This is a genomic window from Alteromonas sp. 5NS40-0096 (assembly GCF_057544385.1).
The window spans coordinates 1-57,671 of sequence record NZ_BAAJLQ010000007.1; the positions used below are offsets into that span (position 1 = coordinate 1).

At 46.3% G+C, this 57,671-nt stretch carries 51 protein-coding genes (1 of these 51 running past the window's edge); 13 read left to right on the top strand and 38 right to left on the bottom strand.

Annotation, left to right across the window (positions count from 1 at the left end; translation table 11 throughout):
• Window positions 1-534: 534 nt before the first annotated feature.
• The 12 genes from ybgF to aspS all read right to left on the bottom strand — a co-directional run bounded on the left by ybgF (window position 535) and on the right by aspS (window position 10,398).
• Window positions 535-1,314 carry a tol-pal system protein YbgF gene (ybgF, locus tag AC27G9_RS18095; protein WP_487075892.1) on the bottom strand — a complete coding sequence of 260 codons (780 nt, stop codon included), beginning with the start codon at window positions 1,312-1,314 and terminating at the stop codon, window positions 535-537.
• A 1-nt stretch (window position 1,315) separates the two neighbouring features.
• A complete protein-coding gene (gene pal, locus AC27G9_RS18100) occupies window positions 1,316-1,882 on the bottom strand; it encodes a peptidoglycan-associated lipoprotein Pal (RefSeq protein WP_487075893.1) in 567 nt (188 codons plus the stop codon).
• A gap of 39 nt (window positions 1,883-1,921) precedes the next feature.
• The gene (gene tolB / locus AC27G9_RS18105; RefSeq protein ID WP_487076026.1) at window positions 1,922-3,241 is read right to left on the bottom strand and encodes a Tol-Pal system beta propeller repeat protein TolB; all 1,320 of its coding nucleotides are present in this window, start codon (window positions 3,239-3,241) and stop codon (window positions 1,922-1,924) included.
• Window positions 3,242-3,282: 41 nt separating this feature from the next.
• Window positions 3,283-4,056: a cell envelope integrity protein TolA gene (tolA, locus tag AC27G9_RS18110; RefSeq protein WP_487075894.1), complete on the bottom strand. Its 774-nt coding sequence runs from the start codon at window positions 4,054-4,056 to the stop codon at window positions 3,283-3,285.
• Window positions 4,057-4,074: 18 nt separating this feature from the next.
• Window positions 4,075-4,494: a protein TolR gene (gene tolR, locus AC27G9_RS18115; protein ID WP_487075895.1), complete on the bottom strand. Its 420-nt coding sequence runs from the start codon at window positions 4,492-4,494 to the stop codon at window positions 4,075-4,077.
• Between the two features lie 36 nt (window positions 4,495-4,530).
• Window positions 4,531-5,217, bottom strand: a complete 687-nt coding sequence (gene tolQ / locus AC27G9_RS18120; protein ID WP_487075896.1) for a protein TolQ — start codon at window positions 5,215-5,217, stop codon at window positions 4,531-4,533.
• Window positions 5,207-5,605 carry a tol-pal system-associated acyl-CoA thioesterase gene (gene ybgC / locus AC27G9_RS18125; RefSeq protein WP_487075897.1) on the bottom strand — a complete coding sequence of 133 codons (399 nt, stop codon included), beginning with the start codon at window positions 5,603-5,605 and terminating at the stop codon, window positions 5,207-5,209. The genes tolQ and ybgC overlap by 11 nt, the downstream gene beginning before the upstream one ends.
• A 414-nt stretch (window positions 5,606-6,019) precedes the next feature.
• Window positions 6,020-7,024 carry a Holliday junction branch migration DNA helicase RuvB gene (gene ruvB / locus AC27G9_RS18130; protein WP_487075898.1) on the bottom strand — a complete coding sequence of 335 codons (1,005 nt, stop codon included), beginning with the start codon at window positions 7,022-7,024 and terminating at the stop codon, window positions 6,020-6,022.
• Between the two features lie 10 nt (window positions 7,025-7,034).
• Window positions 7,035-7,658 (bottom strand): Holliday junction branch migration protein RuvA, encoded by a 624-nt coding sequence (gene ruvA, locus AC27G9_RS18135; protein WP_487075899.1) that lies wholly within the window; start codon window positions 7,656-7,658, stop codon window positions 7,035-7,037.
• Between the two features lie 18 nt (window positions 7,659-7,676).
• Window positions 7,677-8,195: a crossover junction endodeoxyribonuclease RuvC gene (ruvC, locus tag AC27G9_RS18140; protein WP_487075900.1), complete on the bottom strand. Its 519-nt coding sequence runs from the start codon at window positions 8,193-8,195 to the stop codon at window positions 7,677-7,679.
• On the bottom strand, window positions 8,192-8,635 hold the full coding sequence (gene nudB, locus AC27G9_RS18145; RefSeq protein ID WP_487075901.1) for a dihydroneopterin triphosphate diphosphatase: 444 nt from the start codon (window positions 8,633-8,635) through the stop codon (window positions 8,192-8,194). Before nudB ends, ruvC begins: the two co-directional genes overlap by 4 nt.
• Window positions 8,635-10,398 carry an aspartate--tRNA ligase gene (aspS, locus tag AC27G9_RS18150; protein WP_487075902.1) on the bottom strand — a complete coding sequence of 588 codons (1,764 nt, stop codon included), beginning with the start codon at window positions 10,396-10,398 and terminating at the stop codon, window positions 8,635-8,637. Before aspS ends, nudB begins: the two co-directional genes overlap by 1 nt.
• A 183-nt stretch (window positions 10,399-10,581) precedes the next feature.
• Here aspS and AC27G9_RS18155 point away from each other — a divergent pair, with 183 nt between their 5' ends.
• A complete protein-coding gene (locus AC27G9_RS18155) occupies window positions 10,582-11,481 on the top strand; it encodes a DUF72 domain-containing protein (protein WP_487075903.1) in 900 nt (299 codons plus the stop codon).
• 74 nt (window positions 11,482-11,555) lie between these two features.
• A complete protein-coding gene (locus AC27G9_RS18160; protein ID WP_487075904.1) occupies window positions 11,556-13,430 on the top strand; it encodes a DUF885 domain-containing protein in 1,875 nt (624 codons plus the stop codon).
• 61 nt (window positions 13,431-13,491) lie between these two features.
• Here AC27G9_RS18160 and AC27G9_RS18165 read toward each other — a convergent pair whose 3' ends face one another.
• The 8 genes from AC27G9_RS18165 to AC27G9_RS18200 all read right to left on the bottom strand — a co-directional run bounded on the left by AC27G9_RS18165 (window position 13,492) and on the right by AC27G9_RS18200 (window position 22,735).
• The gene (locus AC27G9_RS18165; protein ID WP_487075905.1) at window positions 13,492-14,832 is read right to left on the bottom strand and encodes a sigma 54-interacting transcriptional regulator; all 1,341 of its coding nucleotides are present in this window, start codon (window positions 14,830-14,832) and stop codon (window positions 13,492-13,494) included.
• A gap of 5 nt (window positions 14,833-14,837) precedes the next feature.
• Window positions 14,838-15,380, bottom strand: a complete 543-nt coding sequence (locus tag AC27G9_RS18170) for a hypothetical protein (RefSeq protein ID WP_487075906.1) — start codon at window positions 15,378-15,380, stop codon at window positions 14,838-14,840.
• Window positions 15,373-16,776 carry a sensor histidine kinase gene (locus tag AC27G9_RS18175; protein WP_487075907.1) on the bottom strand — a complete coding sequence of 468 codons (1,404 nt, stop codon included), beginning with the start codon at window positions 16,774-16,776 and terminating at the stop codon, window positions 15,373-15,375. Before AC27G9_RS18175 ends, AC27G9_RS18170 begins: the two co-directional genes overlap by 8 nt.
• Window positions 16,777-16,878: 102 nt before the next feature.
• Window positions 16,879-17,925 (bottom strand): ABC transporter ATP-binding protein, encoded by a 1,047-nt coding sequence (locus AC27G9_RS18180; RefSeq protein WP_487075908.1) that lies wholly within the window; start codon window positions 17,923-17,925, stop codon window positions 16,879-16,881.
• Entirely contained in the window at window positions 17,918-19,588 is a 1,671-nt protein-coding gene (locus tag AC27G9_RS18185) for an ABC transporter permease (protein WP_487075909.1), read from the bottom strand. Before AC27G9_RS18185 ends, AC27G9_RS18180 begins: the two co-directional genes overlap by 8 nt.
• Window positions 19,589-19,595: 7 nt before the next feature.
• Window positions 19,596-20,615, bottom strand: a complete 1,020-nt coding sequence (locus AC27G9_RS18190) for a Fe(3+) ABC transporter substrate-binding protein (protein ID WP_487075910.1) — start codon at window positions 20,613-20,615, stop codon at window positions 19,596-19,598.
• Window positions 20,616-20,755: 140 nt separating this feature from the next.
• Window positions 20,756-22,399 carry an ATP-binding SpoIIE family protein phosphatase gene (locus AC27G9_RS18195; RefSeq protein ID WP_487075911.1) on the bottom strand — a complete coding sequence of 548 codons (1,644 nt, stop codon included), beginning with the start codon at window positions 22,397-22,399 and terminating at the stop codon, window positions 20,756-20,758.
• Window positions 22,400-22,423: 24 nt separating this feature from the next.
• The gene (locus AC27G9_RS18200; protein ID WP_487075912.1) at window positions 22,424-22,735 is read right to left on the bottom strand and encodes an STAS domain-containing protein; all 312 of its coding nucleotides are present in this window, start codon (window positions 22,733-22,735) and stop codon (window positions 22,424-22,426) included.
• A gap of 168 nt (window positions 22,736-22,903) precedes the next feature.
• Here AC27G9_RS18200 and yciH point away from each other — a divergent pair, with 168 nt between their 5' ends.
• From yciH to pheA, 3 genes are all read left to right on the top strand, one after another.
• Window positions 22,904-23,227, top strand: a complete 324-nt coding sequence (gene yciH / locus AC27G9_RS18205) for a stress response translation initiation inhibitor YciH (protein ID WP_487075913.1) — start codon at window positions 22,904-22,906, stop codon at window positions 23,225-23,227.
• A gap of 46 nt (window positions 23,228-23,273) precedes the next feature.
• Complete coding sequence (locus AC27G9_RS18210; RefSeq protein ID WP_487075914.1) at window positions 23,274-24,071, top strand: response regulator; 798 nt, start codon at window positions 23,274-23,276, stop codon at window positions 24,069-24,071.
• Window positions 24,072-24,307: 236 nt separating this feature from the next.
• Window positions 24,308-25,489 carry a prephenate dehydratase gene (gene pheA / locus AC27G9_RS18215; protein WP_487076027.1) on the top strand — a complete coding sequence of 394 codons (1,182 nt, stop codon included), beginning with the start codon at window positions 24,308-24,310 and terminating at the stop codon, window positions 25,487-25,489.
• 36 nt (window positions 25,490-25,525) lie between these two features.
• On the opposite strand, the gene tyrA is transcribed toward pheA, so the two are convergent.
• The 4 genes from tyrA to AC27G9_RS18235 all read right to left on the bottom strand — a co-directional run bounded on the left by tyrA (window position 25,526) and on the right by AC27G9_RS18235 (window position 30,358).
• Entirely contained in the window at window positions 25,526-26,662 is a 1,137-nt protein-coding gene (gene tyrA / locus AC27G9_RS18220; protein WP_487075915.1) for a bifunctional chorismate mutase/prephenate dehydrogenase, read from the bottom strand.
• A gap of 17 nt (window positions 26,663-26,679) precedes the next feature.
• Window positions 26,680-27,771 (bottom strand): 3-deoxy-7-phosphoheptulonate synthase, encoded by a 1,092-nt coding sequence (locus AC27G9_RS18225; protein WP_487075916.1) that lies wholly within the window; start codon window positions 27,769-27,771, stop codon window positions 26,680-26,682.
• A 418-nt stretch (window positions 27,772-28,189) separates the two neighbouring features.
• On the bottom strand, window positions 28,190-29,731 hold the full coding sequence (locus tag AC27G9_RS18230) for an AbgT family transporter (protein ID WP_487075917.1): 1,542 nt from the start codon (window positions 29,729-29,731) through the stop codon (window positions 28,190-28,192).
• A 129-nt stretch (window positions 29,732-29,860) separates the two neighbouring features.
• Entirely contained in the window at window positions 29,861-30,358 is a 498-nt protein-coding gene (locus AC27G9_RS18235; protein WP_487075918.1) for a maltose acetyltransferase domain-containing protein, read from the bottom strand.
• A 120-nt stretch (window positions 30,359-30,478) separates the two neighbouring features.
• Here AC27G9_RS18235 and AC27G9_RS18240 point away from each other — a divergent pair, with 120 nt between their 5' ends.
• Window positions 30,479-30,736 (top strand): DUF3862 domain-containing protein, encoded by a 258-nt coding sequence (locus tag AC27G9_RS18240; protein ID WP_487075919.1) that lies wholly within the window; start codon window positions 30,479-30,481, stop codon window positions 30,734-30,736.
• Window positions 30,737-30,823: 87 nt separating this feature from the next.
• Here the strand turns inward: AC27G9_RS18240 and rplS are convergent, their stop codons facing one another.
• The 4 genes from rplS to rpsP are packed head-to-tail and all read right to left on the bottom strand — an operon-like array spanning window position 30,824 to window position 32,767.
• Entirely contained in the window at window positions 30,824-31,183 is a 360-nt protein-coding gene (gene rplS, locus AC27G9_RS18245) for a 50S ribosomal protein L19 (protein ID WP_487076028.1), read from the bottom strand.
• An 18-nt stretch (window positions 31,184-31,201) separates the two neighbouring features.
• Window positions 31,202-31,975: a tRNA (guanosine(37)-N1)-methyltransferase TrmD gene (gene trmD, locus AC27G9_RS18250; protein WP_487075920.1), complete on the bottom strand. Its 774-nt coding sequence runs from the start codon at window positions 31,973-31,975 to the stop codon at window positions 31,202-31,204.
• Window positions 31,976-32,497: a ribosome maturation factor RimM gene (gene rimM, locus AC27G9_RS18255; protein WP_487075921.1), complete on the bottom strand. Its 522-nt coding sequence runs from the start codon at window positions 32,495-32,497 to the stop codon at window positions 31,976-31,978.
• Window positions 32,498-32,518: 21 nt separating this feature from the next.
• On the bottom strand, window positions 32,519-32,767 hold the full coding sequence (rpsP, locus tag AC27G9_RS18260; RefSeq protein ID WP_487075922.1) for a 30S ribosomal protein S16: 249 nt from the start codon (window positions 32,765-32,767) through the stop codon (window positions 32,519-32,521).
• Between the two features lie 246 nt (window positions 32,768-33,013).
• On the opposite strand from rpsP, the gene AC27G9_RS18265 reads away from it, so the two are divergent.
• Window positions 33,014-34,756 carry an ABC transporter transmembrane domain-containing protein gene (locus tag AC27G9_RS18265; RefSeq protein WP_487075923.1) on the top strand — a complete coding sequence of 581 codons (1,743 nt, stop codon included), beginning with the start codon at window positions 33,014-33,016 and terminating at the stop codon, window positions 34,754-34,756.
• A 25-nt stretch (window positions 34,757-34,781) separates the two neighbouring features.
• Here AC27G9_RS18265 and AC27G9_RS18270 read toward each other — a convergent pair whose 3' ends face one another.
• On the bottom strand, window positions 34,782-35,186 hold the full coding sequence (locus AC27G9_RS18270; RefSeq protein WP_487075924.1) for a tellurite resistance TerB family protein: 405 nt from the start codon (window positions 35,184-35,186) through the stop codon (window positions 34,782-34,784).
• A 235-nt stretch (window positions 35,187-35,421) separates the two neighbouring features.
• On the bottom strand, window positions 35,422-37,086 hold the full coding sequence (locus AC27G9_RS18275) for a diguanylate cyclase domain-containing protein (RefSeq protein WP_487075925.1): 1,665 nt from the start codon (window positions 37,084-37,086) through the stop codon (window positions 35,422-35,424).
• A gap of 207 nt (window positions 37,087-37,293) precedes the next feature.
• On the opposite strand from AC27G9_RS18275, the gene AC27G9_RS18280 reads away from it, so the two are divergent.
• Window positions 37,294-38,466 (top strand): aminotransferase class I/II-fold pyridoxal phosphate-dependent enzyme, encoded by a 1,173-nt coding sequence (locus AC27G9_RS18280; RefSeq protein ID WP_487075926.1) that lies wholly within the window; start codon window positions 37,294-37,296, stop codon window positions 38,464-38,466.
• A 33-nt stretch (window positions 38,467-38,499) separates the two neighbouring features.
• On the opposite strand, the gene AC27G9_RS18285 is transcribed toward AC27G9_RS18280, so the two are convergent.
• The 4 genes from AC27G9_RS18285 to AC27G9_RS18300 all read right to left on the bottom strand — a co-directional run bounded on the left by AC27G9_RS18285 (window position 38,500) and on the right by AC27G9_RS18300 (window position 45,100).
• Window positions 38,500-39,720: a phosphoenolpyruvate carboxylase gene (locus AC27G9_RS18285; protein WP_487075927.1), complete on the bottom strand. Its 1,221-nt coding sequence runs from the start codon at window positions 39,718-39,720 to the stop codon at window positions 38,500-38,502.
• Complete coding sequence (locus AC27G9_RS18290; RefSeq protein WP_487075928.1) at window positions 39,717-40,352, bottom strand: hypothetical protein; 636 nt, start codon at window positions 40,350-40,352, stop codon at window positions 39,717-39,719. The genes AC27G9_RS18285 and AC27G9_RS18290 overlap by 4 nt, the downstream gene beginning before the upstream one ends.
• Entirely contained in the window at window positions 40,352-44,035 is a 3,684-nt protein-coding gene (locus tag AC27G9_RS18295) for an ATP-binding protein (RefSeq protein ID WP_487075929.1), read from the bottom strand. The genes AC27G9_RS18290 and AC27G9_RS18295 overlap by 1 nt, the downstream gene beginning before the upstream one ends.
• Before the next feature lie 186 nt (window positions 44,036-44,221).
• Entirely contained in the window at window positions 44,222-45,100 is an 879-nt protein-coding gene (locus AC27G9_RS18300) for a WYL domain-containing protein (RefSeq protein WP_487075930.1), read from the bottom strand.
• A 176-nt stretch (window positions 45,101-45,276) separates the two neighbouring features.
• On the opposite strand from AC27G9_RS18300, the gene AC27G9_RS18305 reads away from it, so the two are divergent.
• The gene (locus AC27G9_RS18305) at window positions 45,277-46,326 is read left to right on the top strand and encodes an alpha/beta hydrolase (RefSeq protein WP_487075931.1); all 1,050 of its coding nucleotides are present in this window, start codon (window positions 45,277-45,279) and stop codon (window positions 46,324-46,326) included.
• Window positions 46,327-46,356: 30 nt separating this feature from the next.
• Here AC27G9_RS18305 and AC27G9_RS18310 read toward each other — a convergent pair whose 3' ends face one another.
• Together AC27G9_RS18310 and ffh are read right to left on the bottom strand one after the other, a co-directional pair.
• The gene (locus AC27G9_RS18310) at window positions 46,357-47,721 is read right to left on the bottom strand and encodes a serine hydrolase domain-containing protein (protein ID WP_487075932.1); all 1,365 of its coding nucleotides are present in this window, start codon (window positions 47,719-47,721) and stop codon (window positions 46,357-46,359) included.
• Between the two features lie 376 nt (window positions 47,722-48,097).
• Entirely contained in the window at window positions 48,098-49,501 is a 1,404-nt protein-coding gene (gene ffh, locus AC27G9_RS18315; protein WP_487075933.1) for a signal recognition particle protein, read from the bottom strand.
• A 243-nt stretch (window positions 49,502-49,744) separates the two neighbouring features.
• Between ffh and AC27G9_RS18320 the strand changes: the two genes are divergently transcribed.
• A complete protein-coding gene (locus AC27G9_RS18320) occupies window positions 49,745-50,536 on the top strand; it encodes a cytochrome C assembly family protein (RefSeq protein ID WP_487075934.1) in 792 nt (263 codons plus the stop codon).
• Between the two features lie 149 nt (window positions 50,537-50,685).
• Complete coding sequence (locus AC27G9_RS18325; RefSeq protein WP_487075935.1) at window positions 50,686-51,978, top strand: HlyC/CorC family transporter; 1,293 nt, start codon at window positions 50,686-50,688, stop codon at window positions 51,976-51,978.
• 28 nt (window positions 51,979-52,006) lie between these two features.
• Here the strand turns inward: AC27G9_RS18325 and AC27G9_RS18330 are convergent, their stop codons facing one another.
• Together AC27G9_RS18330 and sixA are read right to left on the bottom strand one after the other, a co-directional pair.
• Window positions 52,007-52,186 carry a hypothetical protein gene (locus tag AC27G9_RS18330; protein WP_487075936.1) on the bottom strand — a complete coding sequence of 60 codons (180 nt, stop codon included), beginning with the start codon at window positions 52,184-52,186 and terminating at the stop codon, window positions 52,007-52,009.
• A gap of 164 nt (window positions 52,187-52,350) precedes the next feature.
• Window positions 52,351-52,869 carry a phosphohistidine phosphatase SixA gene (gene sixA, locus AC27G9_RS18335; RefSeq protein WP_487075937.1) on the bottom strand — a complete coding sequence of 173 codons (519 nt, stop codon included), beginning with the start codon at window positions 52,867-52,869 and terminating at the stop codon, window positions 52,351-52,353.
• A 198-nt stretch (window positions 52,870-53,067) separates the two neighbouring features.
• On the opposite strand from sixA, the gene AC27G9_RS18340 reads away from it, so the two are divergent.
• Both AC27G9_RS18340 and AC27G9_RS18345 read left to right on the top strand, forming a co-directional pair.
• On the top strand, window positions 53,068-55,818 hold the full coding sequence (locus AC27G9_RS18340) for an insulinase family protein (RefSeq protein WP_487075938.1): 2,751 nt from the start codon (window positions 53,068-53,070) through the stop codon (window positions 55,816-55,818).
• Between the two features lie 182 nt (window positions 55,819-56,000).
• On the top strand, window positions 56,001-57,671 hold the beginning of the coding sequence (locus AC27G9_RS18345) for an EAL domain-containing protein (RefSeq protein WP_487075939.1). The gene runs 2,814 nt beyond the window's last position; the window shows 1,671 of its 4,485 coding nt (coding positions 1-1,671); the start codon lies at window positions 56,001-56,003; its stop codon lies off the right edge, out of view.

Consider the following 57,671-nt stretch of genomic DNA (forward strand, 5'->3'; position numbering starts at 1 on the left):
TGGATTCGAACCAGCGACCAATTGATTAAAAGTCAACTGCTCTACCAACTGAGCTAACGACCCTTCGTCTTTCTGTTGTTGCCTGTGCTTGGCAACGGCGGCATATATTACCCATAAATTTTTCGTGTGCAAGCGAAAAAACACTTATTTTTGCACTTTTGTGGCAAAAACAGTTCAACCGAACAAATTAAGCACAAATTGTACAAACAAAAGGCAGAAAAACTCGCCTTACGAGATACTTTTGTAGTGAGTAAACTGAAAACCGAACTTTAAACCTAGTGAAAAAAGTACAAATAAACAAATTTAAGAAGGAATTTTTTCGTTTAAGGTGAGGTGCGAAATGTTCAACCGCTCATTTTTAAATCAAAAAACCAAAATTTTTTTTCGATTTTCTTAAAAAAATTGTCAACACATTAAAGGCTGCTCAATAAAGCCACAATGATAAAGAGTGGCGTAGAAAGATTTTTGCAAAAAAACGGTATCGAACGTGAATTTTTCCTTAGGGCAATAAAAAAGGCGCTGTTAGCGCCTTTTTTATTTATTCAATTTTGCCTCTGCCAGCTTTCTGGCCGATGAAGATGGGAAATCATTCACCACTTGATTAAAGAGTTGTTTAGCTAGCGCCGTGTTGCCTTGACGCTCTGCAATCACACCGAGCTTTAGAATCGCATCGGGGCGTTTAGCTGAATCGGTAAACTTGGTGTTTACGATACTAAACTGCTCTTTAGCCTCTGCCCATTGCTGCTTGTTAAACAACAACTGTCCAAGCCAATAATGCGCATTAGGCGCGTATTCGCTATCTGGGAAGCGAGCCAAGAATTGTTGAAAAGCAGGAATCGCCTTGTCATATTCACGAGATTTCAGAATCAGGTTGACCGCATTTTCGTACGCGATTGCAACATCTTCCGGATTGCGAATTCCACCACCTTGTGGAACCGAGGATGCAGGCGGTGTTTGCACACTAGGTACAGATGCCACAGTCCCTGCACTTTTTAGCGCTTCAACACGTTTATCTATCTCGAGATACAACTCTCTTTGACGTTCCAATACTTTTTCAAGCTGGTTCGTGTGTTCTTCAACCGCACCGCGCAAAGAGTCAACTTCATACTGCATGGTATCAAGTTGTTCCTGTAAGCGATGCTGCGTTTGCGTTCTGCTTTGTACCATACGCTCAAGAACAGCAAGACGCTGTTCGATATCCGACGATACGTTGACATCAGATACTGGCGCCTGGGCAACAGCAGACAAAGAGCACGCTAGAGCGGCACTAGTCAATGTGCCGCGCATAGCTAAACGAAAGGCGTTTATCTTCATATTATTGGTAAGTCACTACGCCGCGACGGTTTTGAGCCATTGCGTACTCAGTTGAACCCATCACTGCTGGCTTCTCTTCACCGTAAGACACAACAGAAATTTGGCTACCACTAACACCTGCGTTTAGTAGGTAAGTTTCCACCGCTTTTGCACGACGCTCGCCCAATGCAATGTTGTACTCTGGTGTACCACGGCTATCAGTGTGACCTTCAATCACAACAGACTGAGTTGGGTTTTTCACTAGGAATGCAGCGTGCTTATCAAGAACAGGGTAAAACTCAGACTTGATGCTTGAGCGGTCAAAGTCAAAGTAAACGGTTTGGTCATTGATTAGAGCTTGAAGGTCAGCGCGAGCTTGTTCTTCAGCTTGTTTTTGACGCTCGATCGCTTCAAGACGCACTTGCTCTTGACGCGCTTCTTCCTGTGCTTTTTCAGCAGCTGCTTGCTCCGCTGCAATTCGATTGCGCTCGGCTTCTTTCTCGGCTTCAGTTGGGCCAGATTGACATGCCATCAAAGTCACAACAGGTAAAGCGATGATGAAGCTTCTCATTACTTTATTCATTTGCATCCTCGTAATCCTTATATTGTTATAGGTGTAATTGTTAAATCAAAATAAAAACGGTGACCAACTGGGCGATTTCACTTGCCCATTGGCTGCTGGTAATCGCGCTTTAAAGCGCCCATCAAGTGATACCAGCGACAATACTTGCGTCCCCTCGTGCAAAGTACTGTATATAATCATACTGCCATTAGGAGCAATGCTTGCCGACTCGTCCAGATAGGTTCTGGTGAGTACTTCAATTGCCCCATCTTTCAAGTTCTGCTTCGCAATATGGTAGTTACCAGAGGTACGATTTACTAGTACCAATTGCTTCCCGTCCGGCGTAATCGTGCCGCCGAGGTTCTGCTCACCCTCAAAAGTCAGACGTCGCACTTTTCCTGATGATAAATTTACGCGATAAATCTGAGGTTTACCACCCCGTTCTGAACTAAATATCAGACTCTTACCGTCAGGAGACCAAGCTGGCTCAGTATCTATTGCACGATTTCGTGTAATTCGACGTAAATTTCTGGTCGCAATGTCCATCACGTATATCTCGGGATTGCCATCTTTTGACAATACCATCGCCAATTGTTTGCCATCAGGAGAGAACGTCGGCGCACCGTTAATACCCGGGAAATCCGTCATTCGAGTACGACTCATTGTGTAAATATCTTGAATGAAAATTTGTGGACGACGGTTTTCAAAGCTCACATAAGCTAGCTTCTCGCCATCGGGAGACCAAGACGGTGACATCAGTGGCTCTGGTGAAGAGAGCAAACGGGTCTCATTTTCGCCATCATAATCAGAAATCACCAGTTGGTAAGGCAAATTAGTTGAATTGCGGTCGCGCACAATCACGTAGGCCAGACGGGTTAAAAACGCCCCTTTTTCACCCGTGAGCTTTTCGTATACCACGTCGCTGATACGGTGCGCATACTGTCGAAAGTCATTGCCGTTGATAACAGCAGAGCGCTGGTCGATGAGGTGATCTTCGCTTTCCACCAGCACACCGTCTTTCAAGACCTGTGATTTACCACCGGTAATTTGCCCACGTAACACATCTATCAATTCAAAACGCACCACATAACGGTCAATCGACTCTGGCTCCACGGTCCCGACTAAAATCGTATCAACCCCAGCGGCGGCCCAAGCTGAATAGTCTACTTCACTGTCATCGGCTGGAAACTGCGGCATTTTCATGAGTGGAATAGGATTGAACTTACCACTGCGGCGCAGATCATTAATGATGACTTCGGTCAGTTCACCGGGTAATACGCCATCACCTCGCCATTTAAATGGCACGATACCTATCGGCCGGGCACTATCAATGCCTTCCGTAATGACGATTTCTAATGACGCCTGCGCTACAGTGCTTATCACCATAACCAGAGCGGCAATTCCATACCTGAGTTTTTTCAACGACACTACAATTCCACCCTTATCGTTATATCTTTTAATTCTTCGTACACGTCCAATTCCGACGACATTGGTAGCCTATCTGGTCTGCGCACTGCCGATTCTGCAGCGCGGCACAATGCCTGATCACCAGACAAACGGGTAACTTTCGTCACAAGCCCTGTCGTCGCAAGACGAATATTGAGCCGGCAGGTTTTGTCTTTAAAACTCTCATCCTCGATGAGATAACGCATCACCGTTTGACGAATAAGTGCGGTATAGCGCTCTCGCTCACTCAACACATATTTCTGTCTTTTTTGCTGAATCGCTTGCTGTTCAGCAATCAGTTGCTCCTGCATTATCCTCTCGGCTTCTTGCCGTTCGGCTTCTTGGCGCTTTTTGCGCTCAGCTTCTGCTTTGGCCGCGGCCTCTCTTTCTTTGCGTTCTTTGGCTTTTTGGGCTGCCAAACGTTTTAGCTCTTGCTCTTTGCGTCGCTTCGCATCGGCTTCTTTCCGCTGCTTTTCTTTCGCTCGCTTGGCTTCTGCGGCCCGTTTTCGCCTGTCCGCCGCCTCTCTAGCTTTGCGTTTTTTTTCTTGTTCAGCTGCGGCCGCTGCCGCATCGGCTTTCTTTTTATCCGCGATGGCCTGAGCATCGATAAATGTGGCCTCTATCACAGGTAGCGGCTGGCTAGCCGACACGTCGGGGATATCAACCACATCAAAATTCACGCTGAATACTAGCACCACTAAAACCGTGAGATGTACACCTAACGATTTCACCAATGCACTTTGTTCAGGGGTCATTTTATTTGCCACTAATGCTTACTCAACTGGGTCTGTCATCAAACCAACTGATGGCACACCTGCTTTTTGTAGCAATACCATAAGTTGAATCACCTCGTTGTAGGCAACTTGACCATCGCCTTTTACCACAACAGGGGTCTGCGGTTGCTTTTCAAGCTGGGCCTGAACCAATGCTACCATCTCAGTATGATCCACTTCTTGTTCTTGGTTATCACCTAGATTCAGGAAGTAGGCGCCTCTGACATCGACAGACGCGATAAGCGGCGGGATATCTTGTTGCTCAATGGGTTCTGCGCTAGCTTTAGGCAGCTCCACTTTCACACCTTGTGAAATTAAAGGTGCGGTCACCATAAAGATAATCAGCAGTACTAACATGACATCGATGTATGGCACCACGTTGATTTCAGAAACCGGTCTACGACGTTTTCTTACATACATGATTGTCTCCTTCTCTAACTAATTTGTGAACGAGACTTAAGCCTGGGTTTGCTGAGCAGCATGGGCTTGCCTATGCAAAATCGCAGAAAACTCTTCCATGAAGTTGCCGTAACTGTTTTCAAGTTTTTCGACTTGGTGGCTGAAACGGTTATAAGCGATGACCGCGGGTATTGCAGCGAATAGGCCTATTGCCGTTGCGATCAACGCCTCTGCGATACCGGGTGCGACCATGGCTAAAGTCGCTTGTTGCACTTCGCCCAGCGCAATGAAGGAATTCATAATACCCCAAACCGTACCGAACAGACCGATGTAGGGACTGATAGACCCAGCTGTTGCCAAGAAGGGCAAGCGGCTTTCTAAACTATCGACTTCACGAGACATACTGACACGCATCGCTCGATAGGTACCATCAACAATAGCGGTCGGTGCGCTGTTACTTTTACGCAATCGCACAAACTCTTTGAAACCCGAACAGAAAATGCTGCCCATACCATTGATCGACGTTTGCGCGCTGAGTTCCTGATAAAGGCGATTTAAGTCAGCGCCAGACCAGAACTTATCTTCAAAGTCCTGCATTTCCGACCGCGCCGCAGACAAGGCTTTGCTACGTTGAAAAATAAATGTCCATGAGGCAACCGAAACACTCATCAATAGCAGCATCACTAGCTGTACGACAATACTTGCTTCGAGAAAAAGTCCGATAAAAGAAAGATCAGATGACACGCGAAATATCCCCTAATAGCGCAGCGGGTAATCGTTTGGGTTTCATTACCGCCAAATCGACACACGCTACTTTAATTTGTGCAGAAACCAAGAGGGTCTCTTGCTCGTTAGTTATTGTTTGTTTGAATGTCATGCTAGCGCCCTTTAATTCTACAATCTGCGTATCAATACTCAACAGCTGATTGAACTTAGCGGGCGCATAATTATGCATTTCAACGTGTTTGACGACGAAAGCAACAGATTGTTCCAATAAATCGTCTTGTTCATAGCCTAAATCCCGCAACCACTCAGTTCTTGCGCGCTCCATGAACTTTAAATAGTTAGCGTAATACACAATACCACCGGCATCGGTATCTTCGTAATAAACTCTTACGGCTAGTGAATGCATAACTTCACCCTCAAAATTGCATTAATAAACATTATTATATTTTAATGACATTCAGACAATTACAAATTAGACCTCGCGCCACAAACCCCATATTAAAAGGGAGCTAGAGCAAAAAGCATTCAACAAGCTGGATTTACAACTTTTTTACACATTAGTTTTTCTAATTCGAAAGCAAAATTTAACTCAATTGTCAGAAAAGCTAACCTCGCTATAATGAGCGCCATCAGTCATACAGAGCGCAATGGTTGCGGCATCAATGTCGAAACGGTTGTGCGAAAGTTTTTTTCTCTCTGTTAGACATGAGTTCCCTGGATTTATTTCCTTCAACACTTGTTGTTTTGCCCGTTCAATTTGAACGGGCTTTTTTTTGTCTGAAATTTGAAGAGGCTCCGTTAAACAGCAGAGCCAGATTGGTCAGGCTTTGGGTGTAAAACCAAAGTGTAGGTAGGCCCGTTGAGAGACAATTCTGCCTCTTGGCGTGCGCTGTAAAAAGCCTTGTTGAATTAAGAAAGGTTCAATCACATCTTCAATGGTTTCTTTTTCTTCACCAATCGCCGCCGCCAAATTGTCTAAGCCCACTGGACCACCGTCGAACTTCTCAATAATCGCCTCTAGCAGTTTGCGATCCATGTAATCAAAGCCTTCTTTGTCGACATCCAACATGTCGAGGGCACTGGCTGCTACGTCTTGTGTGACTTCGCCGTTAGATTTTATCTGCGCGTAATCTCGAACGCGGCGCAATAAACGGTTCGCTATTCGCGGGGTACCGCGAGAACGCTTTGCCACTTCAAACGCACCCGACTCATCCATATCTAAATTCAAGTAATGCGCGCTGCGTTCAATAATGGTGGTTAAGTCTTTCACTGAATAGAACTCTAGACGTTGAACAATACCGAATCGGTCGCGTAATGGCGACGTCAAAGACCCCGCACGAGTAGTAGCACCAACTAGCGTAAACGGTGGCAAATCTAACTTAATGGATCGCGCAGCAGGGCCTTCACCGATCATGATATCGAGTTGATAGTCTTCCATCGCCGGATAGAGAATCTCTTCAACAACAGGGCTCAAACGGTGGATTTCATCTATGAACAACACATCGTTTTTTTCGAGATTGGTCAGCAGTGCTGCTAAGTCACCCGCCTTTTCCAATACTGGCCCAGAGGTCGTTTTTATACTGACCCCCATTTCATTGGCGACAATATTGGCCAACGTCGTTTTCCCAAGACCTGGAGGCCCGAAAATCAGTAAGTGATCAAGTGCATCATCTCGCTGACGCGCCGCTTCGATGAAGATTTCCATCTGCTCACACACATGGGGTTGCCCTGTGTAATCATCGAGCATTTTAGGGCGTATTGCCCTATCAATGGCTTCTTCTTCTTGGCTGGCAGTGGGTGTAATTAGTCGGTCGGCTTCAATCATGATTCACTCGCTACAATGCCGCTTTTAACGCTTCGCGAATAGCCGTTTCGCTATCCATTCCTTCGGTGTAAACACCGTTGACCATTTTACTCGCTTGGGCAGGCTTGTAGCCCAACGCAACCAGCGCACTCAACGCCTCTTCTTTCGCATCGTTGCGAGCGACTATGGTGTCACCCGATTGAGGTTCAGCAAGCGCAAATGCATCGACATTGACCGACTGCTGTTTGGCAAAATTGGCCAAGCGATCTCTTAGTTCTACGACCAAGCGTTCGGCCGTTTTCTTACCAATGCCGGGCAAACTCACTAACGCCGAAACGTCTTCGTGTTGAACACTGGTTAAAAACTGACTCGCCGACATACCAGATAGTATCGCCAACCCCAATTTGGGACCAACACCATTGGCCTTGATTAACTCTCTAAATAGGCCTCGCTCGAATTTATCTGAGAAGCCAAAGAGCAACTGTGCATCTTCTCTGACAACAAAGTGGGTGTAAACTGTTACCGTCTCACCTGCGTTGGGTAACGCGTAAAAGCTTGTCATTGGCATCTGTATCTCATACCCCACCCCGCCAACATCTATCAGCACTTCTGGTGGTTGCTTTTCTATGAGCGTACCCTGAATTCGACCTATCATATTTCTAACTTCTTTTTGTTATCGCAACCGGCCACGTACGGTTTTCTTCGCTTGGCCAGCTAGCTTAATTAAGCTTTGTTCCGTATGGGCATGACACAAGGCGACGGCAAGGGCGTCTGCGGCATCCGCTTGAGGCGTACCTGGTAAGCTCAACAAGTGACGAACCATGTGTTGTACCTGCGATTTATCAGCACTGCCTTTTCCCACTACCGCTTGCTTTATTTGTCGCGCCGAATACTCAGCAACAGGCAATTCGGCTTGCGTTGCCGCGACAATCGCTGCACCTCTCGCTTGGCCCAGTTTCAGTGCTGAATCTGGGTTCTTTGCCATAAACACTTGTTCAATGGCAAATTGAGTGGGATTAAACTGGCGGATGATATCGCTTACCCCCGCATGAATCTTCGCCAATCGGTCAGGTAAACTCCCCTCTCCAACGCGAATACAACCACTACCTAAATAATGCAATTTGCCGGCTTTTCGAACCACTACACCATAACCCGTAATACGAGAACCTGGATCTATACCCAGTATAATCATGAATGAGGCTCCGGCACAAACAACTTAATCGCATCTTGATTAGTAGACGACCAAACTTTATCCATAGCACTGGCTTTATCCAACCATTCAAAAGCGAGATGTTCAGTCAATACAATATTGGCATCAGCAGGGATTTGAGCGCAAAAGACATGTTCTTTGTTTTGCGAGGTACCCGGTGGGTAACGGTGCAACCATCTTTTGCGGATAGTGTAGAAATTTGTGGTTTGGCAATCGTGAATCGCGTTTACGTCTGGGTTTAAGACAATACCCGTTTCCTCAGCGACTTCGCGATAGGCGGTTTGAATTGGCGATTCCCCCAGCTCTATCGTACCTGTCACAGATTGCCAAAACTCGGCGTCATCATCACGCTGCAGGACAAGCACTCGGTGGTGCTCATCATAGAGCACCACCAGCACTGATTCTGGACGCTTTAACGCCATTACTCTGGCTTCTTGGCAATAGTCGCTATAGCGAGTTCTTCTAACTGTTGTGGATTGGCTTGTCCAGGGGCATCAGTCAGCGGACACGCTGCCGTTGTAGTTTTCGGGAATGCCATAACGTCACGAATTGACGACGCGCCTGTCATCAGCATCACAAGACGGTCTAAACCAAATGCCAAACCGGCATGAGGTGGTGCGCCAAACTGCAGGGCTTCTAACAAGAAACCGAACTTGCTTTGCGCTTCTTCTTCGTCAATGCCCAATATGCTGAACACTGCCGATTGCATCGTTTGATCGTGAATACGCACAGAACCACCACCTAGCTCAACACCGTTAAGTACCATGTCATAAGCATCTGACAAGGCTGTGCCTGGTGCCGCCTTTAATTCGTCAGCCGACAAACCGCGAGGAGCTGTGAACGGGTGATGAAGTGCGTGGAATTGGCCGTCGATTTCTTCGAACATAGGGAAATCAACCACCCAAAGCGGTTTCCATTCGCCTTCCAACAATTCGAAATCTTCACCCAATTTAAGGCGTAACGCCCCTAGGGCTTCAGTCACGACTGTCGCACTATCTGCACCAAATAGCAGTATATCGCCGTCAGTCGCACCAGTTCGCTCTAGCAATTGATTCGCGACGTCCTCACCGAGGAATTTCAGAATAGGTGACTGTAGGCCTTCAATTCCTTTGGCGGTCTCATTCACTTTCAACCACGCTAGGCCCTTCGCGCCATAAATACCAACGAACTTGGTGTATTCATCAATTTGTTTGCGCGAGAGTGACGCTCCACCGGGCACTCTGATGACAGTTACACGACCTTTTGCGTCATTGGCTGGGCCACTGAATACCTTGAAGTCGACGTCTTTAACTATGTCAGCAACGTCGACTAGCTCAAGTGGGTTACGCATATCTGGCTTGTCTGAACCAAAGCGGCGCATTGCCTCTTCGTATGACATGCGAGGGAAATCGCCCAAGTCCACGCCAAGCATTTTATCGAACAAGTCGCGAATCATGCGCTCTGTGATAGCCATAACGCCATCAGCATCAAGGAACGTGGTTTCGATATCAATTTGTGTGAATTCAGGTTGGCGATCAGCACGCAAATCTTCGTCTCTGAAACACTTAACAATTTGATAATAACGATCCATACCGGACATCATAAGCAGCTGTTTGAACAACTGAGGCGACTGCGGTAGCGCAAAAAACTCACCTTTATGTGTGCGGCTCGGCACCAAGTAATCTCGCGCGCCCTCAGGTGTCGCTTTGGTCAATATTGGAGTTTCAATGTCCAAAAAGCCTTGATCTTCTAGGAAGCGACGCACGGCACCAGTGACTTTTGCGCGAAATTGCAATTTCTGACTCATGACGGGACGTCGTAAATCCAAGTAACGATATTTCAATCGCTGCTCTTCCGAGTTTTCTTGGTTCCAGTCTAGTGGCAATACCGCAGCTTTGTTGAAAATGCTCAGGCCTGTACCCAAGATTTCGATCTCGCCCGTCGACATTTGTTTGTTGACCTGCCCTTCAGGACGCGCGCGTACTTTACCTTTAATTTCGATACAGAACTCATTGCGAAGCGTGTTGGCCAACTCAAGTACTTCTGGCAAGTCAGGGTCAAAAACGACTTGTACAATACCTTCGCGATCGCGCAAGTCGATAAAAATCAGACCGCCTAAATCACGACGTTTGTTTACCCAGCCACACAATGTGACTTCTTGACCGACAAAAGATGCATTAATGTTCCCACAGTAATCTGTGCGCATGGTCCTCGACCCCTGATAGTTGTTATTTTCGCGTGTTTTTCGATACGCTATGGCCCAATTCAGTGTATCAGTTACACATCAAAGCGGCGTAATAGCTCAATCTACATAGCGCTTATATTAGCGAATACGCGATTTAGAAGATTTTAAGGCCGCATAGTATAAACAAATGCGTTGTAAAGCCCAATGACAAATACCGATGACAATCAAATTTTACCTCAACCTCATATTGGCCTCCCCATGTGGAACCATAGAGATTGGCATGGTCAATGGTTTACAACAGGTCCTTCAGCCCCTAGCGAGATAAGCCAATATTCGAGTGTTTTCAATACGATAGAGGGTAACACGACGTTCTATTCGTTACCTTCCGAAGACCAAATCAAGAAGTGGCGGGACAGTGTTCCACCCAACTTCAAATTTACGTTTAAACTGCACCAAGACATCACTCACAAAAGCAAGCTTGGCGAAAATATAGGATTACTTCATCAACAGATGGAGTTGGTTTCACATGTCGGCAATCAGCTCGGTCAAATATTGATTCAATTGCCCAAAGCGTTCAGCCCAGACGAGTTACCACTGTTAGACACCTTACTCGCCAGTTCCGCACTCCGAGGTTACTCGTGTGCCGTAGAGGTTCGCCACCCATTGTTCTTTGCCAAAGGTGAGCAAGAAATTGCATTGAACCAATGCTTACTGGCGCATCAAGCGAACCGCATAATCATGGATACGCGGGCATTGTTTTCCGGCCCGGCCAACGATGCCATTACCATTGATGTCAGACAAAAAAAGCCTCGTGTTCCCGTCAATGTCATTGCTACTGGCAACAACCCTACTCTGCGATTTGTTGGCAACAATGACCATGACATTAACGTCAAATGCTTAGCACCTTGGTACGCTAAGTGCCATCAGTGGCGCAATGAGGGGAAGACACCATATTTGTTTTTTCATATGCCCGACAACAAGGATGCACCGTGGTTAGCACAATTTTTTGTGAATACTTACAACCAAAGGTATGCTAGTTCACCAATCGCACACTTGCCGATACCAGCACGACAAACTCAAAACGGTTTGTTTGATTTTGATTAAAACCGGCAATATTCACACAATGGATAGCACACCCTAATCAATGAGGTGACAATCCAATTAGACAGAGAAATACAATGATGAAACGAGTTTCTCCTATCGCTTTGGCAATGGCCATTGCGATGTCAGGGTGCAGCCCTGCCCCAACCACTCCAGTCTCAGAACCAACAACGAGTAATGCCGAAAAAGTTTCGCCAAGCGAACAGCTAAATAACGTGGTTACTCAAAACACCCAAGTCTTCATGGCACAACAGCCAGCGTTATCGACAATGCTCGCGATAGCGACGGAGCAGGTTGGCGGCGAGTATAACCAGCGTTTTCCAAACTACAGCAGCGCGGGCATGGCAGAATTGCAAAGTGCGATGCGCAACGCGAGTCAATCTTTGGCTAGCGTTAGCAGTAATGACTTGGCACCCAGTGAGCAGCTTCATCAAGCCGTTGTGGGTAATATCTTCGATTACTACGCGGGCTTTGCCGATTTTTCAGGCGGCTACATCGACACCTGGGGTGGGCACCTTCCCTACGTTATCAATCAAATTTCTGGTCCATTGATTGATATCCCCAAATTGATGCAGGTCCAACAATCAGTCACAAACGAGGCAGAGGCAAAAGCCTATCTGGAACGGCTGGCGCATTTCGACAGTTTCGTTGATGAGGTCCTCGGCAAATTCGAAGACGACAAGAAAAATGGTATCCGCTTACCGGCAAACCTTCATCCCAAAACCCTTGCTTATTTTGACAGCTTCTTAAGTAGTGCCCCTTCAGCTCACGCGCTTGTCACCACTTTTGAAGACAAGTTAGCGACCACGGATTTAAGCCAAGATACTCAAGCTGAGTTAGTTAATAACGCTATCGAAACAGTGACACTAGTGGTCTATCCTGCATACGAAAAAGCCAGAGGGGCAATTCTCGCGTCTCAACAAGATGCGCCAACTGGTGATGGTATTTGGGTACAACCTGGCGGAGATGCTTTCTATCGCCATGCCATTCGCTACTTGGGCGATTCGCCAATGACCGCAGACGAAATTCATCAGGTTGGTTTAGACGAAGTCGCACGCATTGCCGCAGAGATGGACAAGATCCTAGCTGACAATGGCTACCGTGACGGCTCGGTTGGTGAGAGGATGGTTGCCCTCGCGAAACGTCCTGAAATGCTCTATGAAGATTCAGACGCAGGGCGGCAACAATTACTCGATGATTTGAACGTAGAAATTGATGCCATCATGGAGAAAGCCCCAAGCTACTACCAAACCTTCCCACAGCAAGCGGTGGAAGTGCGACGAATTCCCCCAGTATCGGAAGCCGGAGAGGCGGGCGGTTTCTATACACCTCCTTCTCTCGATGGCACGCGTCCAGGTATCTACTGGATTAACCTCAGAGACATGGCAGCGGTACCTAAGTTTGGCTTAAAAACACTAACCTATCACGAGGCGGTACCCGGCCATCATTTCCAAATCGCACTAAACATGGCGCAGCAAGACATTGGTTTATTGAGACAAAATGCACCTTATAACGCCTATGTTGAAGGCTGGGCACTCTACTCAGAACTTGTTGCCAAACAAATTGGCATGTATTCAACCGATCCATTTGGTGATCTTGGTCGCTTACAAGCAGAATTGTATCGAGCCGTGCGCCTAGTGGTAGACACTGGCTTACACCGCAAAAAATGGACTCGAGAGCAAGCCATCGAGTATTTCCATACGACAACAGGCACCTCAATGACGGATGTCATCGCCGAAGTTGAGCGTTATATGGCGTGGCCTGGCCAAGCTCTTGGTTACAAATTAGGGATGCTGCAATTCGTGGAATTGCGCCAACAAGCAGAAGCGCAACTGGGAGATGCGTTTGATGTCAAAGCGTTTCACGATCTCATTTTATTGCCAGGAGCCCGTCCGATGTCGATTGTCAGGGAAGATGTTAACCACTGGATTGCTAAAGTTAAGGCTTCTTAAGCACGCATAGCGTTAGCCTTATAAAGCGTTAAAAAGCCACCTTACGGTGGCTTTTTTAGTGTTATTCAGCATGCCTAAAATCTGCGGCATCCAGCTCGTGTTTTTTCATCAACTTGTGTAAATCTGTGCGATTTCTACCTGCGAGCTCTGCCGCTCTTGTCACATTGCCTTCGGTCATTTTTAACAGCTTAAACAAGTATCGATGTTCAAAAGCATCGCGAGCTTCGGTCAGCGTTGGCCAACTGACGTTAGACATTCTTAACGCTTGCTCGACCAAATGGGCCGGTATCACTGGCGTTTGAGTTAGCGCTACGCACTGCTCTATCACATTCACCAACTGGCGAACATTGCCCGGCCACTCAGATTTCACCAAGTGCTGCATCGCTTCATCGGAAAATTGCGTGGCATCAACCTTGTGACGCTGCGCGCTTTGTTGCAGTAATTCGCGAGATAATAACGGAATGTCTTCACTGCGCTCTTTCAATGCAGGCAGAATTAAGTTGACGACATTGAGCCGATAGTACAAGTCTTCGCGAAAACTGCCGGTTTGCATTTCGTCATGCAAATTTTTGTGGGTTGCTGAAATCACCCTGACATCAATATCGATATGTTTACTGCTGCCTACAGGTCGTATTTGCCGTTCTTGAAGCGCTCTCAACAATTTTACCTGAAGAGTCATGGGCATATCGCCAATTTCATCGAGAAACAAAGTGCCACCATCGGCTTCTTGAAACAGCCCTTGATGGGCCTGTATCGCACCCGTGAATGCGCCTTTGGCATGACCAAACAACTCGGACTCAAGCAAATTTTCTGGGAGCGCACCACAATTTATGGCTACAAAGGGTTTGTCTGACCTATCACTCGCGCGATGAATAGCTTTCGCTAATAGCTCTTTACCCGTGCCGCTCGCACCTGAAATCAATACACTGACTTCGCGTTTTGCGATGCGATAAGCTTGGTCCAGTACATTGAGCATTTCGGCCGAACGGGTGATAATTTCCGCGCGCCAATCTTCGGGAGCATCAACCTGTGAAAAGCTCAACGCTTTCCCCAATAATTCCCTCAGCTTGCTGTGATCAACTGGCTTGGTTAGAAAACCCAAGACCCCCTGCTTTGTCGCCGCTACCGCATCTTCAATGGTGCCGTGGGCAGTCATTAAAATTACGGGTAAATCTTGCCGCACTCGCACGAGTTGATCAAACAACGACATGCCGTCTAAACCAGGCATTCTAATGTCGCTTAACACCACGTCAAACTCGTCAGTTTGCACTTTGCGCAGTGCAACTTGCCCATCTTCTGCCGTGGTCACACGAAAACCTTCTCCTTCAAGTCGCAGTGTCATCAAACGCAACAACGCGTCGTCGTCGTCAACCAAAAGGATATGAGGTTTTTGTTCACTCATTGATATCACTCCTGCGCATCCGTCTCTATCGTCGATTCGATATCGACCAATGCTTCTAATTTTTTCTGCTGTTGTTCTAGTTGTTGTTCCAACTGTTCGATCGCTAACTGGCGCTCACCACTGACTTTGGTGAGCAGCGCAATCGCTGATTCTGACTCCAATATCCTGTTACTCGGATGTTGCACCATGGTCGTCAACGCCCTCTGCATTGGCTCACTCAACAGAGGAAAGATATCATCAAGCCACAGTGAGGCTCTCAGTCGTGCCTGATAAGGTGTATCCATTGGCTGTGATAAAAGAATTTTTTCCAACCTGTGTGGTAAAGAATCCGATAGCGTTGAAATGCGCTTTTGACGCTGCTGCCACGTCATATCATCCGCTTCGACCCAAACCCCAACCCAGTACCACAAATCACAGTCTCCGATAAAGGTTTCGGTGTTCGCAGCAACCAAGCATGGTTGAGAGTTGGACTCTCCCCATTTGAAATCGTTCACCGACGCGCAGCCAGATAAACCCATAGCAAAAGTTAAAACAAAATATTTATACATTGTGGCCACTCCTTTGTGGCAAAGTGACCCGAAAGCAAACTGGGGCATAATCGACTGAAATCAGGGCGACTGAACCCTGTTGAATTCGCGCGCAATCCGCCACAATAGAGAGGCCTAAACCTGCCCCGACGACTTTGTCGTTGCGCTTGTGATCGCCGCGAACAAAAGGCTGAAACAAACTGCCCGCCTTATCTTCGGGGATGCTTTCACCATGATTAGCCACATCGATAAAGAGCAGCTCCCCCTCTTGGCCAGTTTTGACGTAGATAGGCGTATTGGGCGTACCGTGCGCTACCGCGTTCGACAAGAGGTTATCCAAAATTCGTCGTGTGAGTTCGGTATCTATTTTGGCGATATCCACACCAATGTCCTTTGATACTGGATGTGACTGTAGGGCTAATGCATAGTCATTGATACAGGATGATATCATTTCATCTAAACTGGCCTGTACCCGATTGGCGTGGGCTTGTTGCAGTAACAAATTATAATCAAGCAATTTGCTGATAAGTGTATTTAACCGTAGGGTACTTGACTGCAATAAACTCAACACCTCTTTTTGCGCCCCGTTCAACTCACCAACGACCTGCTCTTGCAACAGACTGCTGCCTTCTTGAATACTGGCTAACGGTGTTTTCAATTCGTGAGAAGCATGACGCAACAAGGTCATTCTCATGTGTTCCAATTGAGACAATCGACTCGCCAACCAATGTAAATCCCGTTCAATTGTCACTAACTCTTTTGGCCCCGACTGAGAAATTTTCGGTAAGTCACCATCTTGCTTGGCAATAGCTTGTATTAGCTGCTTCAACGTATTGACTGGTTTCAATACAACGTGGCTGGCCAATACAATGAGTACAAGTGAAATCAACACAAATAAGCTAGTCAACCAGGCTTGTTGAGTTTGTTTGTCACGCAACAGCGCTTGTTGCGAGCTCAATTTAACTTGTAAATGTTCATCAACGGCAACCGAAAGCATGCGCACTGCAGCTTGTAAATTTTGAATATATTGTCCCAAAGCGTCTGAGGTTAAACCCAGCCAAGAGGCGGAACTGGACTCAAGTGTCAGCAACGTCGACTGACAATCCGGCGAGTGATGCAGTTCTTCACACAATAGGGTAACCGATTGCAGCAACTGCCGCTGCGTTTGGCCAATGGCATCAGCCAACTGCTGAGAGTCAACGACCTGAAATTGTCGCATTCGCCGCTCGAGATTCGCAGATTCGTTTTCTATGGTGCGCATTATGCTGACGGTATCGACAATATGCTGGCTCTCTAAAGCGCTGTATTCGCCAAATTCAGTGAGATCTTTTTGGCTTTGGAAAAGCAATACGAACAGAGGAACAAGAGACAATGCAAAACTTCCAAGTGTCAGTTGTTTTAGAGAACCTATTCTCATATCGACTCGCAGTTCCAAAATTTAAAAAGCAGCAAAAAGCCATGATGCATGGATTAACCCCGACTTTAAAGGGTTAACTTGATACGCTGTTATCTCGACGTGTTACTCATTGGCAAAAGCGATGGTATCTTGAATATCCAGCCGAATACCAAACTTGTCTCCAACACTGTGGTCGTGGTGACTCGGTGCCAAACACAGCAGCGAAATAGGAGCGGCACCGTCTTCGACCAAATAGCTAAGCTCAAACAGCGTATTGGCGCCGCGAAAGTGCTTCGCGGTGATCGTGGCAAAATAAGGTGATTCGTCGTCGTGAATCACGTCATCAGGTCTCACCAGCATTTTGTAGGCCTGATGCGGGTCGGCTTCAATTGCTGGCAGAGGAAATTGTCCTAAAGGAGAAATCAAGGTCGCATTCTCATATTGAGCATCAAGCCAAATACTCTCGCCAATAAAATCTGCGACATGCGCCGTATTGGGCCGATGGTATATCGCATAAGCATTGCCCCATTGATGTAACTTGCCCTGCCCCATTACGCCAATGACATCGGCGAAAGCAAAGGCCTCGTCCTGATCGTGTGTGACAAGTAGTGCCGTTGTATTGGTGCGTTTAAGTATTTCCCTTATATCTGCAGCTAATTGTAGTCTGAGTTGCGTATCGAGACTGGAGAAGGGCTCATCTAACAGCAACAACTGTGGTTCTGGTGCCAGTGCGCGAGCTAGCGCCACGCGTTGTTGCTGGCCACCCGACAAAGCATGGGGATATGTTGCTGCATAGTCTTCCAAACCCACTAGGATGAGTACTTCAGCCACCCGCCGCTTTCTCTCGCCTTGACTGAGATGTTGGAGGCCAAACCCGATGTTACCTTCAACCGTCAGATGAGGAAACAATGCGAAATCTTGAAAGACCAAACCTAGGTGGCGTTCTTGCACCGCAGTCATGCGGTTTGGCTCAGATACAATACTGCCGTTCAATCCAATGTTGCCCGAGGTAATAGGCTCGAAACCGGATATCGCCCGTAGTAGTGTGGTTTTACCACAACCAGAAGGCCCTAAAAGGCACCCAATCTCCCCCGTTTCCAACGCCAAAGATACCTCTTGTACTACCTGAGTCGCGCCATAACTTACGGATACAGCATTGAGGTTAAGCATGGTAAGACTCCTTCAACATAGCTCGGGTCAATATCACGACAGGCACCAACCCAGTTAAAACGATAAGTAATGCGGGCAGCGCCGCCTCTTGCAACCTCTCATCCGATGCCAGCTCGTAAGCTTTAACGGCCAGCGTATTGAAGTTAAAGGGGCGTAAAACCAGTGTGGCAGGTAATTCTTTTAGTACGTCAACAAAGACCAATAACGCTGCCGTGAGCACACTGCTCTTTATCAAAGGTAGATGTACTTTTTTCAAAATAGCCGGATAGCGATAGCCAAGCGATGCCGCCGCCTCATCCATGCTAGGCGTTACTCGCGAAAGGCCATGATGAATGTTGTGCAGGGCGATTGGATTGAAACGTACAGCATATGCGACAATAAGAGCAAACAGGGAACCAGAAAAAATTAAGCCGACAGGCTGCCCCCACCAAGATTTGGCGAGACTATTTGCTCCCATATCCATCCAACCAAGAGGCGTGAGTATCCCAACTGCCACGACAACCCCAGGAATGGCATACCCAAGATTCAAGCCCTGATTGACGATATTCAAAGGCATCGTCGGCAATATCCGTTTTAGGTACATCATACAAATTGCAAACACCACAATAGCCAACGCAGCGCCAACGCCGAGACCAAAACTGGACATTAGCAAAGCGCTGAAATCTTCCCATGTCCAGAAGTGCAAATGTTGAATACTCCAAACCAGCAATTGCCCTACGGGTAAAATAAAACCAAGTAAGAGTACCAAAGCGCAAAACCCGAAAGCAGAGATATTGCGGATGCCAGTTAATCTGGTTGGCTTTTGCAAAGATTGGCTCGATTGCCGATGGTAATACGATTGCTTCCGGCGACTGTATTGCTCAGCCACTAGACAAACTAAAACCACAGAACAAAGCAATGCAGATAACTGCGCAGCAGTATTTTCATCGCCCAAACCGTACCAAGTTCTAAATATTCCAGTGGTAAAGGTGTTAATACCAAAATACTGCACCGTACCAAAATCGGCCAATGATTCCATCATCACGAGCGCGACACCTGTCATAATCGCCGGACGGGCCAACGGCATAGCGACACGAGAAAAATACCGCCAATTGGACGCGCCTAGACTTTGAGACACTTCGGACATGCGTTGCGGTAACGCCAGAAAAGCAGTGCGAGCGAGCATATAAACATAGGGATACAAGACCAAGCTCATTACAAAAATCGCTCCGCCCATCGAACGAATTTCCGGAAAGAAGTAGTCTCGATAGCCCCAGCCAAACCAGGCGCGTAATTGTGACTGCACAGGCCCAGCAAAATCTAACATGCCAGTATAGGTGTAGGCGATTATGTAGGCGGGCATTGCCATGGGTAGAAAAAGTAACCACTGAAAATGGCGGCTAGCGGTAAATTGGTAACGAGCAATTAACCAAGCAGATGCCGTGCCTATTGCCAAAGCGCCAACGCCAACTCCCACAGAGAGTAGTAAACTCGACCGGATGTAATCCGCTAAGACGGTGTCAATTAGATGCTGCCAGTTCTGCCATTCTCCAGTAAACAAACTAGAGAACACCACAAGGATTGGCGAAAGGAAAAGACTACTGAGTATCCCCAATAGTAAGAAAAAAGCGGTAACTACAACGAAACGTGGGGAAGCAATGCTTCCCCACTTAAATACTTTCATCGAGATATTATTTCCAGCCTGCTCTGTCCATCAGCTTTAGTGCTTCGCCATTTTTTTCACCGACGACATTAAGCGGTACACTTTCGGCTTTGAACGTGCCCATCGCCTTAAGTGTATCGCTCCACTCAACACCTTCAATTACTGGGTATTCGCCATTGGTTTGCGCATACCATTGCTGAGCTTCGTCACTGAGCATGTATTCAACAAGCTTTTGTGCAGCCGCTGGGTTTGGAGCGTGTTTTGCTACCGCAACACCAGAAATGTTCACGTGGGCTCCACGGCCATCTTGGTTTGGCCAAAAAACTTTCACTTGGTTTGCTGTGTTGCGAGTTTGTTCATCGTCAGATTCACGCATACCAGCCAGATAGTAGGTATTGGCGATTGCGATATCGCATTGTCCAGCAACTACCGCTTTAATTTGATCGCGGTCGCCACCTTTCGGAGGTCGAGCGAAATTTTCTACCATGCCATTCGCCCACATTTCCGTTTGCTCTGAACCAAGCTGTTCTATCATCGCAGCAACCATAGATTGATTGTATATATTGCTCGAAGAACGAATACAAATTCGACCTTTCCACCCGTCGTCAGTCAGGGCTTCCATCGTCGATAGCTGGTCTGCAGAAACGCGTTCTGGAGAGTACATAATGGGTCGAGCACGCAACGTAAGGCCAACCCAGTGACGTTGCCCATCGACATAATCAGAATTCACTTTCGACAAATCGACGCTGTCTGAAATCGGTTGGCTGATAGCTGATGACTTCGCTCTGACTAAACGACCAGCATCGGTAGTAATTAACAAATCAGCAGGGCTATACTCCCCTTCCTTCACCATTCTTGTGATCAGCGCATCCGCTTTACCTGTAACAAGGTTAACTTTAATACCTGATTGTTCAGTGAACTTGTCGAGTAAAGGCTTAATTAATGCCTCTTTTCGAGCAGAGTAAACATTGACTTCATCTGCGGCAAAAGCAACATTTGAAAGACTAGCAGAAAAAATACAGGCAAGGCTGAGCAAAGTTTTTTTCACGGTGATGTCCTGAGTCGATTTAGAGAGCCACAAGTTAGCTAAAATACAGTCATAACTCAACGGCCTAAACGGTATTTAAACCGAGTTTTCCGACTTTTCACCCGAAAAGCTGAATAATTCTCATTAACATTGGGTGTTTTTTAAACATTCATTACCACTTGAGTCGTTCTGCCGTCATTATCAAAAGAAACGTCACGACACAGTTCTTTTAACAACAAGATGCCACGGCCAAAAGCGGCCTCGTCGGCTTGGCTCTCTAAATGTTGGTAATCAAACCCGTCTCCAGAGTCTGTCACTCGAATGGTAATGGTTCTGTCGTCAGGGTCGTAACTGACCGAAACAGACACCTGTCCTTCATCCAGTGATGCGAGTTTGGCTTCCCGCTGTTCATAATATTCAAGAAAACCTTCTGGGCAGCTTTTGACTTCTGAGTCCAATTTGAGAACACCGTGCTCGAGCGCATTGTTGTACATCTCGGTCAACACTGTGAATAAATTCGAACGGACCCAGGACAACCCTTCTTGGCTATTAACCAACGCCAATATGTGCTGCATTGCCGTATCGTTTTGCAATTGTGCTCTTTCCAAATCGACTTGTATACTGAATGGCATTGCACTGATAGGCTTGTCTTCCACTAGGTGGTCAAGAGGCTGGCAAGTGAAAATCACTATACTCATATCATCATGAGCGGGCTCACCGTCCAGATACACGATGGCTTTTGCCAACAAGTCATCTGCGCTGACATCTCGGTTTTCATAAAACCATGCAGACACTCCTTCTTCGTCTAACATCTTGCCTTCGGCGTCAGCAATCTCCATCAATCCATCAGTGTAAATCAGTAATTGGTCACCCGTTTCCGTGTCGAATACATCACAAGCGGAATCAAATTCGTGGTGTTCAAGAATACCCAATGCCATGTGCTTAGAATTGAACTGCCGCACTTTTCGGCCGTCAGGCCCCTTCAACATCATGCTTGGCATACCACCGTTCCAAACCGTTAATCGGTGGCCATTATTCGATACTTCTACGATAATCGAAGCGAAAAACATGCCGCCAGGCAGGAGTTTGAGTAAAATTTGATTCAAGGTTGCGGCGATTTCAGAAACCGACAACCCTTTGGCCGTCATGGCTTGGAAGGCTCGGGTAACGGGCAAAGCTCCAATCGCTGAGGCAAGCCCGTGGCCGGTGAAATCCCCTAGCATAAAGTACATGCCCCCGCTAGGACTGACTTCACACAAGAAGAGGTCGCCGTTAAAGGTCTCGGCCGGCGTTAGTACACAATCGAAAGATTCAAGTGCCTTGGGATCATTGACAATAGCATTATCAAAGATATGTTCGACGATGGCGTGTTCGCGGTCGACGCGTTGCTGGTAATACCTCAGTTCGGTATTTTGTTGTTCGATTCGGGTACTGAGTGTCCGAATTCTGCGGTGAGCGCGAATTTTAGCCGATAAAATCACTTTATCAAATGGCTTAGAGACGAAGTCGTCGCCCCCCACTTCCAGGCACTTAACCAAGCTCTCTTTATCGTCCAATGATGTGATAAAAATAATCGGGAGATAATTGTCTCCCGCCATTTCTTTTAGCTTGGGCGCAACGTCGAAACCACTCATCCCCGGCATGATAACGTCGAGAAGAACGAGGTCAGGAGAGACTCGTTGAGCAAGTTCAAGTGCTTCGTGGCCACTTTGCGCCTCATAGCACTCGGTATAGCCTTGCTCTTCGAGCATATGAACCAGCAAAAACCGGTTCAAAGACTCATCATCTACTACCAAAATTCGCATAAGCGTCTACCTGGTGGTTAACAATTAGGCTTCACTGATATCGAATTTTTTGTCAAATCGAGAAATTTTGAGAATGCGCGAGACCTGAGGTCTGGCATTGGTAATGCTGTATTTAATTGTGCGGTCCGACAAGGCTTTTTGCATGTTGAGTAACATACCCAAAGCTGAGCTATCCATGTATTCCGTTGAAGTAAGATCGACTTCGATTTTTTGCACGTTATCACTCAAGTCAGCATACGCTAAACGAAAGTCCTGAACTTTACCAAAGTCGAATTTATCGTCTAGTTTGATCACTAAAGTGCTACCGCTATCTCTCAAGTCTGTATCGATACTCATACGTCCTCCAAATTGTATAACGAATGTCCTGTTTTTCGATGTGAGATATATCTGGTCGCTTAAGGCGACGAATCTATGGGATTTTTACCAATATTTTACTAGTATATTAGCCTAGTTTTTCAATTTGCTGGGATTTTTATCAATAAAATCTTAGTGCAAAGAGATGTTATGCAAAACTCAAGATTAGTATACAGTACAGATGGTGGCCGAATTTCCGAACAAAAAGCGCCAGAACAACGGTCCACTAGCAAAGACGGTGTAGTCAGAATTCATCGAGAAACCAAGGGACGCAAAGGTAAAGGCGTATCGATTATCCATGGACTTGACTTAGACGAGAAATCGCTCAAAACACTGTGTTCAGAATTAAAGAAAAAGTGCGGCTGCGGCGGCGCAGTAAAAGCGGGGACAATTGAAGTCCAAACAGACGATAGAGCAAAACTAAAGACCTTGCTTGAAGCGAAAGCTTTTGTTGTAAAACTGGCCGGCAGTTAAACACTTGCAGTATTAATGCCCTACGGGCCCAACGAACGAGACAATCATGGATAAATTATCTATTTCAGACCTTCATATCGTGTTAGTTGAACCGTCTGATACTCAGCGCAAGATCATTACAACTTTACTGTTAAAAGAAAAAGTCGGAGAGATTGATCCAGTCAGTACCTTGGCCGAAGCTCGCGCCGCTATCAAAGCACATGGCGCAGACTTAATCGTGAGCGCGATGTACTACGAAGATGGCACAGCGATAGAGTTGCTCAAGTTCGTTAAAGAAGAGCCAGAGACAGCCTCAATCCCCTTTATGTTAGTGTCTAGCGAAAACCGTTTGGCAAAACTTGAAGAATTTAAACAAGCGGGGGTCGCCGCTATCCTGCCCAAGCCATTTGAGCCTCAGCATCTTGCCCGAGCACTATCCGCCAGTGTCGACCTGATCAACACAGACGAGTTAGATCTTGAGCTGTTTGATGTTGCCGAAGTTCGTGTATTGTTGGTCGATGACAGTCGACTGGCGCGAAATCATATACGACGAGTTCTGGAAGGAATGGGCCTGAGGAAAATCAAAGAGGCCGAAAATGGAGCAGCAGCGCTAACTTTGGTGAAAGACGAAGCGTTTGACTTGGTTGTTACCGACTACAATATGCCGGAAATGGATGGTAGGGAATTATCCGAATTTATTCGATTCAATCCAGAAACGACCCATATCCCGATCATTATGGTAACGTCTGAATCGGCTGATAGTGCCCATATGAAAAATATCCAGCAAACGGGCGTAAATGCACTTTGTGATAAGCCCTTTGAATCCACGGAAGTGCGTCAGATGCTGGCAGCACTGCTTGGCTAGCACTAACACCTGACTGTCAACGCTTTGATGCAATTTAAATTAAGTAAAAGCGTACAAAGAGGTTGACAGTTGTTTCCATGGCTCGTAAAGTCAGCGTATGAAAATAAAGCACGTAATCAATACTACAGCGTTTTTTCGCTTTTTTACCTTCGACCGATGAGGGGGGTATTACGTGTCTGAGAACCTCCCAATAGGGAGGTTTTTTTTTGCTTAAAATAGGACCGAGAACCACGATTATGTCAGATCCCGCTTTAGATGCAGTAAGACTAAGAATTACCGAACTCGATAGCCAGTTGCTATCTTTGTTGGCTGAGCGCCGACAGCTGACTAACGAAGTGGCAGAAACAAAAATCAAGCACCACATTCCGGTGCGCGATCAAAAGCGCGAAGAACAACTTCTTGTCCGCTTGATCAAACAAGCCCAAACTGTAGGCTTAGACCCCCACTACGTTACGCAGATTTTTCACGTCATTATCGAAGACAGTGTGCTCAACCAGCAAGCGATGCTGGCAAGCCGAGCTAATCCTGGCAGTGAACTGCCGCTAAATCGCGTAGCGTTCTTGGGTGACAGGGGCTCTTACAGCTACCTCGCCACACAAAAGTATTTTTCCCGACGCCCAGGTGAAGTGCTCGAGATTGGCTGCCAAAGCTTCGCAGAGATCATTCAAAAAGTGGAGAATGCGGAAGCAGACTATGCGGTACTACCGATTGAAAACACCAGCTCAGGTAGTATCAATGAGGTGTATGACCAACTGCAACACACTCAATTGAGCATAATCGGTGAGCTGACACACCCCATTCGCCACTCGCTATTGGTCGCGACTGATACGGAACTCAATCAAATTAAAACCTTGTATGCTCACCCTCAGGTGTTTGCACAGTGCAGCCATTTCCTTGCGGAACTCGGCAACGTTGAAGTCAAAACCTGTGACAGTACCTCTTCAGCGATGTTAACGGTAAGCGAATTGGGGCGTGATGACGTGGCCGCCATCGGTAGTGAAGCCGGAGGTAACCTGTACGGCCTGACTGCAATCAAGTCAAACCTTGCCAACCAAAAAGAAAACCACAGCCGCTTTATCGTTGTGGCTAGAGATGCTGTTAAAGTGCCATTACAAGTCCCTGCAAAAACCACGCTTGTGATGTCGACAGTTCAAAAGCCTGGCGCTCTGGTAGATGCGTTGCTGGTCCTTCGCGATAAAGGTATCAACATGACCAAGCTTGAGTCGCGCCCTATCACGGGTAACCCATGGGAAGAAATGTTTTACATTGATGTAGAAGGCAATCTGCAAGATGGTCCCCTGGAAATGGCGATTGATGGTCTGCGAAAGATTACGCGATATATCAAAGTACTGGGTTGCTATCCGAGCGAGGAAATCAGCCCAACCAAGGTCGCGGCCGTCAGTGCATTAACGGAATAAGACTCATAAAAAAGCGCCGATTTAGGCGCTTTTTTTTTACAACTGCTTATTGTCGTCTGCATTTCGGAGTAATTGCTTACTGTCTAATAAACATCGCTTAGCATAATCGCCAAACCATTCACCGACGACTTTGAACTGTTGAATAAACGCTTGTTTATCCTGTCGCTCCAACATGGCCAATGCGTCACCGAAACGATTATGAAAGCGTCTCAGTAATTTGAAGTTGTCCGGATTACTGAAAATAATATCACCATAGAGCTCCGGCGCTTGAGCAAACAGCCTACCAACCATTACCAGTTCGAGTCGATAAATTGGCGAACTAAAAACCGTTAAATCATTGAGGTTCGGGTTCTCACCCGCCAAGTGCTGACCATAGACAAAGGTGTTGAAATGTCGCATGACTTGGATGAACGCCATCGCTTCGTCGTGCTCTTGAGCAGAACTGTGATGAATTGTCGCGCCCCAAGTTGTCATTTGCTCCACTAACCACGAGTAAGCATCTGGTTGCCGACCATCACACACCACGACCACTTGTTTAATCATACCCGGCGAATCTGGACCGAACATGGGGTGCAATCCCACCACAGGTCCCTTGTGCACATCGAGCATCGCCTTCAGGGGTTTACCTTTGATACTCGTGATATCTGCCAAAATACAGTCATCAGACAGCATACTCAATCTGCCGATAACGGGTTCAGTGACTATGATAGGTACTGCGACGATAACGAGTTTTGCCGATCTCAGTAAGGCGTCAGTGTCGTCTTTGAGCCAATCCTCTTTTTCGAGGGCAACAACGTCATAGCCACTTTTCTCAAACAAGGTAACAAAGACTTTACCCAATGCCCCTCGCCCACCAATTACTACAACCTGACCTAAATCTGGGTTGACGCAACGATATTGGCCGTTTTGGGTCAAATACGACTCACGCATGATGCGACGCAACAAGTCCTCGACAAGCTGTTCTGAGACACCAATTTCACCCGCTTGGGCACGGCGAGATTGAATCAATTGTGCTTCGCGCTCCGGTACATAAATTGGCATACCGGTTTGCGTTTTGATTTGGCCTACTTGATTGGTAATCTCAGCTCGCCGAGCAAGTAGCTCGACTAACTGAGAGTCAATGTCGTCAATATTCGCCCGCAATGCGGCGAGTTGAGAAGTGAAATCCGACATAGGTTAAGACTAGATCCTTAACTTTCTAAAGTTTTCCTTTGTTGACGTAATGGTAACACAGTTATCAATTTATCGCGGGTCTGCGTAATCAAGGTTTCTGTGCTATCCCAGTCAATACAGCCATCAGTTATGGAAACGCCGTAATCGAGTTCAGCAAAGGTTTTACCATCTGAGCTTTGATTACCCGCATTCAAATGGCTCTCCAGCATGATACCAATGATCGACTGGTTCCCCTCTAGAATCTGATTGACTACGTTTTGTGCCACTAACGGCTGTCGGCGATAATCTTTGCTTGAATTGGCATGACTACAATCGACCACCAAACCTGCAGTTAATCCTGCATTTTCAAGCTCTATCTCACAATCAGACACGCACACAGAATCATAGTTTGGCTGTTTACCACCACGCAAAATGATGTGGCCATCTGGGTTACCTTGAGTCGCAATGATACTCACTTGCCCCTGTTTATTGATCCCCATAAAACTGTGGCCAGAAGCTGCTGATTTCAATGCATTGATAGCAATACCTAAACTGCCATCGGTACCATTTTTAAAGCCAACTGGCATCGATAAGCCACTAGCCATTTCGCGGTGAGTTTGACTTTCAGATGTTCTAGCTCCAATGGCACTCCAGCTGAACAATTCAGCCAAGTATTGAGGACTAATTGGGTCGAGTGCTTCAGTGGCTACAGGCAACTCCAGCTCCGCCAACCAAATCAAGAGTTCTCGGGCCTTGCGCAAGCCAGTTTCAATATCGAAGGTGCCATCTAAGTGCGGATCGTTGATCAGCCCTTTCCACCCTACTGTTGTTCTTGGCTTCTCAAAATACACACGCATGACAATGAACAAGGTATCTTTGCAGGTTTCATGTAATTCTTTGAGCTTCAAGGCATAGGCTTTCGCAGCTTCGATATCATGGATAGAGCACGGCCCACTGATAACAAGTAGTCTGTGATCTTTACCGTGAATAATGTCAGATATCACATTGCGAGTTGATTCAATATTATCCAGCGCTCTTTCTGAAACTGGGAGTTCTTTGGCTAATTCTTCAGGCGTTATGAGAACGCGTTCGCCCTTGATATGGATGTTGTCTACAGTGTCCTTGGTCATAATGGTCTTTCTCAATAAATCATGGGAGTTTAAATATCTGACGAATAGCTGGTAATGTCCTAATAGGCAAAACGTAAAGAATACATTACAACAAAAACAAACATAAACGCCTTACAGCTTGACTTTTTAACAGTTCAGTTATAACGAAGCAAGATATATTTATACATTGTGACAGGTAACCTTTCTTAACGAATAAGAAACCCTTTATTTATCTTTAATGTACGTACATCAGACCGAACCGAAATAGATAAAATTCCACCCAACAACAGTAAAAACAGGGGCAACAATCCAGAGCTTTGCAATAAAGCGGTGTTTTTTTAAGCAGAGGTAAAGTCTATCGATAAAAGGCGAGTGAAAAGACGCACTGAAATGAAGAATCGGGGCAGTCAACGATACCGCCCCGAGACAAAGCTGATGGTTAACCTACTGCGGGGTAAACATAGCTCGATTGCAGACCAAGTGGTAAACCCAGCCCCCAATAAAGTAGTAAAAACGCGGTCCATACTACCAATATAGTCACAGTAAACGGTAACATTAATGATAACAAGGTGCCGATTCCGGTATTCGTCACGTATCGCTGACAATAAACTACTACCAATGGAAAATACGGCATTAATGGTGTCACTATGTTAGATGACGAATCACCCAACCGATAAGCTGCTTGGGTAAGGTCAGGAGAGATGCCAAGCTGCATCAACATGGGTACAAAAATCGGCCCCAGCAATGCCCATTTAGCCGATGAAGAACCTACAAACAAATTCACAAATGCGGTCAAAAAAATGATGCCCACTATGGTAACCATACTGGGTAGCTGCAACGCTTTTAATACCTCAGCCCCTTCGATTGCCAGCAATGCACCGAGATTGGATTTACCAAATGCGTCGATAAACAAGGCGCAGAAAAACGCCATCACAATGTAATAACTCATTCCTTGCATGGCTTTTGTCATACTTGCAATCATGTCTTTACTCGACTGATAAGCCCCTGACATAAACCCATAGACAACACCCGGCAACAAAAACAACAAGAATATGAGGGGAACAATAGATTGCATTACTGGCGCGGCGAAGGAAGTCAATTGTCCATTGGCGTCTCGCATGGGTGAGGTATCCGGCACCAAAATCGCAATCAATGCGCCGATACCCAATAGCATGACAATAGACGCAACTCGCAATGCTTTAGACTGCTGTTTATCGAGCTCTTCGAATTTGGGGATCTCATTGGTATCGCCGTCAATTTCAACGTCAGCGAGTCTCGGTTCAATGACCTTATCTGTTAAATACCAAGCGATGGATATAATGATGATGCTAGACGCTGAGTTGAAGAACCAGTTGTTTAGCGGATTAATTTGGATATCAGGATCGATAATTTGCGCCGCTGATTGTGTGAAAGACTGCAACAAGGGATCGATGGCTGACGGAATAAAGTTCGCGCAAAAACCACCACTCACTCCGGCAAAAGCCGCAGCAATACCCGCTAGGGGGTGTCGCCCCATCGCATAAAAGATAACCCCAGCGAGCGGGATTACCAGCACATAGCCAGCATCCGTTGCAGTGTGACTGACAATGGCAACGAGCACTACAACGGGCGTCAGTAAGGCTCTTGGTGTCCAGTCCAGCATTCGCTTTAAACCAGCACTAATAAAACCCGAGTGTTCGGCCACACCGACACCAAGCATAGCGACCAACACCACACCCAGTGGCGCAAAACCGGTGAAGATTTTTACCATTCTCGACAGGAAGTCAGCTAAGGAGTCTCCCGTGAGCAAGTTGTTGACAACCACAGCCTGCCCAGTTCGGGGGTCAAGGGTATCAAATGAGAACTGAGATAAAAGTGCTGAAAGTCCCCAGACTATCAACAAACAAAAGAAGAAAATCATCGCTGGATCAGGAAGTTTATTCCCCACCCTTTCCACTTTATCTAGGGCGCGGGTCGCCCACGAAGATTGATTCACTGCCATAGTTTTTCCCTAATCATTATTATTTTAATTGGACTCGGCACCGTTAAACCCAAGTGCACGACGCTATGACAGATAGTTTGACACAATTCATTTACAAACCCCATATCAGGGTTGGTATTTTTAAGGTGTTTAAGAAGTGACTACCATGCCGCTGGCTACCTCAGCGCCATCAGGGATGCAGCTGCCAGGTAGCACCACTACGTCATCACCTAACTTTACATTGTCGCCAATGACTATCGGTTGAGCGCTCTGCCAACCTTGAGACCGTTTAACAGGATCTTTATGGTGGTTGATGGTAGCCATGGTTACACGGTTCCCAATACATACGTTTTCTCCAATTGTCACAGAGGCAGCGTCGAGAATTACCGCATTGCAACCAATCTCGCTGTGGTAACCAATGGCAATGTTAAAGCCATAATCACAATAGAAGTGCTTACCAATACGCTTAGATTTCGCATTGGGCAATAATTCGCTGATGAGATCATCGCGATGCTCAGTTGCTTGATTGAGAGCCCAGCACAATCGCTTGGCCTCTAAACGAGCTCGTTTTAGTGGTTTCGCATTGGTTAAGTACCAGTGGCCACTTTGTACCAATCGCCAAATTTGACTGCTTTTATCAACCGACACCAAAAATATTGCTCCTGTAATGGCCGAAGGCAAAGGAAGTAAAGTTATCACTAACTGCTTCGAGGGCTTTGCGTTAATATGGAGAAGAACAAGGTAACAATAATTTGTCCAGGAGGCATAATGAAACGTCAATTAATTGGTGCAGCAGCAGTGGCACTTTTCCTTACAGGTTGTTCTAAACTCACAACAGAAAACTATGACAAGTTAAAAATGGGAATGGCTGTAGAAGAAGTAGAGAGTATCATTGGCGGTGCAGATAACTGTTCAGAATCGCTCGGTACAAAAACGTGCGTGTGGGGCAATGAAGATGCTAAACATATCAAAGTCAGCTTTGTCGCTGATAACGCCGTTGCGTTTTCGAATGACGGATTAAAGTAACTTACATTACTTTGCCGAACACAAGATACAAAAAACCCGCCTGAAGGCGGGTTTTTCACAGTTAACAGTAACGCTGGATTAGTAATCTTAGTTAAGCTTCTCTTTGATACGTGCAGACTTACCTGAACGCTCGCGTAGATAGTAAAGCTTAGCACGACGAACAGCACCACGACGTTTCACTTCGATTGAAGAGATTGCAGGGCTGTGTGTTTGGAAAACACGCTCTACGCCTTCGCCGCTAGAGATTTTACGCACGGTAAAAGACGAGTGTAGACCACGGTTACGTTTTGCGATTACAACGCCTTCATATGCCTGAAGACGCTCTTTGTCACCTTCGGTAACACGAACTTTAACCACAACTGTGTCACCAGGGCCAAATGCTGGCACGTCAGACTTTAGCTGTGCTTCTTCGATTTTTTTGATGATATCTTGATTGACTTTGCTCATCATATCCTCTCGTCCTAGTTAACTGTCATCTTGCTGCAGAGTCGCTTCAAAAGCCGTTTGAAAGGCTTCTAGCAAGCGCTGCTGCTCCTCAGTCAGAGCTAGGTGATTTAACAATTCAGGGCGTCGCAACCATGTTCTACCAAGAGACTGTTGCAAGCGCCACTGCCTGATTTTTTTGTGATCCCCACTCAACAAAACACTGGGAACTGATTTTCCATCCAACACTTCCGGCCGCGTATAATGCGGGCAATCTAACAAGCCATCAGTAAACGAATCTTCAATCGCTGATTGGTTATGACCCAGTACACCAGGCACCAATCTCGCAACAGCATCCATTAGCACCAATGCAGGGAGTTCTCCTCCACTTAACACGTAATCACCAATTGACCATTCTTCGTCAACATGGCTTTCGATTACCCGTTCATCGATGCCTTCATACCGACCGCAAATCAAAATCATCCGATCGTGTTGTGCCAATGTGTTCACACCAGCTTGGTTCAGTTTTTTACCCTGTGGTGAAAGGTAAATCACCTTACTGTTTTTTCCGCCAGCCTGTTTGGCTGCCGCAATTGCGTCTGTAAGTGGCTTCACCATCATTAACATGCCCGGACCACCGCCGTAAGGACGGTCATCGACAGTTCGATGGCGGTCATGAGTAAAATCTCTGGGATTGTAGTGTTCGACTTCAATCTTGCCTGATTTAACTGCTCTGCCGATTACACCTTGTTGGGTGTAAGGGCCAAACATTTCAGGAAATAGACTGATAATGCCAAACCACTTCTCCGCGGTCACTTAAAACCCCGGTTCCCAGTCAACTTTAATGACCTTGCCTGCCATATCCACTGAATGCACAACGTCATCCAATACAAACGGCAATAAACGTTCTTTTTGACCAAAAGCGTCATTAATATTGGCTTTAACGCTCATCACGTCATTAGCACCAGTATTAAAAACCTCTTTTACGACACCCAAGTTGTAACCGTCTAGGTTAACCACTTGCATGCCTTGCAGGTCTCGCCAGTAAAATTCACCGTCTTCCAATGAAGGAAGTTGTGCTGGTGTGATAGTAATATCCAAGTTTTTGATGCGCTCAGCGTCATCTCGACTGTCAATTCCTACCAACTTTGCGACCAGGTTTTTACCGTGAGGACGCCACTCGTCAATTCGATATTCCTTACCATCCCCTAGAATCCAGGGTTGGTAATCAAAAATACCATCCGGTACTTCGGTATAGCTGTTAATTTTGGCCCAGCCCTTCACACCGTAAGGTGCTCCGATCTTGCCAACAATAATTGTGTCAGACGCTTGACTCATCTATACCACCGGTTGCTGCAATTAAGCAGATTTCTTAGCTTCTTTAACCAAGTTCGCTACGCGATCAGACAGACCTGCGCCAACGCCAACCCAGTAATCAACACGCTCAAGATCTAAGCGAAGACGCTCAGCTTGGCCCTGTGCAGTAGGGTTGAAGAAACCAACGTTTTCGATGAAACGCCCGTTTCTTGCACGGCGGCTGTCAGCCACTACGACTTGATAAAATGGACGCTTTTTAGCGCCACCACGCTGTAAACGAATAGTAACCATATATGCCTCAAACTCGTTGTAGCGTTACCGTTAACTTACCTTTCTAAACCGAGATGGCTTTGAAAGGCCGCGGAATTATACGGATCTGAGGGCGAATTGCAATAAAATTATGCAATTGAAAAATACAAACGCGTACCCCATTTCTGTATCTATATCGCCCAGCTGCTTTAGTCGCATCATTCGGCTCCACTTTGCCACCAAACTAAAGTAAACTAAATAGTGTAGTTAATATAAATCGAGGTCATTTTGACAACTTCTATTTCCACTCGCGATGTCATCGCATGGCTCTATCAATTTTTGGCAAATTATAAAACCCGTGTCATTGGCGCAGTCATCGCCCTATTCGTTGCTGCTACAGCTTGGCTGGCTTTGGGACAGGGTATCAAGTATGCCGTAGATAAGGGCTTTGCAGCTGACAATATGGCGACATTGAATACTGCACTTGTGGGGGTATTGTTACTGTGTTTGGTTGCAAGTATTGCTACCTACTTTCGCTTCTACCTGATGACGTGGCTAGGAGAACGGGTGAGCGCAGATATTCGCCAGTCCGTTTATAACCATTTGCTTGATCTGTCGCCGTCTTTCTTTTCGACATTGCGAACCGGCGAGGTCATTTCGCGTTTTACAAGTGATACAACCGTTTTGCAAACGGTCATCGGCATGAGTTTATCAATGACCATAAGGTCATTGATCACTTTCGTCGGCTCTTTGGTGTTAATGGGTTTCAGTAGCCCTATTTTAACACTTTGTGTTCTACTTGCGGTGCCGTTTGTCCTCATTCCCATCAGAGTTCTTGCCCCCAAAGTCCGTCGATATGCAAAGCTTAGCCAAGATAAAGTCGCCGATTTAGGGGCGCATATTGATGAAACACTGCATGAAATACATACGGTCCAAGCGTTTGTTTCCGAAGCGAGAGAAAAACAACACTTTGGCAGTCGCGTAGAAAGCGCAATGGATATGGCGCGTAAGCGCATGCGATATCGCGCCTTGCTCATCTGTGCTATTATGTTACTCAGCATGAGCGCCATTATTTTTATTGCTTGGGTTGGCGCCAGACAAGTCTTTTCGGGTGAACTATCCGTTGGTGAATTGTCCGCTTTCCTGTTTTATGCGGTTATGGCTGGCGGTAGCATTGCGACAATAAGCGAAGTTATTGGCGAAGTCCAACGAGGTGTGGGAGCAAGCGAGCGTTTAATTGAACTACTCCGAGCCGAGCCCAGTGTATATTCCGGAGAAAAAGTATTACCCAGCACACACACACCGCCACAAATTTGCTTTAACCAGGTTGCATTTAGCTACCCAGAGGCTTCCCCACTTTTCCAAGCTCTTGACCTTACCATCACACCGGGCGAAAAACTGGCACTGGTCGGTGCGAGTGGTGCTGGAAAGTCGACACTGTTCCAGCTCATTATGCGTTTTTATGACGTCAGTAAAGGAAGTATCACTATCAATGGTCATGCCATCGATGAGCTGACCTTGGACAGTTTACGAAAATCAATCGCCATGGTATCTCAAGAACCTGTTGTCTTTGCGGATACGGTCATGGAAAACATACGCTACGGCAGACCTGACGCAAGCGATTTGGACGTGGTGACGGCTGCCAAAGCTGCCCACGCAGACGAATTTATTCAACAGCTCAGTGACGGATACAATAGTGAGCTAGGAGAGCGAGGCGTCAAACTCTCTGGTGGTCAGCGACAACGGATCGCCATTGCTAGAGCCATATTGGCAGACCGCCCGATTCTTTTGTTAGACGAAGCCACCAGCGCACTTGATGCGGTAAGTGAAACGAAAGTGCAGCAAGCGCTAGACAAATTGATGGAAAATAGAACGACTATTGTCATTGCTCACCGCCTAGCCACAGTGCAGCATGTAGACCGCATCGTAGTTATGGAACACGGTAAAATTGTGGGACAAGGCACTCACGAAGAATTGATGAAAACAGATACCATTTATCGTGAGTACGCCGAGCTACAATTGATGGCGTAAGTAGGGCGCCGCTGCGCCCTATACTTTAATTGATCGTAGCGGTCGGTGGTGTGGTTTGCTGGGTTAATGCTTTGGCCAAGAGTTTGTGCGTGAGTAAAGACAGTAATTCCGTTTCCTCATCACAACGTTCGCCATCACACCCTGTGATTGCCATCGCCACTTCCATGGCTCTCTCAGCATTAAATGTTAATTCAGGCTGCATCGCTCTTAAATAATCTACAGACTGGCCGGTATCTATGGCCTTTCTCGTTTGATAAATGGCATCGTTAATGAAAGCTTCAATTGAGATTGGGCTATCCCAATCCAACGACGATACCATTTCTTCTAAATAATCTTGCTCAGTTAAGGTCACTTTGCCGTCCACTTGGTAAAGTAAAACCGATAATTTTATCAACGCCTGATTGAAATGTTGTTGATGAGATAACTGCATAAACTCTCTCCGAATTATGTGCAAAAAAACACGAATGCGCGAAACGCTGTCTAGCCGCCCTGCCCGATCAGCTGTTGAGTCCGTGTAAGTCAAAAGTAGACAACACTTTGTCCCAACAAGTTCGATATGAGGTGTTAAGGAATTGTTAATATAGGGCTGAGTTGTAAAAAATCAAGCCATTGAATAGGTGAAAACAGAAAATTGCGACGAATAGTCCAGCAGACGTGTTTGGCTGTCAGGCTTCGTGATTTGATTCGGAACTTGACGCCTTGTTTGATTCGGTACAGACGCGATTGCGTCCGGACTCTTTCGCGCGATATAGCGCTGAGTCGGCTCTGAGTAATAGGCTCTCCAAGGTGTCGTTTTCTCTCAAAACAGCAAGCCCCATACTCGCGGTTACCTTGCCAACTGGCGCAATATCAATATCGGCAATTGCAGTGCGGATTCGTTCTCCGACTTTTTCGAGAGTCATGGTATCTACGAAGTCAAAATAAATAACGAACTCTTCACCGCCCCATCGATACAGTTTGTCAGTTGCCCTCAATACCCGCTGAATCCTCTGCGATACTTCTATCAATACTTTGTCGCCACCATCATGGCCGAACTCATCATTTACCCGCTTGAAGTGGTCTATATCCAATACGCCTACGGCGAATCGAGATTGATGGGTATGACTGTGCAGCCATCTTGATTTAAGCCACTCCTCCCCTGCTCGACGGTTCGGCAGTTGGGTTAAGACGTCGGTATTGGCGCGCTTTTCTGCTTCTTTTCGACGGAGCACGTTGTACAGCAACACCGCAAGCAGCAAACTCAATACACCTAATACACTGACCAACAACCACTTTTGCCTCGCTTTGGGTGCTAATTGCGAATGTTCAAAAAACAATTCACTCCCTCTTGGAAGACGGCTCTTATCGATATCAAATTGCTCAAGTCGTCGGGTATCAAATTTTGGGAAATAGCCGCCAATCTGAGATTTTGGCAATCGACTTACTGGCATCCCTTTTAACAGTTGAACAGCTAGCTTCGCGACTTCTTGCCCTTGAACTTGGGGTGAATTAATCAGCCCACCAATGATGCCATTGCCCAGCATTGTTGCCCCAAACATTCCAAAAACAGGGACACGGGAATGTGCTGTGAGTTCTTGTAAATCATCTTTGTAAGAAAAGTAATGGCCTTGGTTATCAGTATGTATCGCAACCATCAATACCGCGCTACTCTCGGGTAATTCTGACAGATCTTGATATAGCGTCTCGAGGGAAAAATCAGACCAAATTTCAAACTCGGTTTCTTGCCATAATCCTTGACTACGCCCAATTTCAATCGCGTTTTGGGTAATCCCCTGAACGCGCTTGCCAAACCCAGTATTGTCGGTGAGTACAATCAAACGTGTTAAATCTGGCAAAAGTTGATGGATCAATTCAATATTGCCATCGACTTCGATGTCCTCGAGAATACCGATGTAATGTTGCCGCCTAGCAAGTTCGGGTTTGAGAAAATTAACCCCCAAATAAACCACAGGCACGTTGGGAAACAATTCATCGCCATTTTCCAATAGAAAATCGACCGCATAGTCGTCGCTGGCGATGATTACGTTGGGGTGAATTCTACTGTATTTGGCTTGAATGCGATTTTTCAATGTCGCCTTATAGACAGGATCATCAATCATGTATCTACCATCGAGATACTCGATATGCAGATTTTCGCTTTTGATATGCTCTTCTAGACCTGCCGTTACACCTTCAGTCAATGCTTTGGTCCAACCGTACTGAGGGTGATATGAGTTCAGCAGTAATACGATGTCCTCTGCAATCACTGTACGTGAGGCACACGCTCCCCCTGCGCTGAGAATAAACAGCAGTAAAAATTTTGCTAGGGCGCCATAACTAGTTTTCAACACGTCAGCTCTCATGGTTAGCGCTTTAGATAAAAACACAATGCGTGACTGGGAATACACCAACTGTTAGTACATCATCAAATACGCTCGATTGCTACTCGTAAGCGACAAGGTCACTCTGTATTTAAATTATCGGTAAAAGCCTTGCTAGCTTGAATTTGACTCGTTACATTCCCCATTTATTTAACTATTATCGAAAAGGCGACATATTTGAAATTTTCTGAACGCGCCAACGCGATTTCCCCATTTCTGGCTATGGCATATGGTGAGAGAGCGGCTGAACTCGAAAAAGCGGGTAATGATGTGATCCGCTTCAATCTCGGTGAACCGGATTTTGGTGCGCCTCCTGCAGTTATCGAAGCCATGCAAAAAGTGGTGTCTGCCGGCGATTTACCCTATACCTCTGCACTTGGTCTGACAGCGTTACGCCAAGCCATTGCCGCTTTCTATAAAAACAAGCATGGTATAGACATACCTTACAATAGAATCATAGTAACAGCAGGAGCCAGCGCGGCGCTTTTACTCGTGAGTGCGGCATTGGTCAATGAGGGCGACAACGTCATCATTGGTGATCCATCTTACCCTTGTAATCGACGTTTTATCAGTAGCTTCGGTGGAAAAGTGACATTGGTTCCCGCTCCTGCGTCGCAACAATTTCAAATATCGGCTAATGACCTCGCCAACGTTTGGCAACCCTCCACCACCGGAGTCGTTATTGCTTCCCCCGCCAATCCGACTGGTACGAGTGTCAGCACAGAAGAAATGAAGCGCATCCGGGACTTTTGTCAAAAGCGCAATGCCTGGCGCGTCGTAGACGAAATTTATTTAGATATTCAGCTATCCGATAACCAGGCCAATCAAACCGTGCTTGCCTTAGACAAGGATGCGATTGTTATCAATAGCTTCTCAAAATACTTCGGCATGACAGGTTGGCGATTGGGCTGGTGTGTCGTCCCTGAGGCTATGGTTGAGGTGATGGAAAAACTCGCACAAAACCTCTACATCTGTCCATCTACACCAGCTCAACACGCCGCGTTGGCGTGTTTTACAGACGCATCATTATCAGTATGTGAAGCTCGTCGGCATAAAATGATAGAGCGCAAAAACAAAGTCCTCGCGAGGCTAAAAGATTCGGTACTCGATGTCGAAGTTTCACCGGATGGCGCTTTTTATGTTTACATCAATATCGCAAAAACAGGGATGACAGCGATTGAGTTTTGTGACCAGTTACTCGAGCAACATTGTGTTGCCATGACACCGGGTAACGACTTTGGAGAGTTCAACGCTGATCGCTATGTCAGGCTCTCATTTGCAACCGATGATGAGGCGTTAGATAAAGGGCTTGATAGGCTTTTAGATTTTGCCAACACGTCAGTTCTGTGAAATAGCACAAAAATGGGCAGCCTCGGCTGCCCCTCAACGCAACCCCAAAGTCAGGTCATTGATTAGGAAATTGCCATTAAATACCGGATGAGGCTGGCCGTTGGTATCGATAGCGAAATACTGTTTATCGTTGTCATCTAGCGCTTGGTAATCGCCGATAATCTGATAGATCCAAACTTCGGGATCAAAATCCAATGCTTCCCGCTCAAAATAATCCAATGCAGACAATGGCTGGCCGTTATCAATCACTTCACAGAAATAGGCTTCCACCGCTTGTCGAATAGGCTCTTTGGTTAAATCGACGCTACTTTGCTCATCAACGCTGATCTCCGACGCCGCTTTCGCTTTTTCCACCTGTGGCGTACGCGTGTGAATATCTGTCAGCGAGTTGACAATATCCTGTAAAATTTCCTCGTGCTCTATCCGATTGAGATCTGCATGCGCTTGCCCAATGCATGGTGCCGCCTGATTGAACAGTGCGGGCACTTTTGTCATTGTGGTGTAATTACTCGGTGCAAAATCCGGTTGCTGCTCCATGTGCAACAAATAGCCTTTAAGTAGACGAGTTCGACCTTGGAACTCTCTAAATCGACCGAGTAAATCGAGCAGTTTAGCTTGTACGACAGACAGTTCTTGAATCGCTTTCGCAAAGCTCTGTTGCAATGACACCACCAGCAAGTGACGCAATTCTCGATTGCTACCCGCCACCTCGCTTAATTCGTCAAAACGGAAAAACTCCAGCTGATTGAGCAATTCACTGACTTGTTCTTGGGCCAGTTCATTCTCTCGAATTTTAGCCTCAACCGAAGACACATAGCCAAATTCATTGTTGATACGTCCAAACAGCAAACGCACGCTATTCCCCAAAGACTCTGTCAATTGGTAAACGTGTTCTGTCAAATCTGACATGTGCGCCTGAGATTCAGCGTAGCGTTGATAGTGCAACGCTTCTTTGTAATGTTCCGCTAACGTTTTCAGACTCGCAATAGATGCCCCAATATTGGCATCTATGTTGCGACTTCGCTCGTCTTGAAGACTCCCTTCTAGCAAGCTCCTGACGGCATTTTTCAAGCGCAAGCGGCTCTGAGGATCTGGCCGCCATAGCACCCCCAATTGCACGAGTTGGTCTAGTACTTTTTTGCTGTGCTCTTTTTCGTCAACCACACCATTGATATATGCCTGCATGATCAACTCACTGTGGCGACTCAACGCATTGAGCAGCTTAGTACCAGCTTGAATTAGCGGCTGACTCATATCAAGCTACCTTGTGAGATCGAGGCCTCGGCTTGTGCCGCTAATGACAAAGACTCGGTTTCATCGATAAAGCGAATCATCTCGTAAAGGTGTTCTACTTTTCCGGTCGCAAGATAGATTTGTTTTTCTGGGTTCGGTTTGATCAAATAGCCAATGTCTACAAGCCGCTTGAATACTTGTTTTAATTGGCCATCCAAATTGACACTCGTGGAACCAAACAAACGAAACCGTGAAATCTTCTCTAACTGCTCGCGATAGGCTGGCGTGTCTTCTATGACACCTTGTAATTCATTAAGTCGAATGGCACTGCCCATTGTGACTGGGCGGTCTGACTCACTCGCCTGTTGTACCAGTAAAAGCCATTCAACAAGGGGGACCAAATGTGATGCCGTTTCTTGAAATTGCTGCGCGAGTATTTTGCGTTCACCATCCGTTACTGTCATGTAACCGGCAAAAAAGACTTCGCCCTCAGCACTCGTCGAGAGCACGCGATTGAGAATCGACAAATGGGGTTCCAAAGCAATTTGGTTATCGCGTTCTTTTAAAAAGCGCCAAGCTTCTTCGTCACTGACTTCGCAGATAAACTGCCCGCTCAACAGCAAACTCAATACACGACCTTGTTCTGTCATCATTATGCTGTCTCCTCACTTTGCTGCTTGGCGGCAATACGCGCTTTTATCGCGTTGGTTTTAGGCTGCACGACCTGTAACTTACGGCTAACTTTATCGATGAGGTAACGGTTTTCAAACAGCGTAAGTACCTCTGATTCTGGGTTCGGGAATGCACCGACGACACTGATATCATTGTTCTGACACGCGTCAAAAATTTTCTTAACGTTGCTTTGATGCAGCGTGCCCAATTCGTCAATTGGCCAGTGAATAGTGGCAGTAGCTTCGCCTCGCAACAATCGAGTAAATGCGAGCAAGAACTTACACAAAATCAAGTAAGCCATACCGTGGCTCGAGGATTCATTGAGCTGCCTATCAGTACGAATTACCAGATCGCTATTGCCTTCGCGAAGGTGCAATTCAATATCCAATAGGCGACTGATACCGCCGGTTAACGCTGCACGGCCTAAAATATCGAGTACTTTTCGCATACTCTGCCCATACTCGTCATCCGGCAAATCGCTGGCGCCTTGTTCCATCCATTCGTCATAGCACTTACGGAAATATTCCAGTTCCGGCCAAAACTCCAGCTCACTGATACGCGAGCGTATTTTCACTGCTGAATCCGAGACGCCATCAAGGTAGAGTTCGCTGTCGACTTCTTGAGTAATTCGTCGGCTTTGGCTCACGATGCGCTTATCAATGTCAGCCAACACGAAATAATATTGATTCAAATCGGCACCGAAGATACGTCCTTGCTCACGCAGCCCTTGCACCTTCTGAGGCACGATAACATTGAGCAACTGAGATAAATGAGACACCATCCGTCGATGGTCGATTCCTTGCACGCCATGGCTGTTCACCACAGTACATTCCTCTCGAGCTCTTTCCCACGTATCTGACAACCCAGTGCCCGCTTGTGCTGCGATCAACTGGTCGAATCGTTCGACATAGTTGCGCACATCACTGAGTAAGGCTTCTCGTTCTTGCAGCATAGCTTGAGCTTGAGAGAGACGTTGGCCAATACTGACATCATCATGCTGGAGATCCGTGGCGCTTTCTCCCGCAGCCAACTTGAGTTTCGCCAGCGCCTTGTTTAAATGATCAACGCCTTGCAGTTGTTCAGACGCAATGCGATTGGTCTGTTCTAGCTGCGTTTGAGATTCTTTAAGTGCCTCGCGTTCTTTGCGATACGCATCTTGACTCTGCGCCAACTGACGCTGGGATTCACCCAGCTGTTGCCGCGCTTTGGCCAATGATTCTTGCCAAATTCGCTTCTGTCCCATGAAGATATTTTGATACCAGCGCTCGTAGTCAGCCACTTTGTGACGGTTGGTTTCCGTCTCATAAATATCTTCTTTTAGCGCCTTTTGACGCTTTTTGAGATTGCCGATTTCATCAACATCTACACCGCGGTTGTTCAATTCATTATTCAACCACTCTGCCATCTCTTTGCGATCTTGCTCTGCAGTTTGGCGGGCTTTCTCCATTTCACTGTCGAGTTGCGCGATCTTAGACTCAGTATCGGCGATGAGTTGTTGCCAATGGAAGCTATGTTCTGTTTCCGCCTCACGACGCTGATCGAGGATGTCCTCTTTACTCAACTCGAATTGCTGCGTTGCTTGCTTTTGTGCTTGCTGATTCGACGCGAGTTTAGTTTTAGCGTTTTGTTTTCGCTCTGACAACGCTTGCTGGTACTCGTTGAGCACTGAGTCTCTGTCTTGTTGCGCTCGTTTCCTCGTCGCTTCAGCGCTGCGTACGCCATTGTCTTTTTGGGTCAGCTCCAGCTCTGTGGCTCTGACCTGTTCGTTCGCCTGTCCCAACGCTGCTTCAGCTTCGTTTTGCTGCGTTAGCGCTGCCGCCAAATTCGCTTCTGCATCTTCCAAACGCGCTTTTAGCTGCTGTTCATCGTCTGCGTAGTCAGGCGCCTCAAGCACATCCAAATTCAGCATTAAGCCGAAAAACGATTCAGCCTCTTTTTGGGCTTGGGGTGAAAGGTCGTTACGCTCCAATAGCTCTGGACGAATCAGCTTACCTAGTGATGATTCCCAACCGTTGATATTGGCCCGTAAAAACTCCAGTAACGACCCTTCTCCCGGGTACAATAGCCCTTGAATGGCCGCCACTGCTTTTTCTTTTTGTTGGTAGTGAATTCGCGCTTTTTCCAACGCTTCATGCGTACTTTGGCGTTGTTGTACCGCCTGCTGATGTTGCTGCTGCGCTTGGCGTAATGCCGTTCGCGCCGCATCTTCAGTAATACTCGCTTCCTTAATAGTCGCGTCTAACAGTTCTAATTGGGTCTGTTCGAACTCATTGTAACCGGCATTCGCTAAACTGGCTTTGAGTTCGGCTTCGACTACGCGGAGCTCACCCAACTGTTGAGCGAACTGATTCTCCAATGTCGCTATCTGCGCGGCAAAATCATCTTTAATAGTTTGGAGACTGTCTCTTTCTTGTTGCTGTTGATCATTGCGAGTGTCAGCAGCTTCTTGTCTCGCCGCGGATAACTGCTCTAACGTTTGGGTGAGTTTTTCACCCAAATCAGACAAGCGCCTGTGATAAGACGCTTCAACATCCTGATGTTTTTCTGTCAATAATGCATACCGGCTGGTGACGACTTCCAACTCATTCTGCCACTGGGCTAGTTTTGCTACATTTTCACTGAGGGACTCAATCCCTTGCTCTTGCCAACTTTCAAACTCTTCTTCAACGTTGTCCAGCTCGGCTGTGTATTTATCGACATCGGCTTTAGACGAAGACACAGTTTGATTTAACTCATCGCGCTGTGTCGACCATTGGTTGTCGTTTTGCTTCCTCAGAATCCCGTTTTCTTCGAGCGCCTCTTTCGATTTGGCGGCCCGTTGGGTCAATTCACTCATGTCCAACTGGAAAGCGGTATACAAACTCGCTAACTGCGCTTCCGTATCAGATAGCGCCAGGTTTGCCTGTTCGAGTTTGGTAAACTCCGGACGAATTTTGTCGAATGCTTTAATCAAATGGCACTCGCGAATCCAATCATCCACTCGATTACGGCTTAAATTCGAGGTAGGTGGCTGAACGCCATCCTCTTCCAAAATGGCGGCAATCATCGCTTTGATGGTTTCCATTTTGCCTTCTTTGGAGTGAACCGCTTTCGCTAACTTTTCTATGTGACGGATGTGATGCGATGGGTCACAAAGACTGAATATTCGAGCATAACCCATAAGTTCGCGGGCGTTAGCACTTTGATTCAGTACACCCTGATCATTTTGTAAAATCGCTCTAAAATCTTTTGTTGTGAGTAAGTTAGTCACCATCACATTATTGCGCTTCATCGCCCTTGCGAGCTCCGCACTGTTTACGCTAGCGTGCTTACCATTGTTTTGCTTAAACAAATAATCATCGATATCGAATGGTTTACCGATAAAGCGGTAGTTAACACCTGTGCCATTTGAACTCAATACGGCTTGACACAAATCCCCTTCTGCTCGGGTGAATTCATAGATAATGAAGCTAGAAGGACGCGGCAAGTACCAACGTTCAAAACTGTCACGTGTTGCCGGGACAACGCGGCTTGGATACTCACCATAGAAGACTGGAATGAGACGTTGTAAGGTTGTTTTTCCTGACGCGTTGGTACCACAAATATTGGTGTGACCGTCGAGTTTTAACTCGACAACACCTGGCAAATGGGTATCGATTAAGATGATACGTTTTAAGCCTGCCATAAAATTCCTGTTGTATTATTTGTTTTCATCGTTGCTAACCGACGTTATCTGCTAACAACAAAGTGCTTCTAATGAGCGATTCGCAAGCCTGTGATGGGCTATTAATCTCTGATGAAGAGCGCTCAGTTTATTACGGATTCCGTACAAAGCAAAACCTCAAGAGCTAATGTGCTTTTAATCGCTCAATCATCGTACAGCCGCGCCCGGAGCGAGGTTTGCACTTTCAATTTCAGCTAAGACATCCAGGTTTTGCAGCGCCAATTGACACCCTTGACCTCGAATCCGATAAGATTCGGAACAATCAACTTGCCAATGGCGCAACACATAGGCAGCCAAGGCGGCTCTCACCTTCACTCTTCTAATCCCCTCTATCATGGCGAAATCCAGAGCGATGGCGTCGGGATGTTGTAAATCTGGGTGGGGGATTAACGCCAGTTCTACCTCTCGATGCCAATTGGTATCTTGGCTTGCTGCTTCCGTATGAGAAACATCACGCTGCATCAGGCTAACACGGGTGAATCGAGTACAAACGAAGTCCCTGAAACTCTGGCTCTCGATATCAAATGCGCGGACATGCCAACGATGCCCATTGTTAACGATTGCATGGGGCACTAATGTACGCTGTTTCGCCCCTGATGATAATGAAACATAGTTACAGTCTATCGGGCACTTCAGGTGAATAGATCGAATCAAACTGGCAATGATGTCGTCATTGGGGTGAACCAATGCGATAGCGTCAAAACACTGTTGTGAAGGCTGCACTTGATGAGAAATCCCATCGCCAAACCCTCGGCTTAAACTGTGAAGAATGACATCGGGATTATGCTCGAACAAAGGCTTGAAGCTCTGACTACGTATATAGTGCTTCGATTGATGATCCAACGTTAAGTTTTGCTCAGCTAACTGTTTATAGAGCGCAAAATCTCGCGTTCCAGCAGCTAGTCCCGTGGCGAAGCGTTGAATGATATCTTGTCGGCTTACGTGACCAAAAAACTGAAGACTAAAATCAATAAATGCCAACCTCTCACGTTGCGCATGGGGCAAATCGTTTAACGCTTGTGTCATGATGTACCTTTTTCCCTATCAGCATGAAATCATAATGATGCCATCATTATGATGATGTCAAGGCGATTTTTCATAATATGCTCACCTTATTGCATCCGTTGCCTACATGTTGCGACCATTTACACTCCCCACCACAGTGGCTACTATGAGGTGATTAACTTTCAAGGATGAACCCTATGTTAAAACACTCGGTTTTATCTCTCAGCTTGGCGATCTCTATGACAGTATCAGCGACCCAACCTCCCCAGACGCTTTCCGTACCAGAAAAAGCGCTACCACTTCCCCAAGCAGCGAGTCATGCATTACAGAGCGCCATTGCGCAAAGCTCGATACCAGATAAAAAAACATTGATCGACGCGACGCCTCAAACCGATGATGCATGGCGAGACTTTATCTGGGCAACCAATGCCGAACAAAAGAAAAAAATCAAAAAGATGCGAAAACAGTTCGACGTTGATGTTGAACTGATAAAGCTGGATTCAGTCACAATAAGAGTATTGACTCCAAAGCAACTATCTACTGAATTCACAGACAAGGTGTACCTCGATGTTCACGGTGGTGCCTATGTATTGTTTGCCGGGCTACCCAGTATCGAAGAGGGCTTAATTGTTGCTCACCGCCTCGGCATTAAAGTGATTAGCGTAGACTACCGCATGCCGCCTTCTCACCCTTTTCCAGTGGCATTAAACGACGTAATGGCTGCATACGATTATGTGCTGCAACACTACCCTGCAGAAAACGTATTCATGGGTGGTACGTCAGCTGGCGGTGGATTAGTGTTATCGACAATACAGTCTCTTATTGAGCAAAACAAACCACTGCCTAAAGCCGTTTACGCCGGTACACCATGGGCAGACCTAACGAAAACAGGTGATACCCAAACTACGAATGAAATGATTGACCGCATATTGATGACATACGATGGCACGTTGAAAGGGGCGGCAAACTTATATGCCGGGCAAACGCCCCTTACCGATCCACGCGTATCACCCATGTACGGTGAGTTTTCTTCATTCCCCCCTACAATGTTGGTCTCAGGTACTCGCGATATGTTTCTCAGCGATACTGTGAGGGTGAATCGCAAATTGAGAGACGCTGGAATAGAGACATTGTTAGAAGTGTATGAGGGGATGTCTCACGCCGACTACTTAGTTGTGTATGAATCGCCAGAATCGGAGTCGGTTTATCGCCAGCTCAAGCAGTTTCTGATTAAACACGGTGGTTAGGCGCAGTGCCTTGCACTGCGCTGTAATCCGCTAATTGGCGTCAGCGATAGCGTTGATGATTTGGTTAAACTGTATCTCCATCGGATATTGACCCGATGTCCACCCCAAACGAACAATCACGAGTTGCTGTGATGGCACTACCATTACCGCCTGTTTGCGATTTCCCATCATAAAATAGGCGTCTTTGGGGAGTTTGGGCCAATGCAAATCATTGCCTGCCTCATCTTTTTTGTTCAACCAAAACTGAAAGCCATAGGCGGGATAATTTTCGCTCGAATTAATGGCGGCGGCCTGCTCCACCCAAATCGGTTCAAGCAATTGATGACCGTTGATCTCTCCGTTATTGGCCATTAACCAGCCCAGCCGAGCCCAGTCTCTGCCACTCGCATAAATATAAGAGCTACCAACAAACACGCCACTTGGGTCGGTTTCAAACACCGCGGTGTGCATACCTGCAGGCGCAAATAGCTCATTATTCAAAAAACTCACACTCTTTTGTGTATTTTCACCAAGTTGCTGGTGTAACCAACGAGCAATAATATTGGTTGTGCCAGACGAATACGAAAAGTGGCTAGCAGGAGCAAAACCGAGTTCACTTCCCAACGCGACATCGGATGCGCTGAATGCAGAGAACAGCATGTGAGTAGAATCACTGCCAGGCGCATAAGTTTCATCGAAGACTAAACCTGAGCTCATTTGCAGTAAGTTTTCCAGCGAAATGTCTTTGCGTTGGTCTTGCCACGCAGCAAACAACGCCTTATCGCCTAAACTATTGATACGATTTAATTTGTCATACCTACCCACCATAATAGCGGTGAGACTTTTTCCCATCGACCAGCCCAACAACGGCGTGTTCTCGTCCGCACCTTGCGCATAGCTTTCAGCAATGATGTTGCCATTCTTGACAACAACCATTGCCCGAGTATTCAATCCCGACTCGTTTGACGATGTCACAATATCATCCAGCGTTTGTTGTACATCGGAGACAATCGTATCGACTCCCTTGCCTTTCGGCCAGGGCTCAGCAGATGCTTGAATATCTTCTACGTCAATGCTATCGAGTTTGGCGGTATCACCAACGTCAAGCGTACACCCTAACCCGGGGCGGTAGGTCGCACTTGACGTTGATAAACCTTTCAAGTCAGCACTCACGCGATTGGTCTGGCTAAAATCCAACGCGACCAAACGGGTTGCTGGAGAATATGACGCCAAATCTTCAATAATTTCGGGTTCCGATTGACCGCTCAAGTAGTAACCAGAGCAAGCCAGTTTAGCGCCCAACCCCGTTGCTACGTCTAGTGCTGCGACTAGGTGCCACGGGAAAAAGCCCAAAAAGAAACGAAAAATACCGGTAAGGATGGCAAGTGTTATACCGAGCACGAGCAGTTTTTTCATGAGGGTAACAGCCTGTTTTGATTTTAATTTTTGTTGTTTGGCACTCTACCTTATCGAGATGATGCTTTTGTGTCACCCACTTTCACAACAAAGAGCAGAACACCATGGTTAGGAATGCATAACGTTTGTGTTAGGTCAGTGAATCTGTATGTTGAGAGTTCGCTTAGCGTCAAAGTCTCGTATGATTGCAGTGTTGTAAAAGGTATTCCAACTACGCCGTTCGGCAAGCATCGCGAGAGCCTGCCAAAGCTATAGTCTCAACAAAAAGGCCTGTGGCAATTGACTTGTTGGATAAAACAAACGGCGGTAACACCGGGTCAGCACTTCTTAAACCAAGAAAAAAGGGGCTTTCGCCCCTTTCTATTGCTTAATCATGCTATCGTGGTGGAAACATACCACCGGGACCTCCTGGGCCGCCCATTCCTCCCATGCCGCCAGGTGGCATCATACCTTTCATCTGACGCATCATTTTCTTCATTCCGCCGCCAGACATTTTTTTCATCATCTTTTGCATCTGAGTAAACTGCTTCAGTAGGCGATTTACGTCCTGAATCTGTGTACCTGAACCCGCGGCAATACGGCGTTTACGTGAGCCTTTGATAATTTCTGGCTTGGCTCGCTCAGCAGGTGTCATCGAATTAATGATGGCTTCCATCTGATTAAACTGTTTGTCGTTAGCCTGGTCTTTGATTTGAGCACTCATATTGCCCATGCCGGGAAGCTTGTCGAGCATCCCCATCATACCGCCCATGTTGCGCATTTGCTCGAGCTGCTCTTTGAAATCTTGTAAGTCAAAACCTTTGCCTTTCTGTACTTTTTTGGCAAGTTTTTGTGCTTTGTCTTTATCGACTTTGCGCTCGACTTCTTCAATTAAGCTGAGTACATCACCCATGCCTAAGATGCGTGAAGCAATACGTTCTGGGTGGAAAGGTTCCAATGCATCGAGCTTCTCACCCATACCGATAAACTTGATAGGTTTACCTGTAATCTTTCTTACCGATAGCGCAGCACCACCTCGCGCATCACCATCAGCCTTAGTTAAGATAACACCGGTTAGTGGCAATGCATCGTTGAATGCTTTGGCAGTATTTGCCGCATCTTGACCCGTCATAGCGTCGACAACAAAAAGCGTTTCAACTGGATTCACGGCTTTGTGCAGGGCTTGAATCTCTTCCATCATGTCGCTATCGACATGCAAACGACCCGCGGTATCTACCAACAATACGTCGTAGAATTGTTTCTTAGCGGTTTCAATCGCGTCTTCAACGATATGAATTGGCTTTTGCATGATGTTAGAGGGTTGGAAACCCACACCCACATCTTCTGCCAATGTTTCCAGCTGTTTTATTGCAGCAGGGCGATAAACATCAGCACTGACCACGAGTACTTTTTTCTTTTCGCGCTCTGTGAGGTATTTAGCTAACTTACCGACACTGGTCGTTTTACCCGCACCTTGTAAACCCGCCATCAAGACGACTGCAGGAGGCTGAGCCGACAGATTGAGCTTTTCGTTGGCTTCGCCCATCACTGATTCGAGTTCAGACTGAACAATCTTGATGAAGACTTGGCCCGGTTTCAGGCTTTTAGTGACCTCGGTCCCTACCGCTCGCTCTTTTACCTGAGCTACGAAATCTTTAACGACGGGAAGTGCAACGTCGGCTTCGAGCAAAGCCATGCGCACTTCGCGCAACGTTTCTTTGATATTGTCTTCTGTAAGACGACCACGGCCGCTGACATTTTTCAGCGTCTGACTCAAACGCTCAGATAAATTTTCAAACATAGCGCTAATTCTAATACCTCAATAATTGGCAGCATTATACCCAATACGCCGCTAGATCACACGTGCTTTAAATGCAAAGCCTTTGTTTAAAGACTAAATACCTTGCTGATTTTTTATATAGATAATGTTACTTCGACGTTTTACAATGCGATTGATTTACATTCCACGTTGATAAGCATGACCCCAATCAAATGGGCGGCATGCATACTAAAATCAAGTTGGTATAGGGAAACAGGGAAATTAATGACTGCGATATTCGCGATTCTCAGCATTGTAGCTTATGCAGCCGCTTCATTTGTGTTGATGGGACGCTTGTTTGATAAACAAGGCCCAAACAAAATACTTGCATTGTCCCTTGGTACTGTGGGCGCGATTTCGCATGTTCTGTTTTTATCTCAGTCCATATTGATTGAGCCCGGTCAGAATATGTCGATTACCAATGTGCTCTCTTTGGTGTCCTGCATTATCGCCTTATCTATGTTGGTGAGCGCCACAATTTTGCCGAATGTTCTGCTGCTTCCCGCCGTTTTTGGTTTCGCGGCCATTGGCATACTCGCAGCGTGGCTCATTCCGGTTTCGTACATTATGCAGATTGACTTGCAGCCCTCGCTACTCGTTCACATTACTCTGTCTCTGTTTGCGTACGGCACTTTGGTAATGGCATTTTTGTATGCGATTCAAATGTCGTTTATCACCTACAAACTCAAACACAAAGGTGTAGGTTTACTGCATTCGTCTTTGCCTCCTTTGATGTTGGTGGAACAAATACTGTTTAAACTGATTCTTGTCGGGACCTTGCTGCTAATGGTGTCTCTTGCGACAGGGTTTATTTTTCTCGACAACATGTTCAGTGCGCAATACGCGCACAAAACGGTATTTTCGCTGGGCGCACTTGCACTCTACGTTACCTTATTGGTTGGCCAAAAGGTCAGAGGATGGCGCGGAAAGCAAGTGATTGCGTTAACGGTGAGTGGTGTGGTGCTATTAACTTTAGCTTATTTTGGCAGCCGAATAGTGAGAGAAATATTACTTTAGTTTCAGCGTTTTAGTGCTTTTTATTCAAGCAAAAAGAGTTAAATGTAGACGACTCTATCGCCTCATAGTGATATTTCCTTAAAATTAGCTTGAATCCCGCCCCATCAATCACTACATTGTGGGTTCTGTTTCGAATAGGAATCACATAGTTGGACGACATATCCACCAGTACGCTACTTATCGCTTTGGGCGTACTTATATTGCTTTCTGCATACTTCTCTAGCTCCGAAACGGCAATGATGTCGATAAACCGTTATCGACTCAAACACCTAGATAACGAAGGAAACCGAGCGGCCAAACGGGTTCAGCGCTTGCTCGACCGCCCAGATCGACTCATCGGATTGATCCTCATTGGCAACAACTTGGTCAATATTGCGGCCTCAGCCCTCGCCACCATTATCTGTACCCGTTGGTTTGGTGAATCTTGGGCAGTCATCGCGACGACGTTTGGTTTGACATTTATACTGCTGATTTTTGCAGAGGTGACGCCAAAGACACTCGCGGCACTGTACCCAGAAAAAGTGGCGTTTCCCAGTTCTGTCATATTGACGCCACTGCTGGTGCTAATGTACCCATTTGTCATGTTCATCAATGGCATCACAAACGGGATTTTGTCGTTGTTGAAAATCAACCCTACCGATAGCAATGACACAGCCTTGAGTCGAGAAGAACTGCGAACCGTGGTCTATGAAGCGGGAGCCATGATCCCCAAGCGCCACCAAGAAATGTTGGTGAGTATTTTAGACTTGGAGAAAGTCACCGCTGAAGACATTATGGTGCCGCGCAATGAAATCGTTGCCATTGATATCAACGATGAATGGAAAGATATTCTCAAGCAGCTGATAAATGCCCAGCATACCCGAGTCCTACTCTATCGCGACAGCATAGACGATGCCGTCGGCTTTGTTCACGCACGAGACGCGCTACGGTTATTGTCGAAAGATCAGTTCACCAAAGCCAGTTTGCTACGAGCCGTTCGCGATATTTACTACACGCCAGAATCAACGCCATTGCATTCTTTGATGTACAAATTTCAAGCAGAGAAAGAGCGCATTGCCTTGGTCGTAGATGAGTACGGTGACATTATGGGCTTGGTCACGCTTGAAGACATACTCGAAGAAATTATTGGTGACTTCACCACCAGTATGGTCCCAGATCACAGCAAAGAAACCCACACTCAACAAGATGGCAGTGTGTTGGTGGATGGCAGTGCCAACATTCGAGATTTAAACAAGGAAATGGATTGGGAACTGCCTATCGAAGGGCCAAAAACCCTCAATGGCTTGATTCTGGAATACTTAGAAGAAATTCCTGAACACAAAGTGAGCTTGCGATTGGCGGGTTACCCAATTGAGATACTCGAGATCAGTGAAAATATGATTAAGACTGTCAGGGTCATGCCACACTACTATCAGCCCCCTCAAGGTTCAACGGGCGAATAATCGAGGCCGCCTAAAGATGTTTAGGCGGCTACCCTTTCTTTTTGGCGCGTCGAGACAATACTTGTGCTTTTGCCGCTTCGACTTTCGAAGACAGCGTCGCTAGCTTATCAAGTATGTCCTGCATTTCTTCGTCGTGTTGCAAATCATCTCGGTCAACGTGACCGATTAAGGTGCGACGAAGTTGCTCCGGTATGGATTTCGTTGTCATGAAAAAAACTGGCCTCTCTTACCAATCTATTGACTGCCGCAGTGCGGCACCAAGTGAAACCGAAACCAACAGGGCTTCATTTTGGGGTGTCACATTTGATATATCGGAAATCGAGCAAACTTCTAAAGGATTATTTTAGATTTTTTTCTGGTCGCCAGGACGAGTTATAGCAGGCCTTGAAAGTGTGAAACTAGCTCACCTTTATGAGTGTTCAGGTTGTAGCGAACAACGGCAACACTGCCGGTAGCAAAGAGTGCAGATGCCGGTTCAGAACAAACCTCATCGAGGAAAAAGCTGACAAAGGGCATATGACTGACAATCATGAAACACCGTGGTGCTTTGCCGTTTCTCATCGCCGTATCGAGCAATGCATCAATGTAATCGTGTGCAAACCTAGGGTCGCCATCGGGGGTGATGTCAGCGCAAATTGTGCAATCTTGTACATTCAGATCAAGGGTGATCATATCGAAGGTCTGCCGCGTTCTGCGGTAAGGGCTCACCAAAGCCAGATCAATTTGCGCTTCGGGGCAGTAGTGTTCGACCAACCATTGCGACGATGTTACCGCTTGCTCTCGACCTATCGCAGTGAGCTGTCGTGATTTGTCGTCAATTCTGAGAGATTCGGCCTCACCATGGCGCATGATAAACAGCAAAATCTCGTCGATGCTACTTTGACCTGACATTATTTAACTAATATGATGATTTTTAGACTGTTAACGATAGCAGACCCCATAGCTGCAGCCTAGTGATATTGTGAAATAATCGACGATTTAAATCGTTCTTCTACACTTAGGATGTGGCAACAACCGTTGACGCTTATCGCAATACAATCTCGTTCGGCAGAACAATGAAGTCGCTGAGCTTTTACAGAAGAGAAAATTTTGACTACTTCATTGTGCTTTGATCAAACCGAACAAATAATGCTACCCAATGGGCTACAAGTCCTAATGTGTTATCAAAGTGATGCACCAACGACCAATGTATCTATGGCGGTGCAAGCGGGACATTTCTTTGATCCCGCTGAATGTCACGGGCTGGCGCACCTCTTGGAACACATGCTGTTCCTTGGCAGCAGGCATGTACCTAAGCCAAATGGAATCAATGAACTCGTCGAGCAAAATGGCGGCACGATAAACGCTTGGACTGGCACAGAATACGCTAATTATCATTTCAACATTGGCCATCCAGCGCTAGGGTTGATTTTACCGGCGTTTGCCGACATGCTGCGCGCGCCTCTGCTCAACCCCAATTCGATGGCGAAGGAAATCCAAGCTATCGAAGCTGAATTCCAGTTCAAACGAAAAGATGATTTACGTCGTCTTTATCAAATTCACAAAGAGACGTGTAATCCCGATCATCCATTTAGCCAATTTTCCGTCGGCAATGCCGATATTTTTAATCAGCTTGGTATGGAAACCTTACATCGCTATTTAAGTGAATTCCACGACCAATACTACAACGCGCAAAATATGCGGCTATGCATCCACTCAGCGATGCCGATAGCACAACTCACCGAGCTGGTAAAACACGCCTTCGGCAAAATGAAGTCGGGTTCTCAACCACAAATGCAGTGGCCAGCGCTCTACACTCCAGAGCAATTGGGTGTAAAAATTGCGATTAAACCGTTGCAGAAAGCCCGCAGAATGATAGTCACCTTTGCCCTTCCCGCATTGCATAAGGAAATTCATACTCGTCCGCTCGACTACATTAGTCACGTTTTGGGTGACGAAGGGCAAGGCAGTTTGTTTGCTTATTTAAAAGCCCAAAACTGGGTAACGAGCTTGATTGCTGGTAGCGGTATCGAGGGTGAGGATTTCAAAGATTTTAACGTAAACTTCCAGCTAACTGAGCTTGGCCTGAACAATCAACAGCACATAATCTGTGCTCTATTTTACGCCCTTAAAATTACCCAAGACTCATTCGCGGACGATTGGCGATACAACGAAAAAGCGCAGCTATCTGCCCTCGCCTATCAATATGATGAACATCCCAAAACGCTAGACATGATATGCGACTTTGCTCAAAGCCTATTTACTATGCCGATACAGGATATAGAGCAGTGGCGAGCAGGCATAGGCAGTTATGACAAAACCTTGTTGGAAGCGGCTCTGGGCCATTTCACTCCTCACAATATGCGGATAAAGATCATTGCACCGACTGTCACCACCGATAAGACTTGTTCGTACTACGATGCCGAGTATGCGGTAAACCCAATTCCGCCGGAAGAGTTAGAGAGCTATTATCGCCCAACAACTATCCCCAGTATTTGCATGCCACCCGCTAACCCCTTTATTGGTGACGATTTTGCATTGTGTCTACCCGACAAGGACTTCGCCACACCAAAGCAACTTGTGGCATCGGACAATATGTCAATTTGGTTCTCACAAGATACCAAGTTTCGCATTCCCAAGGGCGATACCTATGTGTCTTTTGATACCAATGCGTTTTGCGAGAGTCAAACAACTGTCGCAGCGAAGCGGATCTGGTTAGCAGCACTAAATGACAAATTAAAAGCGGACTTTTATCATGCTGAGATCGCCGGACTCAACTACCGTATTTACGGGCACCAAGCCGGATTTACGGTGCACTGCCGTGGGTTTACCAATCAACAGTTTTTCTTGTGCCGTGAGTTATTGAAGTCAACACTTGCATTTATTCCCAGCCGAGAAGAGTTTGAACAAGTCAAACAGCTGCAAATGCAGAGCTTGCACAATTCACTGCTCAACAAACCCACTAATAGGCTTTTTCTTCGCTTAAGTGTACTGATACAAAAAAATACTCATGCCCCTATCGACTTGCTCGAAGCCATGCATGCGTTAACTTACGACGAGCTTGTCGACATTTGCAATAAGGCGTTGCAACACTATTACGTCGAATCACTCATACATGGAAACTGGCCAGCAAATGAGGCGAAAGCCTTTGTGAGTGATTTAAAATATCTGTGCCAAGACAATCGGGGAACACCGATATCCCGTGATGTGGCTCAGTTGCCTGTAGGGAATACTCACTATCACTTCGTTCCCTGTGAACACGATGATTCAGGTATCGTTTTGTATTTACAAGCACCGAGCTGTGACTTGCATGACACGGCAATGTGCATGATTCTCGAGCAGATGCTAGCGGGCCCTTTTTTCAACGCACTGCGCACGCAAAAGCAGCTAGGCTATATCGTTGGTACAGGTTATGTCCCCCATAACCAGCACCCCGGCATTGTTTTCTATATTCAAAGCCCTAATACGCCAGTTAACCAATTGCTCGAAAACATCACCCAGTTTTTGTTTGAGCAGCTTGATGAAATTGCCTTTTATCAAGGCTATTGGCCTGATATTCAGTCGACTATGCTCAAGCAGTTGAGTGAACATGACTTGAGTCTGTCGATGAAATCACAACGGTTGTGGCTCGCATTAGGGATGCAGGATTTCAGTTTTGACCGCAATACCTGTTTAGCCAAGCAAATTGAGAGCTATGCGTTTGATGATATAGAAGCTTACGCTAGGCAGCTTGCAACACGCCAAAGTTTTGGAGAACTCGTACTGTTCACGGATGGTAAATTAGCGAATTTCGATGCCCCACAAGAATTCCATTTGTCTGATATATCAGCATTTAAGCAAACGGCAAACTACTTTAAATAACCCCATGCACCTTTAGAGAACAGCGAATCGCTCATTTATTACACCTTTAGTCGTGACGGCTGAAAAACTGCTTGTCGCGGCAACGAGAATTCGGCATATTGGTGTTTGTGCGACGGACCGCAACCACAAAATAAAAAATAATTAAAACAAAAGAGAAAACGCATCGCAGCGTGGGTGTATTAGTGCGCTTTTTAAAAACATTGGTCGCGACAATTTTAGTTACCTATATCGGATTTGCATATGCCGCGTCCGATGACTCCTCGTCGCCATCGGTTTTCGATTTCCATTTCAATAGCATCACCAAGAAAGATGGCCTGTCTGACAATACTGTCACCAGCGTCGTCGAAGGCCCTAATGGTTTTATCTGGGCAGGCACACTTAACGGCCTAAATCGTTTTAATGGTTACGATGTTGAAACCTACTTCCACGATCAAGACAACCCCGCCTCTATCCCGAACAACTTTATCAGAGACTTACACGTCAGCAAAAACAATGAGTTGTGGGTGGCAACATTTGATGGTGGCGTGGCTCGTTACCTGCCATTTAGCGATAACTTCCAAGTATTCAACAAGGATAATTCGGCGTTAAAAACCGATGAAATTTGGACGATTGCCAACGATACCAACGGCGGATTGATCATATCTACGGCAGATGGCGTGTATCAGTATGATTCCCATACGCAAACCATAGAGCACCTAAATCTTGCTATTGAATTTCCAAAGTCCATTAAAGCGATATTAAGCGAGCCAAATCGAATTTGGTTTGGCACAACTTCCGAAGGCGTATTCATTTACGATAAAAAAGACAAAACGCTACACTCTCTTGCACAAGCCAATCCCTGGGGAATGCGAATCAGTGCACTAAGGGTTCTCGATATTAAGGTATCAAATGGGGAATATTGGTTAACGACTGACAATGGTTACATTCGTGTTGACAACTTTGGGAACATTGTCTCGGATGAAAATACTGTGCTTGACGATGTGTCTTCGAATAATGGTATTCGAAGCATCACACAAAGCGATAACTATTTGTGGCTGACCGCCGATAAAGAAATCATATTTCTGTCAAAAGAGAATAGTAATTCTTTATCTTTAAACTACACCAACAAACTCATCACTAATCTAGATTCCAGTAATTTTGTAGAGATATTTGCGGATGATAGAGATGGAGTGTGGATAGCTACATACAATGGTCTTTTTTATAAGGACTCCCCTGAAAGCCCTCTTCCGCTTTATAAGTTGGCGACTAATAATGAAAATGATAACCAGTCTATTTGGGGCATAGATGAGGATTCCAAAGGAGCTATCTGGTTCTCAACCCAATCAAATGGCTTGGTAAAACTGACAACCGAAAATGGCCAACAACAACACTATCCAATCAGCCCCAAAATAGCTGTTTGGGATCTCATCGTTGCGCAGGACGATACCATTTGGTTACCAACGTCGAATGGATTGAAAATTTTCAAACAGCTAGTGGATTCAACCATAGTTGAGGTCGGCGAATTACTGCCTAACTCTTATATTGACCGTGTTTACTATGATGGTCAATTCATTTGGTTTTGGGACGATGAATTGGGCATAGTGTCAGTCAATACTGACGTCAGTAATAGTCAAAAATCAGAATACACAGTTACTACTTTTGATTGGATAGAGAGCCAAAAAACTGGCAGGCCAATATACAGAGATAAAGACGAAAGATTATGGGTTTTATATGGTGAGGAAACCCATGTTTATGACTTTAACTCCTCTAGTCATATTGCCATCCCAAATGAAGACTTGAATTCACCATCAATTGCAGCCGTCCACGAATGGAACGGTTTTTATTGGTTAACCACTGCTTACCAAGGCATAATT

Bases quoted from the DNA above. Each gene is read 5' to 3' on its own strand.
- ybgF (WP_487075892.1), bottom strand. From the start codon at position 1,314: ATGAAGATAAACGCCTTTCGTTTAGCTATGCGCGGCACATTGACTAGT.
- pal (WP_487075893.1), bottom strand. From the start codon at position 1,882: ATGCAAATGAATAAAGTAATGAGAAGCTTCATCATCGCTTTACCTGTT.
- tolB (WP_487076026.1), bottom strand. From the start codon at position 3,241: ATGGTGATAAGCACTGTAGCGCAGGCGTCATTAGAAATCGTCATTACG.
- tolA (WP_487075894.1), bottom strand. From the start codon at position 4,056: ATGACCCCTGAACAAAGTGCATTGGTGAAATCGTTAGGTGTACATCTC.
- tolR (WP_487075895.1), bottom strand. From the start codon at position 4,494: ATGTATGTAAGAAAACGTCGTAGACCGGTTTCTGAAATCAACGTGGTG.
- ybgC (WP_487075897.1), bottom strand. From the start codon at position 5,605: ATGCATTCACTAGCCGTAAGAGTTTATTACGAAGATACCGATGCCGGT.
- ruvB (WP_487075898.1), bottom strand. From the start codon at position 7,024: ATGATTGAAGCCGACCGACTAATTACACCCACTGCCAGCCAAGAAGAA.
- ruvA (WP_487075899.1), bottom strand. From the start codon at position 7,658: ATGATAGGTCGAATTCAGGGTACGCTCATAGAAAAGCAACCACCAGAA.
- ruvC (WP_487075900.1), bottom strand. From the start codon at position 8,195: ATGATTATACTGGGTATAGATCCAGGTTCTCGTATTACGGGTTATGGT.
- nudB (WP_487075901.1), bottom strand. From the start codon at position 8,635: ATGGCGTTAAAGCGTCCAGAATCAGTGCTGGTGGTGCTCTATGATGAG.
- aspS (WP_487075902.1), bottom strand. From the start codon at position 10,398: ATGCGCACAGATTACTGTGGGAACATTAATGCATCTTTTGTCGGTCAA.
- AC27G9_RS18155 (WP_487075903.1), top strand. From the start codon at position 10,582: ATGACAAATACCGATGACAATCAAATTTTACCTCAACCTCATATTGGC.
- AC27G9_RS18160 (WP_487075904.1), top strand. From the start codon at position 11,556: ATGATGAAACGAGTTTCTCCTATCGCTTTGGCAATGGCCATTGCGATG.
- AC27G9_RS18165 (WP_487075905.1), bottom strand. From the start codon at position 14,832: ATGAGTGAACAAAAACCTCATATCCTTTTGGTTGACGACGACGACGCG.
- AC27G9_RS18170 (WP_487075906.1), bottom strand. From the start codon at position 15,380: ATGTATAAATATTTTGTTTTAACTTTTGCTATGGGTTTATCTGGCTGC.
- AC27G9_RS18175 (WP_487075907.1), bottom strand. From the start codon at position 16,776: ATGAGAATAGGTTCTCTAAAACAACTGACACTTGGAAGTTTTGCATTG.
- AC27G9_RS18180 (WP_487075908.1), bottom strand. From the start codon at position 17,925: ATGCTTAACCTCAATGCTGTATCCGTAAGTTATGGCGCGACTCAGGTA.
- AC27G9_RS18185 (WP_487075909.1), bottom strand. From the start codon at position 19,588: ATGAAAGTATTTAAGTGGGGAAGCATTGCTTCCCCACGTTTCGTTGTA.
- AC27G9_RS18195 (WP_487075911.1), bottom strand. From the start codon at position 22,399: ATGCGAATTTTGGTAGTAGATGATGAGTCTTTGAACCGGTTTTTGCTG.
- AC27G9_RS18200 (WP_487075912.1), bottom strand. From the start codon at position 22,735: ATGAGTATCGATACAGACTTGAGAGATAGCGGTAGCACTTTAGTGATC.
- yciH (WP_487075913.1), top strand. From the start codon at position 22,904: ATGCAAAACTCAAGATTAGTATACAGTACAGATGGTGGCCGAATTTCC.
- AC27G9_RS18210 (WP_487075914.1), top strand. From the start codon at position 23,274: ATGGATAAATTATCTATTTCAGACCTTCATATCGTGTTAGTTGAACCG.
- pheA (WP_487076027.1), top strand. From the start codon at position 24,308: ATGTCAGATCCCGCTTTAGATGCAGTAAGACTAAGAATTACCGAACTC.
- tyrA (WP_487075915.1), bottom strand. From the start codon at position 26,662: ATGTCGGATTTCACTTCTCAACTCGCCGCATTGCGGGCGAATATTGAC.
- AC27G9_RS18225 (WP_487075916.1), bottom strand. From the start codon at position 27,771: ATGACCAAGGACACTGTAGACAACATCCATATCAAGGGCGAACGCGTT.
- AC27G9_RS18230 (WP_487075917.1), bottom strand. From the start codon at position 29,731: ATGGCAGTGAATCAATCTTCGTGGGCGACCCGCGCCCTAGATAAAGTG.
- AC27G9_RS18240 (WP_487075919.1), top strand. From the start codon at position 30,479: ATGAAACGTCAATTAATTGGTGCAGCAGCAGTGGCACTTTTCCTTACA.
- rplS (WP_487076028.1), bottom strand. From the start codon at position 31,183: ATGAGCAAAGTCAATCAAGATATCATCAAAAAAATCGAAGAAGCACAG.
- rimM (WP_487075921.1), bottom strand. From the start codon at position 32,497: ATGAGTCAAGCGTCTGACACAATTATTGTTGGCAAGATCGGAGCACCT.
- rpsP (WP_487075922.1), bottom strand. From the start codon at position 32,767: ATGGTTACTATTCGTTTACAGCGTGGTGGCGCTAAAAAGCGTCCATTT.
- AC27G9_RS18270 (WP_487075924.1), bottom strand. From the start codon at position 35,186: ATGCAGTTATCTCATCAACAACATTTCAATCAGGCGTTGATAAAATTA.
- AC27G9_RS18285 (WP_487075927.1), bottom strand. From the start codon at position 39,720: ATGAGTCAGCCGCTAATTCAAGCTGGTACTAAGCTGCTCAATGCGTTG.
- AC27G9_RS18290 (WP_487075928.1), bottom strand. From the start codon at position 40,352: ATGATGACAGAACAAGGTCGTGTATTGAGTTTGCTGTTGAGCGGGCAG.
- AC27G9_RS18295 (WP_487075929.1), bottom strand. From the start codon at position 44,035: ATGGCAGGCTTAAAACGTATCATCTTAATCGATACCCATTTGCCAGGT.
- AC27G9_RS18300 (WP_487075930.1), bottom strand. From the start codon at position 45,100: ATGACACAAGCGTTAAACGATTTGCCCCATGCGCAACGTGAGAGGTTG.
- AC27G9_RS18305 (WP_487075931.1), top strand. From the start codon at position 45,277: ATGTTAAAACACTCGGTTTTATCTCTCAGCTTGGCGATCTCTATGACA.
- AC27G9_RS18310 (WP_487075932.1), bottom strand. From the start codon at position 47,721: ATGAAAAAACTGCTCGTGCTCGGTATAACACTTGCCATCCTTACCGGT.
- ffh (WP_487075933.1), bottom strand. From the start codon at position 49,501: ATGTTTGAAAATTTATCTGAGCGTTTGAGTCAGACGCTGAAAAATGTC.
- AC27G9_RS18320 (WP_487075934.1), top strand. From the start codon at position 49,745: ATGACTGCGATATTCGCGATTCTCAGCATTGTAGCTTATGCAGCCGCT.
- AC27G9_RS18330 (WP_487075936.1), bottom strand. From the start codon at position 52,186: ATGACAACGAAATCCATACCGGAGCAACTTCGTCGCACCTTAATCGGT.
- sixA (WP_487075937.1), bottom strand. From the start codon at position 52,869: ATGTCAGGTCAAAGTAGCATCGACGAGATTTTGCTGTTTATCATGCGC.